Annotated in this window: 39 protein-coding genes, 2 tRNA genes and 2 pseudogenes (2 of these 43 cut by a window edge); 30 read left to right on the top strand and 13 right to left on the bottom strand. The window is 62.9% G+C overall.

The window, feature by feature from the left end; genetic code table 11:
- Positions 1-1,098, bottom strand: the 5' portion of a protein-coding gene (locus BMYO_RS02070) for a xylulokinase (protein ID WP_094666927.1). The gene continues 423 nt to the left of window position 1, outside the view; 1,098 of the gene's 1,521 nt are visible here — the first part of the coding sequence; the start codon lies at positions 1,096-1,098; the stop codon falls past the left edge of the window.
- A gap of 218 nt (positions 1,099-1,316) precedes the next feature.
- Between BMYO_RS02070 and BMYO_RS02065 the strand changes: the two genes are divergently transcribed.
- The 5 genes from BMYO_RS02065 to prmC all read left to right on the top strand — a co-directional run bounded on the left by BMYO_RS02065 (position 1,317) and on the right by prmC (position 5,839).
- Positions 1,317-2,543, top strand: a complete 1,227-nt coding sequence (locus BMYO_RS02065) for an ROK family transcriptional regulator (RefSeq protein WP_094666926.1) — start codon at positions 1,317-1,319, stop codon at positions 2,541-2,543.
- Positions 2,544-2,728: 185 nt separating this feature from the next.
- Positions 2,729-2,805 (top strand) — tRNA-Ile (locus BMYO_RS02060).
- Positions 2,806-3,165: 360 nt separating this feature from the next.
- Positions 3,166-3,378, top strand: a complete 213-nt coding sequence (gene rpmE, locus BMYO_RS02055; protein WP_094666925.1) for a 50S ribosomal protein L31 — start codon at positions 3,166-3,168, stop codon at positions 3,376-3,378.
- Between the two features lie 200 nt (positions 3,379-3,578).
- Positions 3,579-4,667 (top strand): peptide chain release factor 1, encoded by a 1,089-nt coding sequence (gene prfA, locus BMYO_RS02050; RefSeq protein ID WP_094666924.1) that lies wholly within the window; start codon positions 3,579-3,581, stop codon positions 4,665-4,667.
- Between the two features lie 293 nt (positions 4,668-4,960).
- The gene (gene prmC / locus BMYO_RS02045; protein ID WP_094666923.1) at positions 4,961-5,839 is read left to right on the top strand and encodes a peptide chain release factor N(5)-glutamine methyltransferase; all 879 of its coding nucleotides are present in this window, start codon (positions 4,961-4,963) and stop codon (positions 5,837-5,839) included.
- Between the two features lie 94 nt (positions 5,840-5,933).
- On the opposite strand, the gene BMYO_RS02040 is transcribed toward prmC, so the two are convergent.
- The gene (locus tag BMYO_RS02040; protein ID WP_094666922.1) at positions 5,934-6,695 is read right to left on the bottom strand and encodes a sugar O-acetyltransferase; all 762 of its coding nucleotides are present in this window, start codon (positions 6,693-6,695) and stop codon (positions 5,934-5,936) included.
- A gap of 157 nt (positions 6,696-6,852) precedes the next feature.
- Between BMYO_RS02040 and BMYO_RS02035 the strand changes: the two genes are divergently transcribed.
- The 7 genes and pseudogenes from BMYO_RS02035 to amrS all read left to right on the top strand — a co-directional run bounded on the left by BMYO_RS02035 (position 6,853) and on the right by amrS (position 16,241).
- Positions 6,853-7,521, top strand: a complete 669-nt coding sequence (locus BMYO_RS02035; protein ID WP_094666921.1) for an L-threonylcarbamoyladenylate synthase — start codon at positions 6,853-6,855, stop codon at positions 7,519-7,521.
- Entirely contained in the window at positions 7,518-8,813 is a 1,296-nt protein-coding gene (locus BMYO_RS02030) for an MraY family glycosyltransferase (RefSeq protein WP_233428031.1), read from the top strand. The genes BMYO_RS02035 and BMYO_RS02030 overlap by 4 nt, the downstream gene beginning before the upstream one ends.
- A 331-nt stretch (positions 8,814-9,144) precedes the next feature.
- Positions 9,145-10,698, top strand: a complete 1,554-nt coding sequence (gene guaB / locus BMYO_RS02025) for an IMP dehydrogenase (RefSeq protein WP_094666920.1) — start codon at positions 9,145-9,147, stop codon at positions 10,696-10,698.
- A gap of 242 nt (positions 10,699-10,940) precedes the next feature.
- Complete coding sequence (gene orn / locus BMYO_RS02020; protein ID WP_094666919.1) at positions 10,941-11,591, top strand: oligoribonuclease; 651 nt, start codon at positions 10,941-10,943, stop codon at positions 11,589-11,591.
- A gap of 33 nt (positions 11,592-11,624) precedes the next feature.
- A complete protein-coding gene (locus BMYO_RS02015) occupies positions 11,625-13,031 on the top strand; it encodes a PIF1 family DEAD/DEAH box helicase (protein ID WP_094666918.1) in 1,407 nt (468 codons plus the stop codon).
- Between the two features lie 119 nt (positions 13,032-13,150).
- Positions 13,151-15,091: pseudogene (gene amrB, locus BMYO_RS11985) on the top strand (AmmeMemoRadiSam system protein B); the annotation flags it as partial.
- Positions 15,078-16,241 carry an AmmeMemoRadiSam system radical SAM enzyme gene (amrS, locus tag BMYO_RS02000; RefSeq protein ID WP_094666917.1) on the top strand — a complete coding sequence of 388 codons (1,164 nt, stop codon included), beginning with the start codon at positions 15,078-15,080 and terminating at the stop codon, positions 16,239-16,241. The pseudogene amrB and the gene amrS, both read left to right, overlap by 14 nt.
- A gap of 28 nt (positions 16,242-16,269) precedes the next feature.
- Here amrS and BMYO_RS01995 read toward each other — a convergent pair whose 3' ends face one another.
- Positions 16,270-18,258, bottom strand: coding sequence for an SCO7613 C-terminal domain-containing membrane protein (locus tag BMYO_RS01995; RefSeq protein WP_140493483.1), 1,989 nt, complete (start codon positions 18,256-18,258; stop codon positions 16,270-16,272).
- A gap of 948 nt (positions 18,259-19,206) precedes the next feature.
- Between BMYO_RS01995 and BMYO_RS01990 the strand changes: the two genes are divergently transcribed.
- The 4 genes from BMYO_RS01990 (at position 19,207) to BMYO_RS01975 (ending at position 22,785) form a co-directional block, all read left to right on the top strand.
- Positions 19,207-21,009, top strand: coding sequence for a proline--tRNA ligase (locus BMYO_RS01990; protein ID WP_233428021.1), 1,803 nt, complete (start codon positions 19,207-19,209; stop codon positions 21,007-21,009).
- Positions 21,010-21,424: 415 nt separating this feature from the next.
- Positions 21,425-22,123, top strand: a complete 699-nt coding sequence (locus BMYO_RS01985) for a single-stranded DNA-binding protein (RefSeq protein WP_094667058.1) — start codon at positions 21,425-21,427, stop codon at positions 22,121-22,123.
- A gap of 49 nt (positions 22,124-22,172) precedes the next feature.
- Entirely contained in the window at positions 22,173-22,469 is a 297-nt protein-coding gene (locus BMYO_RS01980; protein WP_223851972.1) for a type II toxin-antitoxin system RelE/ParE family toxin, read from the top strand.
- On the top strand, positions 22,438-22,785 hold the full coding sequence (locus BMYO_RS01975; RefSeq protein ID WP_233428020.1) for a HigA family addiction module antitoxin: 348 nt from the start codon (positions 22,438-22,440) through the stop codon (positions 22,783-22,785). The genes BMYO_RS01980 and BMYO_RS01975 overlap by 32 nt, the downstream gene beginning before the upstream one ends.
- A gap of 235 nt (positions 22,786-23,020) precedes the next feature.
- On the opposite strand, the gene BMYO_RS01970 is transcribed toward BMYO_RS01975, so the two are convergent.
- Entirely contained in the window at positions 23,021-25,204 is a 2,184-nt protein-coding gene (locus BMYO_RS01970) for a M13 family metallopeptidase (protein WP_094666913.1), read from the bottom strand.
- A 282-nt stretch (positions 25,205-25,486) separates the two neighbouring features.
- Between BMYO_RS01970 and BMYO_RS01965 the strand changes: the two genes are divergently transcribed.
- The 3 genes from BMYO_RS01965 (at position 25,487) to BMYO_RS01955 (ending at position 29,177) form a co-directional block, all read left to right on the top strand.
- A complete protein-coding gene (locus BMYO_RS01965) occupies positions 25,487-26,527 on the top strand; it encodes an HdeD family acid-resistance protein (protein WP_094667056.1) in 1,041 nt (346 codons plus the stop codon).
- Between the two features lie 238 nt (positions 26,528-26,765).
- Positions 26,766-27,548, top strand: coding sequence for a type I methionyl aminopeptidase (gene map / locus BMYO_RS01960; RefSeq protein WP_094666912.1), 783 nt, complete (start codon positions 26,766-26,768; stop codon positions 27,546-27,548).
- Positions 27,549-27,884: 336 nt separating this feature from the next.
- A complete protein-coding gene (locus BMYO_RS01955; RefSeq protein WP_094666911.1) occupies positions 27,885-29,177 on the top strand; it encodes a citrate synthase in 1,293 nt (430 codons plus the stop codon).
- 67 nt (positions 29,178-29,244) lie between these two features.
- Here the strand turns inward: BMYO_RS01955 and dapD are convergent, their stop codons facing one another.
- The 3 genes from dapD to BMYO_RS01940 all read right to left on the bottom strand — a co-directional run bounded on the left by dapD (position 29,245) and on the right by BMYO_RS01940 (position 31,755).
- Complete coding sequence (dapD, locus tag BMYO_RS01950) at positions 29,245-30,264, bottom strand: 2,3,4,5-tetrahydropyridine-2,6-dicarboxylate N-succinyltransferase (protein ID WP_094666910.1); 1,020 nt, start codon at positions 30,262-30,264, stop codon at positions 29,245-29,247.
- Positions 30,265-30,392: 128 nt separating this feature from the next.
- Positions 30,393-30,581 (bottom strand): hypothetical protein, encoded by a 189-nt coding sequence (locus tag BMYO_RS01945; protein WP_094666909.1) that lies wholly within the window; start codon positions 30,579-30,581, stop codon positions 30,393-30,395.
- Positions 30,582-30,654: 73 nt separating this feature from the next.
- Positions 30,655-31,755 carry a helix-turn-helix transcriptional regulator gene (locus tag BMYO_RS01940; protein WP_094666908.1) on the bottom strand — a complete coding sequence of 367 codons (1,101 nt, stop codon included), beginning with the start codon at positions 31,753-31,755 and terminating at the stop codon, positions 30,655-30,657.
- 82 nt (positions 31,756-31,837) lie between these two features.
- Between BMYO_RS01940 and BMYO_RS01935 the strand changes: the two genes are divergently transcribed.
- A complete protein-coding gene (locus tag BMYO_RS01935; RefSeq protein ID WP_094666907.1) occupies positions 31,838-36,112 on the top strand; it encodes a DEAD/DEAH box helicase in 4,275 nt (1,424 codons plus the stop codon).
- 79 nt (positions 36,113-36,191) lie between these two features.
- Here the strand turns inward: BMYO_RS01935 and BMYO_RS01930 are convergent, their stop codons facing one another.
- Positions 36,192-36,671, bottom strand: coding sequence for a GNAT family N-acetyltransferase (locus BMYO_RS01930; protein ID WP_094666906.1), 480 nt, complete (start codon positions 36,669-36,671; stop codon positions 36,192-36,194).
- 70 nt (positions 36,672-36,741) lie between these two features.
- Between BMYO_RS01930 and BMYO_RS01925 the strand changes: the two are divergent.
- Positions 36,742-37,191 (top strand): annotated as a pseudogene (locus tag BMYO_RS01925) (very short patch repair endonuclease); the annotation flags it as partial.
- A gap of 166 nt (positions 37,192-37,357) precedes the next feature.
- On the opposite strand, the gene BMYO_RS01920 reads toward BMYO_RS01925, so the two are convergent.
- Positions 37,358-38,413: a Gfo/Idh/MocA family protein gene (locus BMYO_RS01920; protein ID WP_094666905.1), complete on the bottom strand. Its 1,056-nt coding sequence runs from the start codon at positions 38,411-38,413 to the stop codon at positions 37,358-37,360.
- A 279-nt stretch (positions 38,414-38,692) separates the two neighbouring features.
- On the opposite strand from BMYO_RS01920, the gene BMYO_RS01915 reads away from it, so the two are divergent.
- Together BMYO_RS01915 and BMYO_RS01910 are read left to right on the top strand one after the other, a co-directional pair.
- Positions 38,693-39,901: a pyridoxal phosphate-dependent aminotransferase gene (locus tag BMYO_RS01915; RefSeq protein WP_094666904.1), complete on the top strand. Its 1,209-nt coding sequence runs from the start codon at positions 38,693-38,695 to the stop codon at positions 39,899-39,901.
- A 98-nt stretch (positions 39,902-39,999) separates the two neighbouring features.
- Positions 40,000-40,968 carry a Ppx/GppA phosphatase family protein gene (locus BMYO_RS01910; RefSeq protein ID WP_094666903.1) on the top strand — a complete coding sequence of 323 codons (969 nt, stop codon included), beginning with the start codon at positions 40,000-40,002 and terminating at the stop codon, positions 40,966-40,968.
- A 38-nt stretch (positions 40,969-41,006) separates the two neighbouring features.
- On the opposite strand, the gene BMYO_RS01905 is transcribed toward BMYO_RS01910, so the two are convergent.
- Complete coding sequence (locus tag BMYO_RS01905) at positions 41,007-42,125, bottom strand: endonuclease/exonuclease/phosphatase family protein (protein WP_094666902.1); 1,119 nt, start codon at positions 42,123-42,125, stop codon at positions 41,007-41,009.
- Between the two features lie 327 nt (positions 42,126-42,452).
- Here BMYO_RS01905 and BMYO_RS01900 point away from each other — a divergent pair.
- The 4 genes from BMYO_RS01900 to BMYO_RS01885 all read left to right on the top strand — a co-directional run bounded on the left by BMYO_RS01900 (position 42,453) and on the right by BMYO_RS01885 (position 45,687).
- A tRNA-Arg gene (locus BMYO_RS01900) sits at positions 42,453-42,525 on the top strand.
- Positions 42,526-42,671: 146 nt separating this feature from the next.
- Positions 42,672-43,109: a GNAT family N-acetyltransferase gene (locus BMYO_RS01895; RefSeq protein WP_158216930.1), complete on the top strand. Its 438-nt coding sequence runs from the start codon at positions 42,672-42,674 to the stop codon at positions 43,107-43,109.
- A gap of 121 nt (positions 43,110-43,230) precedes the next feature.
- The gene (locus BMYO_RS01890) at positions 43,231-43,656 is read left to right on the top strand and encodes a nucleoside 2-deoxyribosyltransferase (protein WP_094666900.1); all 426 of its coding nucleotides are present in this window, start codon (positions 43,231-43,233) and stop codon (positions 43,654-43,656) included.
- Between the two features lie 174 nt (positions 43,657-43,830).
- Entirely contained in the window at positions 43,831-45,687 is a 1,857-nt protein-coding gene (locus tag BMYO_RS01885; RefSeq protein WP_094666899.1) for an AMP-dependent synthetase/ligase, read from the top strand.
- Positions 45,688-45,792: 105 nt separating this feature from the next.
- Here the strand turns inward: BMYO_RS01885 and BMYO_RS01880 are convergent, their stop codons facing one another.
- Together BMYO_RS01880 and xseA are read right to left on the bottom strand one after the other, a co-directional pair.
- Positions 45,793-46,092 (bottom strand): exodeoxyribonuclease VII small subunit, encoded by a 300-nt coding sequence (locus BMYO_RS01880; RefSeq protein WP_094666898.1) that lies wholly within the window; start codon positions 46,090-46,092, stop codon positions 45,793-45,795.
- A 120-nt stretch (positions 46,093-46,212) separates the two neighbouring features.
- The gene (gene xseA / locus BMYO_RS01875; protein WP_094666897.1) at positions 46,213-47,583 is read right to left on the bottom strand and encodes an exodeoxyribonuclease VII large subunit; all 1,371 of its coding nucleotides are present in this window, start codon (positions 47,581-47,583) and stop codon (positions 46,213-46,215) included.
- Between the two features lie 411 nt (positions 47,584-47,994).
- On the opposite strand from xseA, the gene nrdD reads away from it, so the two are divergent.
- Together nrdD and nrdG are read left to right on the top strand one after the other, a co-directional pair.
- Complete coding sequence (nrdD, locus tag BMYO_RS01870) at positions 47,995-50,403, top strand: anaerobic ribonucleoside-triphosphate reductase (protein ID WP_094666896.1); 2,409 nt, start codon at positions 47,995-47,997, stop codon at positions 50,401-50,403.
- Positions 50,400-51,098, top strand: a complete 699-nt coding sequence (gene nrdG / locus BMYO_RS01865; RefSeq protein ID WP_233428012.1) for an anaerobic ribonucleoside-triphosphate reductase activating protein — start codon at positions 50,400-50,402, stop codon at positions 51,096-51,098. The genes nrdD and nrdG overlap by 4 nt, the downstream gene beginning before the upstream one ends.
- 50 nt (positions 51,099-51,148) lie before the next feature.
- Here the strand turns inward: nrdG and BMYO_RS01860 are convergent, their stop codons facing one another.
- On the bottom strand, positions 51,149-52,528 hold the full coding sequence (locus BMYO_RS01860; protein WP_094667055.1) for an ATP-binding protein: 1,380 nt from the start codon (positions 52,526-52,528) through the stop codon (positions 51,149-51,151).
- Between the two features lie 428 nt (positions 52,529-52,956).
- Here BMYO_RS01860 and BMYO_RS01855 point away from each other — a divergent pair, with 428 nt between their 5' ends.
- Positions 52,957-57,671: the 5' portion of an acyl-CoA dehydratase activase-related protein gene (locus BMYO_RS01855; protein WP_233428009.1), read on the top strand. 535 nt of this gene lie beyond the right edge of the window; 4,715 of the gene's 5,250 nt are visible here — the first part of the coding sequence; its start codon is at positions 52,957-52,959; its stop codon lies off the right edge, out of view.

Here is a 57,671-nt window from a genome sequence, read left to right as displayed (position 1 = left end):
CAGCGTGATGCCGCCCGCGCCCGGCTCGGACTTGAACGCCAGCTCGGCCAGCTCGTCGTAATCCACTCCAAGAGCCGCGCGGCCGGCATCGAGGATGCGCGAACCGTTGATGGTGCAGGCCAGCGGCAGGTAATGGCCGGTGCAGTCGGCGAATCCGGAGACGGCGCCCGTCAGGTCGTACACAGGGTTCTCGGCGATGGCGGCGGCCACGCCGGAGGTGCCCAGGGAGATGGACACATCGCCCACAGCCATGCCCAGGCCCAGCGAGGCCATCGCGTTGTCGCCGCCGCCGGGTCCCAGAATGCATCCGCCTTCAACGTCCTTGCCGGCGATGGACGGCTCGGCCTTCACCGCTGCGGCCTCGGTGGGACCGAGCACGGTGGGCAGCACGATTCGTTCGGCGTGCTCGCGCGCGACGTCCTCGCCCTCGGCGGCGGCCAGCACCATGGCGATGAGGTCGCGACGGTACTCGTTGTGTGCGGCGTCGTAGTAGATGGTGCCCGAAGCGTCCGAACGGTCGGTGAACAGCGCATCGAGATGCGCGTCCTCGCCCTCGGCCACAGGACCGTAGCCGGCGATACGCCAGCTCAGCCAGTCGTGCGGCAGACAGATGGCCGCGATCTTCTTGGCGTTGTCGGGCTCGTTCTCGGCGACCCATGCCACCTTGGTCAGGGTGTAGGAGGCGACGGGGGAGGAGCCGACGGCCTTGACCCAGCGTTGCTTGCCGCGGGCGGTCACGTCCTCCGGCTCGCCGTCCTCGGCCGGGGCCTCGCCGAGACGATCGATAAGTGCGGCGGCCTGCGGGGCGGAGCTGATGTCGTTCCACAGCATGGCGTCGCGGATCACGTTGCCCTGCTCGTCCAGAATCACCATGCCGTGCTGCTGCCCGCCGACCGCGAGAGCCGCCACGTCATCCAGGCCGCCGGCCTGTTCGGCGGCCTTCAGGAACGCCTCCCACCAGAATTCCGGGTTGACCGAGGTGCCGTCCGGGTGCTTGGCCTGACCGAAACGAACCAGTTCACCTGTTTCGGCGTCCGTGATACGGACTTTTGTTGATTGGGTTGACGTATCCACGCCGGCGACCAGTGTTTGCGCCATATTCTCCTCCTCGGTGAGGTTCGCACGTCGGGGCTCGACGCGCCATAATCAATAAGTTAGACGATTAAACTATACTGTATCTCAGGTTGCGTTTGCAAGCTGGAACACGCGAAGAGGCGTGCAGGTCCAATCGTTGTGTCGCACAATGAATAAGGAAATGTCATGTGTGCGCTCACATCGATGCGGGTAAGGTCGGGCTCCAAGGAAAGGCGGGCGAGATGGCGGGTCTACGCAGAATCAATCAGGAAGACTTGCGCAACCATAATCTCTCGGTCACATTGGACACCCTGTTGCGCGCGCGGCGGCCGATGAGCCGTGCGGATCTGGCCAAGGAGACGGGACTGACCAAGGCCACCATGTCCCTGCTGGCCTCGATGCTGCTTGACGGCAACGTGATCGAGGAAGGCGAGCCGGTGGTGCTCACCACCTACGGCCGCCCCAGCACGCCGCTCAAGGTGCGAGGCGGCACCATCGCGGGCATCGGACTGCAGATTAACACCGACGGCTACGGTTGCCTTGCTCTCGACCTCAACGGGGACACGCTCGGCCGGGAGTGGGTGAGCGCGGACATGACGGACACCGATCCGTATGAGATCTTCGCCAAGCTCGATGCCATGACCTTCCCGCTGGAAAGCCGGCTCAAACGACGCGGCTGCAAGGTGGTGGGCGCCGGTCTCGCGCTGCCGGGCATTGTGACCGACGACATGTGGCTGCTGGTGGCCCGCAACCTCGGCTGGGAGAACGTGAACCTGACCCGGTTCAACGTGGTGCGCCGGCTGGACGTGGTGGCCGGAAACGAGGCCAAGATGGCCGCCATCGCGCAGATTCCGGGATATGCCACTGAACGCGCCGCATTCCTCAACGTGGTGGACCGCATGGATTCGTTCGTGTACCTTTCCACGGATATCGGCATCGGCGGCGCGGTGGTGCGTGACGGCGAGGTGGTGACCGGATCGCATGGCTTCGCCGGGGAGGTCGGCCACCTGTCCGTCGCGATGGATGGGCCGCTGTGCCGGTGCGGTCGTCACGGATGCTTGGAATCGTTTGCCGGCCGCCGTGCGCTGGTCGAAGCCGCGGGCATCGCCACCGACGAGGAGGCGACCAGCAGCGAGGCCATCGACAAGTTCCTCCAACGTTGGCGCTCCGGTGACCCGCAGGTGGCCAAAGTGGTGGATAGGGCCGTGGACGCGCTGGTTTCCGCCATCGCCTCCGCCGTGAACATGGTGGATGTGGACACCGTGCTGCTCGGCGGTCTGTGGACGCATTTCGGCGACGAGCTGGCCAACGTGCTCGAAAGCCGGCTGCGCTCCGAGATCCTTGGCTATCCGAATGTGAAGATTCGTGTGTTCGTGCCGCCTGTGGCCGAGCATCCCTCGCTGTATGGCGCGGCCGAGATGGGTCTGCGACGGTTCATCGACAATCCGCTGGCGTATATCGCGCAATAGTGCAATAGTGCAATGGCTTGGCGGGTCGCTCTTCCGTCGCTTTGTGATGTCGGCGGGCCGGATTCGACCTGATTCTTCGGTGATTCCCGAAGGCGCGCCTCTGTGGGAGTGGCTTCCGGCTGCCTGCGTGTTACACTGTACAGGTTGGTTTTCCGTGGGGCGGTACGTCGCGCGGCGGCCAGCGTGGGGCCATAGCTCAGTCGGTTAGAGCATCGGACTCATAATCCGCCGGTCCAGGGTTCAAGCCCCTGTGGCCCCACCATATTCCGTGCAGGCCGGATGCCCTGTGCCGTGGAGTCGTTGGCAAATTATGGCTGCCCCTGACTGTCCTCGGGCATGCTTCAGTCCCGCTTCGTAGGCCAGTTCATCTGCGATTATGGACGTGCCGCTCGCAATCAATTGGCTCGCCTACTGGCTTGTGCGTTACCGGCAAGCAGCTCCGGTCTGCTTCATGGCAACGTTCGGGCAAAGGGAGCCGAACAATGCAATCAGTGGTCTTTCGACGCGGGACATGAGGCATCCGCGATTCGTCCACATGCGCGAGTATCATCCCAAAGGTTCCGGTTCACGCATGCCATAGGGGCGTGCGACCCGGGTCCCCCGAATCATTAGGAGACGTAAAATGAAGCAGGGTATCCATCCTGATTATCACCCCGTTGAGGTGACTTGCTCGTGCGGCAACACTTTCGTGACCCGCACCGCTGGCAACGGCGATCACATGTTCGTTGACGTGTGCTCCAGCTGCCACCCCTTCTACACCGGCAAGCAGAAGATTCTCGACACCGGTGGCCGCGTTGCTCGCTTCGAGAAGCGCTACGGCAAGAAGAGCAAGTAGCAGACTTCACGCCAGTCCATATGGCTCGGCATGCTTCGGCATGCCCGCCGGGACTGGCGTTTTTGTATCTTTTCCCATCACTCCGCTCGTCGCCCGCGTCATCGCGACTGCGACATCAGATGATTGATTGCGCCGGCTGATGGCTCTCCGGCCCATCCTGGTATCCCACGGAAAAACAAAGACCTACGGAAAGAAGCGTCATGGCAGACGAACAGTTCCCGGCGGCGGCGACCGCACTCGAGGAGTACAACTCCATCGAACAGCAGATGGCAAGCCCTGAAATCGTGTCCAATCCGGACAAGCTGCGCAAGCTGGGGCGTCGTCATGCCGAACTCGGCTCCATCGTGAGCGCCTACAAGTCCTGGCTGCAGGTCAAGGATGATCTCGAGGCGGCCCGCGAAATGGCCTCCGAGGACGCGGACTTCGCCGCCGAGGCCAAGCGTCTCGAGTCCGAATTGCCGGCCGTGGAGGAGAAGCTGAGGACCGCGCTCATTCCGCGCGATCCGGATGATGCGCGCGACACCATCATGGAGATCAAGGCCGGCACCGGCGGCGAGGAGGCCGCACTGTTCGCCGGCGACCTGCTGCGCATGTACACGCGTTACGCGGAGAAGCGCGGCTGGACCGTCTCCGTGCAGTCTGAGAACACCACCGAGCTCGGCGGCGTCAAGGACGTGCAGATCGCCATTCGCGCCAAGGGCACCCCCGCACCGGAGGACGGCGTGTGGGCGTCGATGAAGTACGAGGGTGGTGTGCACCGTGTGCAGCGCATCCCCGTCACCGAATCGCAGGGCCGCATCCAGACCTCCGCGGCCGGCGTGATCGTGTTCCCCGAGGCCGATGAGGACGATGACGAGATTGAAATCGATCCGAAGGATCTGAAGATCGACATCTTCATGAGCTCCGGCCCCGGCGGCCAGTCCGTGAACACCACGTATTCCGCGGTGCGCATGACGCACATCCCCACCGGCATCGTCGTGAGTATGCAGGACGAGAAGTCGCAGATCCAGAACCGCGCCTCCGCGCTACGCGTGCTCAAGTCCCGCCTGTTGGCGATGAAGCACGAGCAGGAGGCCGCCGAAGCCGCCGACATGCGTCATTCGCAGGTGCGTTCGCTGGACCGCTCCGAGCGCATTCGCACCTATAACTTCCCGGAGAACCGCATCGTGGACCATCGCACGAACTACAAGGCGTACAACCTTGACGCGGTGCTCAACGGCGACCTGCAGGCCGTCATCGACTCCGACATCCAGGCCGACGAGGCCGAGCGTCTCGCCAATCAGAAGTGACGATGGCCGGTCCGGCGTTGGGCGGCACATACGATGCGCGGCACACTCGAGGCCGTTTGGCCAAGCCTACAGTCGCGCATCGCATGTGCCGCCCAACGCCTCCTTTCGCGTGATTGCATTGCGTTTGACTGTTGAACAGGGGAGCGTGGATGTGATTTCGGTTGGCTTTGGCTGCCATATGTGATGTCCGACTGTAGGCTTGGCCAAACGGCCTTGAGCGTGTCGGACATCACGTATGGCAGCCAAAGCCTTCAGCTGGCGATTGCGATGTGTACATAGACGGAAGAGGAACAATGGGTGTTGCTGACGTGATTCGTTCGTCTGCGGCCGAGCTGCGTGAGGCGGGTATCGAGACGCCGGAGCATGACGTGAAGCTGCTGATGGCCGAGGCCGCGGGCATCGAGCTGAGGGATGTGGATAAGGCGCTGCTGATGGGCTCGGAACTCGGCTATGACGCCGACCGCTTCCAGTCGATGCTGGCACGCAGGGCCAAACGCGAACCGTTGCAGTACATCGTAGGGCACGTGTCGTTCCGGTACCTCGACCTCAAGGTCGGTCCCGGCGTGTTCATTCCGCGTCCGGAGACCGAAACCGTGGTGCAGGCCGGCCTTGACTGGCTCACCCGCCACGGCATGATGACCCCGCTCGTGGTGGACCTGTGCGCCGGATCGGGTGCCATCGGTCTGTCCGTGGCCACGGAGGTGCCGGGCAGTCGTGTCTGGGCCGTGGAATTGGCGCCCCATACCGCCGAATGGACCCGGCGCAACCTTGCGGAGACGGCGAAACGGTACCCTTCCATCACATCCAATTACCAGCTGGAGGTCGCCGACGCCACATCGATGGCCACTCTGGCCCATCTGGACGGCACGGTGGATATGGTCATCACCAATCCGCCGTACATTCCCGAGCTCGACGTGCCCGAACAGCCGGAAGTGCGTGACTGGGACCCCGAATTGGCGCTCTATGGCGGCTCCGCGGACGGCACGCTGATTCCCGAACGCATCATCGAACGCTCGTTCCGTCTGCTGAAGCCGGGCGGCGCGCTCGTCATGGAACATGACGTGAGCCAAGGCGACCGTCTCGTCGCCTATGCCCGGACGGCGGGCTTCGCCACCGCCATGACCGGTCGTGATTGGACCGGCCGGGACCGTTACCTGTTCGCCGAAAAGTAATTCTTTCTGGCTGAGGGAAGCCGCCACCAAACACCGACTGACGGTTGCCTGTGAATCTCTGGCTCCCCTCAGAGAGGGGAGCCAGGAGGAAGAGCTACTGCGCGTAGTACTGCAGTGCGGAGGCGTCCTTGTCGGTGATTTCGCGAATCGGACGGGCCGGGTTGCCCACAGCCACGGTGTGCGGCGGGATGTCGCGCGTGACCACCGAACCGGCACCAATCACGCAACCCTCGCCGATCGTCACGCCGCCGATCACCGTCACATTGCCGCCGAACCAGCAGTTCGAGCCGATGACAATCGGCTTGCCATACTCGTAGTCGTACATCGAACCGTCCTCGGCCTGACGCACGTTGCGATCCTGCCAGCGCATCGGGTGCATCGGCGGCAACAGCGAGACGTTCGGCCCGAACAGCACGTCGTCGCCGATGGTGACCGGGCAGCAGTCCAGCACGGTGAAGTTGAAGTTCGCGAACACGCGTTCGCCGATGGTGGTGTGACAGCCGTAATCGAAGAAGATCGGCCCCATCACGTCCAGGCCCTTGCCGTGACCGGGCAGCAGCTCGTCGAGAATGGCGCGGCGGGTGGCATGGTCGCCGCGCGGGGTGGAATTGAACCGGGTGCACAGATCGCCGGCCCGCTCGCGCAGGGCCGTGAGCTCCGGGTCAGCGGGGTTGTACAAATGCCCGGAGACCATCTCCTCATGTTCGCTGGCGCGCGGTCTGCGCAGTTCGACCGGCGGCAGCGATTCGGCGACGGGGGTTGCGGGCTCCGTGGAAGCCGCAGGATCGGCGGAAGCCGCGGGCTCGGCGGGGGCGAAGGAATCGGTGAAATCAAGGGGTTCGGCGTCGTCGCTCATGTCACGTACTCCAATATGTTGCTCAGGGAAACATAAACCGGCCCCATTGTACCTGCTTGCCGACTGCTCTCCGACTTTGGATGGGCCACCGTCCGGGCGCAATGGTGCAATGATAGATTGTGAATCAACCGGCGAACGGAGGCATGGCGTGAGTGACATGAGTAAGGGAGCGACGATGAAGGTCACGGGGGAGTCTCTGGATGAGGCGGCTCGCATCGTACGCGAGGGCGGACTCATCGTCATCCCCACGGACACGGTGTACGGCGTGGCCTGCGATCCGCGCAACACGGATGCCATCGACCGCATCTACCGGCTCAAGCGTCGCCCCCGGTACAAGGCGTTGCAGGTGCTGCTCGCCTCCACCGACGAGTTGGCCGCGATCGGCCTCGAGCTGCCGTCCCCGCTGAACCGCCTGTCCGCCGCGTTCCTGCCCGGCGCGTTTTCGCCGATTGCCGTGGCCCGTCCCGACTGCACGCTGCGGACCTTGGCCGATACCGCCGACGGACGCCCCGGCACCCAAGGCATCCGCATCCCCAACTCCGCGCTGACGCTTGATATCCTGCGCGCCACCGGACCGTTGGCCGCGTCCAGCGCCAACCGTTCCGGCGACGAAAGCGCCCAGACCGTCGAGGAGGCCGTGGAGGCCTTCGGTGACGCCGTCGACCTCTATCTGGATGGAGGGCCGACCCAGGGACATGTGTCCAGCACCGTGGTCAAGGCCGATCCGTACGCCCGTGACGGCATAGAGATCCTGCGCGAGGGCGTCATCCCGCAGGGCGTGATTCGTCAGGCCCTCCACCTCAACGGCGGGGGACTGGGCGCATGAGGATCTATCTGCTGGTTGCCGCCATCGCCGGCGGCGTCACTTGGCTGGTGACCCCGCTGATTCGTCACGTCGCCATCGAGATCGGCGCGGTGGGCGAGGTGCGCAAACGTGACGTGCATACCGTTCCCACCCCGCGCATGGGCGGTCTGGGCATGCTCATCGGCTTCGTGGTGGCGATGATTTTCGCCAGCCGTCTGCCGTTCCTATCCGGGCTGTTCGCCGGCGGCTACCAGATGTGGGTGATTCTGGCCGGTGGCGTGATGATCAGCCTGCTCGGCATGGCGGACGATCTGTGGGACCTCGACTGGATGCTCAAGCTCGCCGGTCAGCTGCTCATCTCCGTATTCGTGGCGTGGGGCGGCCTGCAGATTATCTCGCTGCCGTTGGGCGGCCAGCTGGTCACCGCAAGCCCGAGCCTGTCCATGGCCATCACCGCGTTCCTCATCGTGGCCTCGATCAACGCGGTCAACTTCGTGGACGGCTTGGATGGTCTGGCTGCGGGCATCGTGGCGATCGGCGGCATCGCGTTCGCCATATACTCCTATATCATCGCCCGATCCTCGCCGAGCTACGCCTCGCTCGCCACGCTCATCGACATCGGATTGGTGGGCATCTGCGTGGGCTTCCTGCTGCACAATTGGCATCCGGCCAAACTGTTTATGGGTGATTCCGGTTCGATGCTGCTCGGCTACCTCATCACCTGCGCATCGATTGTGATGACCGGTCGACTGGACCCAGCCTCGATTCACGCCAGCATCTATCTGCCGGTGTTCATGCCGATCCTGCTGCCGATTCTGGTGCTGTTCCTGCCGGTGCTGGACATGTGCCTGGCGATTGTGCGGCGTTTGGCCAAGGGACAGTCGCCGATGCATCCGGACCGCATGCACCTGCATCACCGCATGCTCAAGATCGGTCATTCGGTGCGTGCTGCCGTGCTCATCCTGTGGGGATGGGCGGCCCTGATCGCGTTCGGCTCGCTTATGATCCTGTTCTTCAAGGCGCAGCATGTGGCCATCGGCATGGCGGTCGCCGTGGTGGTGCTCACCATCGCCACCATGTATCCGTATCTGAAGCACCGCATCCCGGAGCTCCGGGCGGAGAACATGGCCATGGAGGCCGCGCGCAGCAAGGCGCATCACGCCGCGGCTCCTACGGCAACGGAGGCCATGGAGTCTATGGAGGCCATGGAGTCTGTGGAGACCATCGGGCAGACCGGCGGCGAGACAGGGGACGCCGCCGAAGCGCATGACGGGGAAGCCGCCGGAAACGTCGAAACGCGGAAGAACGACTGATCGGCGAGGTCGGCATTCGCGGCGTGATTTCGGTTTTGCTGCTGCGCGGCCTGAGTCCTGCGCCGGAGGCTCGTTGATTATAGTGTTCGGTTCCCCTGCCAGAGGAACCGGTCTGCAAAGCAGGACTGAGAGTAGTGAATTCGTAGCGTATTTTTGACGCGGGATACTGGGTCGGGAATCGGCCTCTGCCATACTGCTGGACAGCCATCTGCTGGACAGCCATGTTGCGGATGGGACGCCGCCGCGTCATGGGCGCGTCGTTGCTGTGCCGTCGCCGCCGCAAAACCCGTGCGTGTCGGCCAAGGTCAGTGCATGTTCATATATTGTTTACATGGCTACAAACCTCGATGAATTGAACGCCCAATCAGCGTATGCCCCCCTTCCTCCCATCTTCGCCAAGCTCGGCCTCGCTTATGACGATGTGCTGCTCCTGCCGAACGAGACGGATGTCATTCCCTCCGAAGTGGACACCACGACCCATCTGACCCGTAAGATCACGATGAAGGCCCCGGTGCTCTCCGCAGCCATGGATACCGTGACCGAGTCGGAGATGGCCATCGCCATGGCCCGCAACGGCGGCATCGGCGTGCTGCACCGCAATCTGTCCATCGACGACCAGGCCGCCCAGGTCGATGTGGTCAAGCGTTCCGAGTCCGGTATGATCACCGACCCGCTGACCGTGAACCCCGACGTCACCCTGGCCGACCTCGACAAGCTGTGCGGCAAGTTCCACATCTCCGGTCTGCCGGTGGTGGACAAGGACAACAAGCTCGTCGGCATCATCACCAACCGTGATATGCGCTTCATCCCCTCCGAGGACTACGACACCCTGAAGGTCAAGGATGTCATGACCAAGGAGAACCTCATCACCGGCCCGTCCAACATTTCCAAGGACGACGCCCACCGTCTGCTCGCCCAGCACAAGGTCGAGAAGCTGCCGCTGGTCGATGCCGAAGGTCACCTGACCGGCCTGATCACCGTCAAGGACTTCGTCAAGACCGAGCAGTACCCGGATGCTACCAAGGACGAGCAGGGCCGTCTGCGCGTGGCCGCCGGCGTCGGCTTCCTCGGCGACGCCTGGCAGCGCGCCTCCGCCCTGATGGAGGCCGGCGTGGACGTCCTCGTGGTCGACACCGCCAACGGTGAGGCCCGTCTGGCCCTCGACATGATCTCCCGCCTCAAGCACGACTCCGCTTTCGACAACGTGCAGATCATTGGCGGCAACGTGGGCACCCGTTCCGGCGCCCAGGCCATGATCGACGCCGGCGCGGACGCCGTCAAGGTCGGCATCGGCCCCGGCTCCATCTGCACCACCCGCATCGTCGCCGGCGTCGGCGTGCCGCAGCTCACCGCCGTGTACGAGGCCGCTCAGGCCTGCCGTGCGGCCGGCGTGCCGTGCATCGCCGACGGTGGCATCCATTACTCCGGCGACATCGCCAAGGCTCTGGTGGCCGGCGCATCCTCCGTGATGCTCGGCGGCACGCTCGCCGGCTGCGAGGAGGCCCCGGGCGAGAAGGTGCTCCTGCACGGCAAGCAGTACAAGCTGTACCGTGGCATGGGCTCCCTCGGCGCCATGGCCCCGCGCGGCAAGAAGTCCTACTCCAAGGACCGCTACTTCCAGGCCGACGTCACCTCCAACGACAAGGTCGTGCCGGAGGGCGTGGAAGGCGAAGTGCCGTACCGCGGACCGCTCAACGCCGTGCTCTACCAGATGATCGGCGGCCTGCACCAGTCGATGTTCTACATCGGCGCGCACAACATCGCCGAAATGAGCGAGAAGGGCCGTTTCATCCGCATCACCGACGCCGGTCTGCGCGAATCCCACCCGCACGACATCGTGATGACCGCCGAAGCCCCGAACTACTCCGGCTTCCACAACAACTGATCGCGCATCGCGTAATCATAGTTGAATTATCAACTCCTCTCGCCTCATCGCGAGGGGAGTTTTTGTATGATACCAATCCTGTGGCTCCCCTCCCTGAGGGGCCCTGGCGGCGAAGCTGACTGAGGGGAGCCAAGGGGAGCGCCGGCAATAGCCAAAGAAAGCGTTTGTATTCCCTGCGGTATAGTCTGAACTGTTCCGAGTACGAGCTATAACGAGTGATTTTCAGGGAAAAGAGGTCCACCATGGTGGATGCACATGACGCGGAAACGTACAGCGCGAAGGATTCGCGCCTGATTTGGATCGACTGCGAGATGACCGGACTCGACATCTTCGGCGGCGATGAGCTGGTCGAGGTGTCCGTGGTACCCACCGATTTCGACCTCAACGTGCTGGACGAGGGCGTGGACTACGTCATCAAGCCGAGCCAGAAGGCCGTGGACCACATGAACGACTTCGTGCGCAACATGCACACCCGTTCCGGCCTGATCAACGAGTGGGAGCATGGCCTGAGCCTCGCCGAGGCCGAGCGGAAGGTCACCGAATACGTGCTGCGCTTCACGCCCGAGGGCGTCAAGCCGCTGCTCGCCGGCAACACCATCGGAAGCGACAAGAAGTTCCTCGATCACTACATGCCGGACCTCATGAGCCACCTGCACTACCGCAGCGTGGACGTGAGCACCTTCAAGGAGCTCGCCCGCCGCTGGTACCCGGCCGTCTACGAGAACCGTCCGCCGAAGAACGGCGGCCACCGCGCCCTCGCCGACATCATCGAATCGTTGGACGAGCTACGCTACTACCGCAAGGCCTTCATGGCGCCGGTTCCCGGCCCGGACGAGGCGGAGGCCAAGGCCATCGCCGCCGAGATCGAATCCACCAGCATCCTCAACAAGTAGTACAAGTAGTACAGGAAGCGGTACCAGCAGCACATGCGTCAAACCGAAGCCCTGACCATCCTGAACGCCGGCGCGAACGTGTTCCTGACCGGCGCGCCGGGCGCGGGCAAGACGTACACGCTCAACGAATTCATTCGTCAGGCGCGTGCGGGCGGCGCCGAAGTGGCCGTCACCGCATCCACCGGTATCGCGGCCACGCATATCGACGGTCAGACCATCCATTCGTGGAGCGGCGTCGGCGTGGCCACGAGTCTGACCGCCAACCTCCTGAAACTCATCCGCTCCCGACGCCGGCGCAAGATCCAGGCTGCGGATATCCTCGTCATCGATGAGGTGTCGATGCTCCACGCATGGCTGTTCGACATGGTCGATCAGGTCTGTCGCATGGTGCGTCATGATCCGCGGCCGTTCGGTGGCATTCAGGTGGTGCTGTCCGGAGACTTCTTCCAGTTGCCGCCCGTATCCGTTTCGGGCCGCAACAACGATGTGATTGCCCCGACCCCCGAATTCGTCGCCGCGCGTGAACGGTACGCCAAGGCCGGACGCAATCCGGAGGGTTTCGTCACCGAATCGCTGGTTTGGGACGAGCTTGATCCCGCCGTCTGCTATCTGACTGAACAGCACCGCCAGGACACCGGCGACCTGCTCACCGTGCTCACCGACATTCGCGCCGGAGCCGTGACCCAACACGACCGCGACGTGCTCGTCACACGGCTGGGCCGCATGCCGGGGCCCGATCAGGTGGCGGTCCATCTGTTCCCCGTGAACCGGCAGGCCGACGGGCTCAACGATTTGCGCCTGAGCCAGATATCGCTCGAGGAGCACACCTTCCACGCCGAGGCTGCGGGGCCGGTGAATCTCGTGGACCGGCTCAAGAAGAACATGCTGGCGCCCGAACGGCTGGTGCTCAAAACCGGTGCGGCGGTCATGGCGCTGCGCAACGACGCCGACCGGCAGTTCGTCAATGGCTCGCTCGGCACCGTGCGCGGGTTCGCGCCCGAAACCAAGGGCGGATGGCCGATTGTGGAGTTCGAGAACGGCAACATCGTGACGATGAAACCGGCCACGTGGGAGATGATGGACGGCGACACCGTGCTCGCATCCGTCTCCCAAGTGCCGTTGCGATGCGCGTGGGCCATCACCATCCACAAATCACAGGGCATGACGCTCGACCGCGCGGTGATGGACCTGCGGCGCACGTTCGCGCCGGGTATGGGCTATGTGGCGCTCTCCCGCGTCGAATCGCTGGACGGACTGTATCTGGCGGGCGGCAACGAGCGCATGTTCTTGGTCTCGCCGGACGCCGTGATGCTCGACGGCGACCTGCGCGAGGCTTCGGCGGCTGCCAGTGACCAACTGGGCCGCGAGGGTGCCGCCGCGTTCAAGCCCACCGGCCTCGCCGCCGGGGATGACGAATTCGATCAGGACGCCCTGTTCTAGCGGTCCGCACATCTACCGTCCGCTTCGGCCCCGCTTCGGCGCGCGGCGAACGCACTACGATAGATGGTGAGGTGGTCGTTATGGTGCGTTCGAATATATCTCAACGAAGCGTTACGGCTCGCCCGGCGGCCGTGGCCGGTGCGTTCTACCCCGCTGACCGCGTGACGTTGAAACGGCTCATCAATCATCAGCTGGACTACGGGCGCACGCTGTTGCGCACGCTTGCCCCGCAACTGCCGTCCGGCGCGCCCAAGGCGGTGATTGTGCCGCATGCCGGATACGTCTATTCCGGCACCACGGCGGCGCTCGCTTATGCATTGCTTGAACGTGGGTGGGGAACCGTGACGCGGGCGGTGATCGTAGGACCGACCCATCGTGTCGCGGTCCGCGGCGTGGCCTGCTCCACATGGGATGCGTTCGATACGCCGTTGGGCGAGGTCCGGGTGGATACGGCAGCCGAGCGCGCGGCATTGGGACTGGACTCACAGCGGCTGGGCTCGCCGGAACAGCATGGTGTTTCACAAGACGTTTCACGGAATGTTTCACGCAGTGTTTCACAAGAGGGTGATGGTGGACTGCGTTCCGGCATGAGCGCGACGGTCCATGCGCCGGCTTCCGCGCTCATCGTCAACGATCCCACCCACGCGCAGGAGCATGCGGTGGAGGTGCAGATTCCGTTCCTGCAGACCATATTCGGCCCTGACCTTACAATCGTGCCGCTCAACGCAGGCGATGCGTCGCCGAGCGAGGCGGGCGATGTGCTGCGCACGCTGTGGGGCGGTCCGGAAACCGTCATCGTCATCAGCTCGGACCTGTCCCACTACCACCCGCATGCGTACGCCCGTGAGCTGGACGACCACACCATCGCCGACATCCTCGCTTTGCGTGCGCCCATCAGTCCACGGCGGGCCTGCGGCGCATATCCGATCAACGGGCTGATCGATGTGCTGACCAACCGGACGGACATGCGCCTGTTCGAACTGGGTTGCGCCACCTCGGGCGATAACGGCGTGGTGGCGCTCGCGGGACAGCCGCGCCCGGCCATGTGGGACGCCGACGAACCTGTGGTGGGCTACGCCTCCTTCGCCGCATGGGAGGACGGCCGGGACGACGCGCATGCGGACGATTGCACCAGCGAAGGCGAGGATGCGCGCGAGCTTGCGCGTAACGATGCTGGTGGGCATGAGTGCGACGAGAGTAGCGAGGAATCGCGCGCCGGCGATGACGGACGCGATGGCGATGATATTTGCGCTCGCGAGGATGCGCACGACGATCGGGGGAGCGTGCTGCTTGCCCTTGCGCGTGCCGCCATCCGCGAACGGCTCGGGCTTGATGATGCGGCTGATGATGGAGTCGATGGCGTATCTGATGGCGCAGCTGGTCATGATATGAACGCCGAAGGTTCGCACAATCATGATCGGCGCGGCGCTGAAAGTGATGCTGAGGGCGGTCGATCGGCTTGGACGTCCCGGCAATCCCGCCCATGGTCGGGCCAATCTGTCGCGCGCATACTCGTCGCCAATCCGTGGCTCGAGGAATCGGGAGCGAGCTTCGTCACGCTGACCGAAGGCGGGCGGCTGCGCGGCTGCATCGGCTCGCTGGTCGCCTATCGGTCGCTCGGTAAGGACGTTGCGGCTCACGCGGTGGATGCCGCGGTCCGTGACCCGCGTTTCAACCCTGTCACGGCGGCCGAATACCCCTTACTCGATGTGGAGGTGTCGGTGCTGGATGAACCGGAACCCATCATGGTGGCGCATCCTTCGCATGCTTTGGCGGACGAAGCCGATACCTCCGCCCACGGCAACGAGGCCGCAACCCGGCCGGTGCGGTCCCGTAGTGAGCTTGAAGCCGCGCTCCGCCCGGGTCGCGACGGCCTCATCCTCGCCGACCATCGTGGCCGGAGCGCCACCTTCCTGCCGCAGGTGTGGGACGAGCTGCCGAACCCGCACGAGTTCGTCTCCCATCTGCTGGCCAAGGCCGGCATCCGCCCGGACTATGACTGGACGAACGGCGACATCGACTGCCAACGGTACGAGGTGACCGCCTATGCCGAGCATTGACGGGATGGTTGGGCCTAAGCGCAACCCTGCAACAGGCTCCGCGGCCGGCACAACGTTCGGTCCTGTGACCGGTCCGGCCCTTGATTCCAGAATCAACCCCGCAACCGGTCGCTGGCAGACCCGATTCGCTGACGGCACCGGCCGGGCACGCTGCGAGCTCTGCCCGAGACGCTGCGTGCTACGCCCGGGGCAGCGCGGGTTCTGCTTCGTGCGGTCGAATCACGACGGCATCATCATGTCGGACACGTATGGGCGCAGTTCCGGCTTCGCGGTGGACCCGGTGGAGAAGAAGCCGCTCAACCATTTCCACCCGGGCTCCAGCGTGCTGAGTTTCGGTACGGCCGGGTGCAATTCGGGATGCCGGTTCTGCCAGAACTGGGACATCGCCAAGGCACGTAGTTTCGACCGGCTCGGTGTGGAGGCCGGGCCGGAGAAGATCGCCCAGGTGGCGTCGGACCGCGGCATCGAATCGGTGGCGTTCACGTACAACGATCCCATTGTGTTCGCCGAATATGCCATCGACACGGCCGCCGCATGCCGGGCGCGCGGCATCCATCCGATCGCCGTAACCGCCGGATACATGAGTGCCGCGGCCCGCCCGGACTTCTACGCGGCGATGGATGCGGCGAACATCGACCTGAAGGGCTTCACCGAGGACTTCTATTGGAAGGTGACCGGCACGCATCTGGCCGACGTGCTGGCGACCATCGAATACGCGGTCAATGAGGCCCGTACGCCGGATGGCGGGCGCGTGTGGGTGGAACTCACCACGCTGCTCATCCCCGGCCTCAACGACGATGACGCCCAGCTGCATGCCGAATGTGCGTGGATACGCGACCATCTGGGGATGGACGTGCCGTTGCACTTCTCCGCCTTCCATCCGAGCTATCGGATGATGGACGTGCCGCCCACCCCGCACGAAACGCTCACCAAGGCTCGGGGAATCGCGCTCGCCGAGGGGCTGCATTACGTGTACACCGGCAACGTCCACGACCGTGCCGGCGACACCACGTTCTGCCCGAACCCGGATTGCCGGGCCACGCTCATCGAGCGGGACTGGTATCGCATCATCGACGACCGGCTGTCCACGTCGCGCGGCGGCGACGGCCGTTGCCCCGAATGCGGCACGCCCATCGCCGGGCGATGGTAGGCGATGGTAACCGGCCGAAGATTGTGGACTAACGCAGCTCGCTGATGCGGACGCCGAAGGTGCGCAGTGATTTGAGGCTCGCCTCATATCTCGCGGCCACCACGATAAGCAGCACGCCACCGATCAGCAGCCACACCCACCAGTATTGGCGCGAGAACTCGGCAAGCCACGGCCATATCACGGTCAGCACATGCGCCACCAACACCACCGTGCCGTAGAGCAGTGGTGCCTGCAGCCCGCGCAATGCGCCGATCAGCACGGTGCACAGCGCGATGGCGAACAGGGCGAGCATACGGGGGAAGGACGGTGACTCGTACCAGCTCATGAGCAGCGGTGGTGCCATCAGCAGCGTCAACGGCAGCCATAACGCAGGCCAACTGCGCAACCGCGGATTGACCGCCAGCCGATGCACGCCGACGATCAGGGTCGCGGCCCCGATTAGCATAGCAATGAGATCGGCTGGGGCATACGGTCGCGAAACAGCCCAAGACCACAGCACCAGTATGACGGCCACCGACCCGGTGATCCATGTGGCCAGTACGACCGGCCGGTCGAGTCCGCGCGTCCGGTGTTCCGGCTGCTGCGGCACCGTTGACATGGCCGGCATGGGCTGTGCGGTTGGTATAGGCTGTGCGGTTGGTGCGGGCTGCACGGTCGGCTCGGATGGCGAGGGCTGCACCGGCAGCGGATTAGCCGCACGCAGTTCGGCGATGACGCAGACCGTGAGCATGACGATGAACGCGGCCATTGCGGTGACCAGTGAGGGGAGATCGTCACGGCTGAATTCGCTGACCGATATCACCGCGAGGATGAACGATCCGACGCCGCTTGCGGCCGTGCGCTCCGCCGGGCTGATTGCGGTACAACGTCCGGATCGCGGCAACAGACAACCCAACGATATGGCGACGGCTCCCACCGCCACGGAGGGCAGGTAGGCGGCCATACGTGCCACGGCGTCGCCGGACAACGTCGGATCAAGGGCACGATGCAGCGGAACCGAAATCGCGGTGCAGGTCCAGAAGAATCCCACCGTCGGCGGCACTCGCAGCAGTGCGGTGAAGGGACGGCCATTGCCCCACGAGACCCTCCGATGCGCCGCGATGAGTACCAGCGCCCAGATTGCGGGAATGATGCCGCAGATCGCGGTGGCGACGGCGAATGGCTCGCCGTCCGATGCGGTGCCGAACATGCTGAAGGACAGGGGCGTGAGCAGCAGCATTGCGGTGATCAGCGAAGCCAGCCATTCGAAATCCGAGGTGCGGGAGCGACGATCCGTATGGATGACCGCCGCCGCAATCGAGGCCACCAAGGCGGCCGCAGCCGCTGCAAGGGTATTCCGTACGCCGCTATCCCAGAGCGGCAGGTCGGTCATCAGTAAAACCATTGCGCATGGCAGCGAGAACGTGGCGTACAGCGAATAGGCGCGCAACGGTATGCCATGCGACTTGGCCGGGGTGGTGGCAGGTGCGCTCTGGTTCGGTGCTCCGGGATGGTCGGGCACGGTTGCCGGGGTGTGTGATGGCGAAAAGGCCGATGGGCCGCCGTTCGGTGGTGCGGCTGGCGTTCCGTATCCTGATGCCTCCGCTGTGACCACCGAGCGTTCCGGTATTGGGATTCGGCGCAACGTGAGTGCGACGAATGTGAGCAGCAGCACGATGATGCCACTGGCGAAGCCGGACGGCACACGAATCATGACGATTGGCATACGCCCGATGAGTATGGCATCGATGGTGAGCGCCGCGAGACCCGCCCATGTCAGTCCCTCGGCGGTGACGCGTAGCCATCGCGCCAATAGGGCACCGGCGGCCAGTGCGACGAGTCCCACCACGCCGATGCAGAGGGCGCGGCCGATGTCACCCAACATGTCGTACGCCACCGAAGCGAACGCGAGCACGGCAATGGTCACCAGGGAGACGCCGAGAATCAGCAGCAGAATCTGCACGCTGGAATATCGCGGCTTTGCCGGCTGTGTTGCATCGTCGGGGCGAACCGCGTGCGGTGCCGTAGATTGTGGCATGGGCTGAACCATGTGGGGCGGCTGCGGGTTCGGTTGCGATTGAGCGTACGGTTGCGGTTGCGGCCATGGTTGGAATGGCGGCTGTGCCATTGGCGGCGATGCCGGTGGCGCGGCGTGCTCCAGCCATACCGGGGGCGTGACCGGAATGGGTTCCGTTGCGGGTGCCGTCGGTATCGGCTGCCCGTATGGCGTCGGATATGACGCCGTATATGACATTGGGTGTATCGGTGTGGGGGCGTACTGCGGCGCGGCACCGTAGTACGGCTCCTGCGGCGGCGGTCCCTGCTGCGGTCCCGGACGCTGCGCCGGCGTGGCCGACGGTCCCCTCATCGATTCCGGCGGTTCTGCCGGAGGGCGGTAATACGGGTAATCATCGGTATCGACGGTGTGTTGTTGCTGGGCGACGAATCGCCGTGACGGTTGGAATGGGGATTCCTGCGGCGTTGCAGGTGGCGTGGCATGCGTGGCATCGTGCGGGACTGTCGCCGGCGTCGTCGCCGGCTGCCGTGCCGTTGTCCCCTCCGGTACCGGTTCGTGAGGTTCGTGCAGGTCGGACTGCGGCGGGGTTTGGTGCGGGACGTTCTGCCGGGCACCGGGAGATTCCGGTTGTCGGGCGGACGGACTGGACGTGCTGGACGTATTGGACGGACTGGTTGGCTGCGTCATGGTGCCCCCTTGCAAAATCCCCTTCACCGCCCATTGTCTCACGGCGGGACGCGAACGCCAACACTGGCGTTGTGTGGCTTTGTCCGGCTTCGCCCGGTGTCGTCAGCCTGGTGCCGTTTGTCAGTTACTCGTTCAGCTACTCGGTCGTAGGCCATCGGTGCCGCGCCGGTTTCATACGCCAATCGCATGCGCCGCCGCGACATGGATGGTGACGTGCGAAGCCCCGGACGAATTGGCGGACGGGCGTGAAGCTTGTCTGTTCACGCGAATATCTTGGAACACATGACTTCCAATACCCTTCGTATGTCAACCCTGTTCCTGCGCACGTTGCGCGAGGACCCCGCCGACGCGGACGTCGATTCCGCGAAGCTCCTGCAGCGCGCCGGATACATCCGCAAGGCGGCCCCCGGCATCTGGACCTGGCTGCCGCTCGGCCTGCGCGTGCTCAACAAGATCGAAGCCATCATCCGTGAGGAGATTAACGGCATCGGCGCCCAGGAAGTGCACTTCCCGGCCCTGCTGCCGCGCGAGCCCTACGAGGCCACCCACCGCTGGGAGGAATACGGCGACAACATCTTCCGTCTCAAGGACCGTCATCAGGCCGACTACCTGCTGGCCCCGACGCACGAGGAGATGTTCACCCTGCTCGTCAAGGACATGTACTCGTCCTACAAGGATCTGCCGGTTACGCTCTACCAGATCCAGACCAAGTACCGCGATGAGTTCCGCCCGCGCGCCGGTCTGATTCGCGGCCGCGAATTCATCATGAAGGACGCCTACTCCTTCACCATCGACGAAGAGGGCATGCGCAAGGCCTACTACGACGAGCGCGGCGCCTACGAGCGCATCTTCCAGCGTCTCGACCTGAAGTACGTGCCCGTGTTCGCCATGTCCGGCCCGATGGGTGGCTCCGCTTCCGAGGAGTTCCTCGCCCCGATGGCCATCGGTGAGGACACCTTCGCTCTGGCACCCTCCGGCAAGGCATGGAACGTCGAGGCGCTGCACACGCCCGAGCTGCCGGAGATCGACGCTTCCGGCACCCCGGCGATGGAGACGCGTGAGACCCCGGATTCCAAGACCATCGAGGCGTTGGTCGATACCGCCAACCGTCTCTACCCGCGTGAGGACGGTCGCGAGTGGACCGCCGCCGACACGTTGAAGACCGTCGCCATCACGGTGATGCACGCCGAGGATGAGGACCACGACAAGCCGTGGCGTGAGGTCATCGCCGTGGCGGTGCCGGGCGATCGTCAGGTGGATATGAAGCGTCTCGAAGCCCAGTTCGCGCCGTCCGAGATTGAGGAATCCACTGAGGAAGACCTGAAAGCCCATCCTGAGATGGTGGCTGGATACATGGGCCCGATGGCATTCGGCAAGCAGGGCGAGGCCGCCAGCGTCGCCGAACCGGTGCGTTTCTTCGTGGACGCGCACGTCGTCAAGGGGTCCGATTGGATCATCGGTGGCGACGAGACCGGCAAGCACCGCTTCCACGCGGTCTACGGCCGTGACTTCGAGGCCGATGGCGTGGTGGAGGCCGTGGAGGTCCGCCACGGCGACATGAGCCCGGACGGCTCCGGCCCGTTGAGCTTCGAGCGTGGCGTCGAGATCGGCCAGGTGTTCCAGCTCGGTCTCAAGTACTCCAACGCGCTGGACCTCAAGGTGCTCGACCAGAACGGCAAGGCCGTGCCGGTGTGGATGGGCTGCTACGGCATCGGCGTCTCCCGTGTGCTCGCATGCATCGCCGAAACGCATCATGACGAGGCCGGCCTGGCTTGGCCGTCCGTGATCGCGCCGGCCCAGGTGCATGTGGTGGCAACTGGCAAGGACGAAGCCGCGTTCGAGGGCGCCGAGAAGCTGGTCGCCGATCTTGAGGCCAAGGGCGTCGAGGTCATCTACGACGACCGCAAGAAGGTGTCGCCGGGTGTGAAGTTCAAGGACGCCGAGCTTATCGGCGTGCCGGTCATCGCCGTGGTGGGCCGTGACTTCGTCAACGACGGCACCATCGAGATCCGCGATCGCAACGGAGAGAACAAGGTTGCCGTGCCCGCCGATCAGGCCGTGGAGACCCTGCTCGAGCGTCTGTGACGCCATAGGGTGATGCCCTCGATGCCCGGTCTCCTCCGATGGGGCATCGACCGTATCGTCATAGATCATGAAAACGCCATCGCGCCGTGCCGCACTGCGGTAACGCGCGATGGCGTTCCTTTTCGCTGACGGGGTGCTTCCAGCGGTCCTTGTCAGCGATTCGTCGATTATTATTTGGCTCCCCTTGCGTTGTGCGTTCCTTCTTTTGTAAAGGTCGTTTGCCTAATGGTGGATAACCGAAAGATATCCACAGGCGCGGTGAAGCCCACTGCGTCACGGTATCCACATTTGCCGGTCGGGCTTGTCCTGACCGATTCCGGTCCCTCACAGTGGAGGTACCGCCGGCCAATCTGCCCGCAATGACGCGCAGATGGCTCCGGCGGTCCATTCATGGATGCATCAGAAAGGACCGATCATGGCACATCAGCAGGCAGCAGTTACAGTCACCGGATTTGTGGCGGGCGAGCTCGTCAAAGCCGGAACCGACGCTTTCCCCGTGCTCACCTTCCGCATGGGCAGCACACGAAGTCGATTCAACCAGAACACCCGTCAGTGGGAGGACTACGCGACCGCGTGGCTGACGGTCAAGGCGTTCCGCGCAATGGCGCTCAACGCCAAGCAATCGTTGCGCCGAGGAGACCGCATCATCGTGGTGGGCGTGCTCAATACCGAGCAATGGACCACGCCGGCGGGCGAATCACGCAGTCGTACCGTCATCGAAGCCACAAACATCGGTCACGACCTGACCTTCGGCACCACGTCGTTGGACAAGCTCTCGCGCAATATCGGCGGGGCAAACGGGCAGGCCAATGCGGATGACGCCGGCGAATCCCGTGGCATCACGAATACCGGCAGTGCCGGCGATCTCGGTAATGGCGGCAGTAGCGGCAGTGGCGGCGTGCAACCGGTCACCCTCGGCGTCGACGAGCAGCGCGAATCGCAGTATACGGCCCCGGCTCCGACCGCTCAGAACGGCGTTGCGCCGAACGGCTTCGCGCCGGGCGCCGATTCCGCCGAGACATATGGGGATGTCGGAGAGCCTGGCGCGGACTCGTCTGAGCCCTATACCGACGGTTTCGCCGATGCGCCTGATGAAGGGGAGGGAGCGTTCTAAACGGCATCGCATACTAACGTTTGACGTTACTAACGCGAGGCGGTAGTATATGGTGTACATTCGCATGCGTGATAAACGGTTGCTCGACTTCCTGTTTGGCGGCCCCTATCCAAGGGGATATCCGACGGGTTGCGAGAAGCAGCTGTCGATAAAACTTCAGTGGCTGAAGGCGGCCCAGTCGTTATGGGATCTCCAAAAGCTGCCGGGCAATCGGCTTGAAGCGTTGACCGGGGATTTGAAGGGGTATTGGAGCATCCGGGTGAATCGACAGTATCGGCTCATCTTCCGATGGGACGATAAGGAAAAGGAGGCATATGATGTCTACTTCGACGACTACCATCGATAGGGCGGTCAAGCCTAATCCGTATCTGAGCACGCCCGGCGAAATCCTCAAAGAGGAGCTCATGGAGCCGCTTGGCATCAGCAATTATCGGCTGGCCAAGGCTATCGGGGTCTCGGAAACCGCGATAGGGGAGATCATCAAGGGCAAACGCGCCATCAGCGTGGCCATGGCCCACCGGCTGGGGAAGGCGTTCGGTACTACTCCCGAGTTCTGGATGAATCTGCAGCGCGACTATGAGATCTTCACCTTCGATTCGTCCGTGCTCGACGACATCCAGCCTCTGGTTCCCGATGATCGTCCGCCGCTTGAGGATGACTGATTGACGGATCGGCTGCCGGATTCGGTGGGCGTTTTGATGGCTCGGTATACCTGAGGTTCCGAGGTGATTGGCATTCCGAGTCATATGGTGAGGGGTGGTGGTTCCCGTTTCAGTGGGAACCACCACCCCTCACCATATGTGTAGGTCAGCCGTCATTGGCTGGCTGGCCTACACGCGACGGACACTACCAGCTGTTGCGCGGAGACCTCCGGAATCCGCTCTAGACCTTACGGAACTACCAGATGCGCACGCGGTCGGCAGGGTCGAGCCACATAGCGTCATCCTTGGTCACGCCGAAGGCGTCGTAGAAGAGATCCACGTTGCTGGCGATGCCGTTCGTGCGGAATTCGGCGGGGGAGTGTGGGTCGATCTGCAGGTACTGCTCGGCCAGCTCGTCACGGTTCTTGGTGCGCCAGATCGAAGCGTAGCTCAGGAAGAAGCGCTGCAGACCGGTGAACCCGTCCATGTCGGAGGCGGTGTCGAGCAACGCCTTGATGGCGGCCGGAGAGCCGTCCGCTTCGACCTCGGCGTCGGTCTTGCCGGACTGCTTGCCGAGCGCGAACGCATACGCCTTAAGCGCGATGTTCACGCCGCCCAGATCGCCGATGTTTTCGCCGATGGTCAACGCGCCGTTGACATGCGGCGCCTTGTCGGGCTCATCGGCGTACTTTTCGGCAAGCTGCAGCGGCACGAAGCCGTTGTACTGCTCGATGAGCGCCTTGGTGCGGGCCTCGAAGTGCTTGCGATCCTCGTCGGTCCACCAATTGTTGAGCTTGCCGTCGCCGTCGTACTGGGAGCCCTGATCGTCGAAACCGTGGCCGATCTCGTGGCCGATCACAGCGCCGATACCGCCATAGTTGGCCGCGTCGTCGGCGTCCGGATCGAAGAACGGGGGCTGCAGAATCGCGGCGGGGAAGACGATCACGTTCATCGTCGGCTCGTAATAGGCGTTCACCGTCTGCGGGTTCATCAGCCACTCGTCCCTGTCAACCGGCTTGCCGACCTTCTCCCACTGATAGCCGAGCTCGTACAGGGCCGCGGCCTTCATGTTTTCGGCGAGTACCGATTCGGCGTGCACGTCCAGCGCCGTGTAGTCGCGCCAATGGTTCGTGTATCCGATCTTCGGCGTGAACTTGGACAGCTTCTCCAGCGCCTTGGCCTTGGTGCTTTCGCCCAGCCAGTCGGAGTTCGAGATCGAGACGCGGTAGGCGTCGATGAGGTTCGCAACCAGCTGCTCCATACGGAGCTTCGAGCTCTCCGGGAAATGCCGGCGCACGTACTCACGGCCGACGTCCTCACCGCAGATGCCGTTGACGAGGCTCACACCGCGCTTCCACCGGTCGCGCTGCTTCTTCGCGCCGGACAGCACCTTGCCGAAGAAGTCGAAGTTGGTTCTGTCGAACTCGCGCGACAGATAGGATGCGGCGCCGACAATCAGATGCACGCGAGCCCACAGTTTCAGGTCGTCGAGGTCGGCGTTCGCCCAGAACTCGTCGATGCCGGTCAGGAAGCTCGGCTCATGCACGATTACATGCGCGAACGTCGCGCGGAGATCGAGCGGCTGCGCCTTGGCGGCCGGCGTCGCGTCATAGGCGCGCTGGAACTCGTCGATCCAGGCATCCAGGTCGAAGTGCTTCAGGGAGTTCGCCAGATCGGCGTAATCGGTCGGGTTGTAGGTCTTCACCGAATCGCGGGTGGCCACGTTGTCCCAATGGTTCGCGGCGATCCTCGTCTCGACGGCGAGGAAGCGGCGGGCCATGTCCAAAGCCTCCTCGCTCGGGGTGGGGAGGGCCGGCTCGTCGGTCTCGTCGCCCGGCTGCTGAGGCAGGTCGTCGCCCTGGTTGGGGTTGGCTTCGGCGGCCGGTGCGTACCCGGCGTTGACGAGCTGCGTGGCGACCATGGTCACGTACGCCTCGCGCACCGGCGCGTAGTGGTCCTCGCGGTAGTACGCCTCGTCCGGCAGCAGGATGCCGGCCTGCTCGATATGCAGGATGTTGAGGTCCGGATTGCCCGGGTCGCCATAGACGGCCGTGTCGAACACATCCGCGCTGTTGGTGTTGAGACGGCCGAGCGTACGGGTGAACTCCGCCTTGTCGCTGGCCTGGTCGATGGCGTCCAGATCGGCTTTGATCGGTGCGATGCCGGCCGCGTCAATGGCCGCGGTGTTAAGGAAGGAACGGTACAGGGCCTGCGATTTGGCGGCGGGGCAGTCGTCGTCCTCGAGGATGTCGCGCACCTGGTTTTCGGCGTCCTCGGCGAGCTTGTCGAAGGAGCCGTAGCGGGAACGATCGTCCGGCAGGCGGTAGGTGTCGATCCACGGTCCGTTGACATAGCGGAACAGGTCGTTGACCGGCTTGATGACGGTGGAGAACGATGCCGGGTCGATGCCCGACTTCAGTGTTTCGTGTGCGTTGGTCATGCCACCAGCCTAATCGGCGTGGGGGAGAAGCGCCGGGCGGCGAATCGGCTGTGGGCTGATTGCCGTTGAATATATAGGCAAAGTGCCTAGTTCTGCCGATGGTGTGAATTAGGCATCATGCCTAAAATAGATGCTGAAACAAGCGATGGATGCAGGTAAGGAGCGATGATGAGCGATCCGAACGACGGCATGAACCGGCAGAATCCGTTTGAGGCTCAGCAGAATGCGGAAGGACGGCAGAACGCGGCTGGCGGGCAGCAGAACGCGAACGGTCAGGCGGATATGAACGGCCAGCCGAACGCGAGCGACCAATCGAACGCGAGCAGCCAGCCGAACGCGACGGGCCAGCCGGCCCAGCCGCAATACGGCGCGTATGACACCAACCACGGCGGTCAATACCCGCCGCAGCAGCCGGGTGGGCAGCAGTCGGGCGCCCAGCCGGATGCGGGATATGTGCCGCAGGGTCAGCAGGGCGGCATGCCCGGCGCCCAATACGGCCCGTACGGCCAGGACGGCCAGTACGGTTCTGGGTCCCAAGGCCAGCAGCCCTACTATGGCCCATACGCCACCAATCCCAATGGCCAGAGCGCTTGGCAGTACGGCCAGAATCCTGCGTATGGCCAGACGGGACAGTCCGGTGCGCAGGATGGTCAGGGGGAGAATCCGTTCGGTGCTCCCAACGGATTCGCCGGGCCGTTCGCGTCCGGCAATGGTTCCCCTCAGCCGGGGCCGGGATGGTATTCCGGTGATTTCAATCCATTCCGTCTTATCGAGGAATGGCTGCCGCAAAAGGCCAAGACCACGATTCGCGTGATCTACGGCGTGGTGGGCGTCGCCGCCGTCGCGCTCGGATTGGCGTTGCTGTTCGTGCCGACCAAAACGCTGGCGTTGGCCGCGCTGCTGCTGGGCGTGTACTTCGTGATATCCGGTGTGGTGCGCATCGTGAGCGCCCTGGTCGAACCGGGACTACCAGGCGGTTGGCGCGTGTTGGACGTGCTGGTGGGCATCCTGCTCACTTTCGGCGGCGTCGTGGTGGTGCGCAATTATGGGCTGACCGGTCAGACTCTGGCGCTGCTCATCACCCTGATGGTCGGTTTCGGTTGGATCATGGAAGGTGTGATGGCGCTGGTCGAATCATGGCGCATCCCGCATTCCGGTTGGGCGGTTGCCTACGCGATCATCTCCATCATCGCCGGATTCGTGGTATTGATGAGCCCGCTGAGCTCCACCGTGTTCATGGTCGTGTTCGGCGGTTGCGCGATGGTGGTTATGGGCATCACCGCCGTGATTCGCGCCTTCACGTTTGGCAAGCGGGCGCGGTGATCGTTTCTTAGGTACATGTGTCGTTTCTTGGGTAGGTGCCCGCTGAGCTTGGGTGAAGAAATATGACCTTCAGGTGTCTTTGTCCGGCTGACGCCTGCCCAAGAAACGACATATGTACCTAAGATGTGCTTTTTCGTGTTGCGAAAAGAGGTTCGATGCCCGGCAATGACGCCGGTGCGGTCTATCATTGAGAACGATTGTCAACAAGACGTCAAGAGCCATAGGTAGAAAGAACCTTATGATCGAATTGAAAACCCCTCGTGAAATCGAGGAAATGAAGCCTGCGGGCCGTTTCGTTGCCGGCATTCTCAAGGAACTGCAGGAGACCACCAAGGTGGGCACCAACCTGCTGGAGATTGACGAATTCGTCCACAAGAAGATCGTGGACCGCAAGGGCGCCGAATCCTGCTATGTGGATTACGCGCCGGACTTCGGCACCGGCCCGTTTGCCCATTACATCTGCACCTCCGTCAACGACGCCGTGCTCCACGGTATCCCGTACGACTACAGCCTCAAGGACGGCGATTTGGTATCCCTCGATCTGGCGATCAGCGTGGACGGCTGGGTCGCCGACTCCGCCGTGAGCTTCGTGGTGGGCAACGACCCCGATCCGGAGGATCTGCGACTCATCAAGTGCACGCAGGAGGCGCTCGCCGCCGCCATCGACGTGGCCAAGCCCGGCAACCGCCTTGGTGACATCTCCTCCACCATCGGCGACATCGCCCGTGAATACGGATACCCGATCAACCTTGAATTCGGTGGTCACGGTGTGGGACACATCATGCACGGCGACCCGCATGTGCCCAACGACGGCAAGGCGCATCACGGCTACAAGCTGCGCGACGGTCTGGTCATCGCCATCGAGCCGTGGTTCCTCAAGACCACGGACGAGATCTACCAGGATTCCAAGGACGGTTGGACCCTGCGCTCCCAGGACGGCTCCCGTGGTGCCCATTCCGAGCACACCATCGCCATCACGGAGGACGGCCCGATCATCCTCACCAATCGCAGCAATCTGTAATCGCCGGGGCAGGTCGCTTACCCCACGGTGTAGGGAACATCCCATGATGTAGGGATTGCCCCATGATGTAGGGAAGAGGAATGGCTTATTTCCGCGGTTTTGGCGGGATGGTCGGTTTTTCGTTCCCTACACCGTGGGACAATCCCTACACCGTGGGGAGGCGTGGGGTTGCGGTGCCCGGTCGATGACGACGGGCGAGAGGGTGTTGGCGAAGGGATGTAATGCTGTTCCCGCGTTTTTGAGACGGTGATTTGCCTTGAAACACGCATGCCATATAGTGAGCCGTACTTTTGAGAAGGCCGTATGTATGCGGTCCGTAGATAGGGGAGCGTAAGTATGGCAACAGCCCAGCTGAATGTGGACGACAGCAAATACACCCTGCCGGTGGTCAAGGCCAGCGCCGGGCCGGACGGCATCGTGGTCTCCACGCTGCGCAATGACGGCTGGGTTACGCTCGACCCCGGATTCCTCACAACGGCGCAATGCGAGTCGAAGATCACGTTCATTGACGGCAAGCATTCCATCCTGCGGTACCGTGGCTATCCGATCGAGCAGCTGTGCGACCAGTCCGATTTCCTGGAGGTGGCTTGGCTACTGCGTCACGGTGAGCTGCCGAACAAGGAGCAGTACGACCGGTTCGTCTCCGACATCAACCACCGTACGATGGTGGGCGAGGACTTCCGTACGTTCATGGGCTCGTTCCCGCGCACCGCTCATCCGATGAGCGTGCTCGCCTCCGCCATCAACGCGCTGGCCACGTTCTACCCGGACACCACGGACATCAACGATTCCGACCAGCTTGATGAGGCCGCGGTCATCATCATGGCCAAGGTCCGCACGATTGTGTCGTACATCTTCCGTCGTCGCCGTGATGAGCCGATGCTGTACCCCGATTACGCGCGCGGCTATGTGGACGATTTCCTGCGGATGTGCTTCGCGGTGCCGTACGAGCCGTTCGAATCCGACCCGCTGTATGTGCATGCGCTGGGCCGGCTGCTGATCATCCACGCCGACCATGAGCAGAACTGCTCCACATCCGTCGTGCGTATCGCCGGTTCGGCGCATGCCAACCTGTATTCCGCGATCGCCGCCGGCGTGAACGCCCTGTCCGGCCCGTTGCACGGTGGCGCGAACGAGGCGGTGCTCCGCCAGCTCAAGGCGATTCGCGACTCCGGTAAGTCCGTGGCCGAGTTCGTGCGTGAGGCCAAGGAGAACGGTCAGAAGATCTCCGGTCTGGGGCATCGCGTGTACAAGTCCTATGATCCTCGTGCCGCCATCGCGAAGCAGTATCTGGAGAAGATCATGGAGCGCGAGGACACGCAGAAGTTGCCCAGCGACGAGCGTGCGCTGTTCGACGTGGCCACCGAGCTTGAGGATATCGCTCTGCACGACGATTACTTCGTCTCACGCAACCTGTACCCGAACGTGGATTTCTACACGGGACTCATCTACCGTGCCATCGGCTTCGACCCGGCCATGTTCACCACGCTGTTCGCACTTGGCCGCATCCCCGGTTGGATTGCCCAGTACCGCGAGATGTTGGCCGATCCGAACACCAAGATCGGACGTCCGCGGCAGGTCTACACTGGCCCCGTCCAGCGTGACTACGTGCCGCTGGAGGAGCGCTAGACGCCAGTGGGGCCTCTCTTTTCAAGGAGAGGCCCCACTCATAATGGTTGCATAAGAACTGACTATGTCAGTTCTTATGCAACTTGGCGTTAAGCTCAATGCCCACCTTCCGGTAGCGGGCCTCGATACGGCCGCTGACCGAGTTGCGGATGAAGAGGATGTTGTCCTTGCCGGAAAGATCGGCGCCCTTGACCACGTCGAGTGGTTCGCCGGCGGCGGCTTTGGCCTTGTCCCAGACGGTGATCTTGGTGCCGGCTGTGACGTAGAGGCCGGCTTCGACGACGCAGTTGTCGCCCAGAGAGATGCCGATGCCGGCGTTGGCGCCGAGCAGCGAGTGCTCGCCGATGGAGTTGCGGAGCTTGCCGCCGCCGGAAAGCGTACCCATGATGGAGGCGCCGCCGCCGATATCGGAGCCGTTGCCGACCACCACGCCTTGGGAGACGCGGCCTTCGACCATGGAGACGCCAAGCGTGCCGGCGTTGAAGTTCACGAAGCCGGCGTGCATCACCGTGGTGCCTTCGGACAGGTAGGCGCCGAGACGAACGCGGTCGGCATCGCCGATGCGCACACCGGTGGGCACCACGTAGTCGATCATGCGCGGGAACTTGTCCACGCCGAAGACGTTCACGGTAGCTGCGGGGGCAGCGGCCGGCAGACCGGCCTGAGATGCGAAGGCCAGAGCGGCGTCCGTGACGGCGCGTTCCACATCCGCCTTCCTGAGCGAGAAGTCCTCCACGGCGAACGGACCGTAGTTGGTCCACACCACGTTGTTGAGCTGGGCGAAGATGCCGTCCAGATTCAAGGTGTTCGGCTTGGCCAGACGCATGCTCAGCAGGTGCAGCCTGAGGTAGGCGTCGGCGGCGTCGGCAATCGGCTCATCCAGCTGGCTGATGGTGAACACCGGGGTACGGCGAACGCCGCGGGCATCCGCCTCGGTGCTGGCCAAGGTGCCGAAATCGTGATTCGGACGGTCGGCCTCGGCCGGTGCCGGGCCCAGCGTCAATTCGGGGTACCAGACGTCCAGAACGGTGCCGGCGGCGTCAATGCTGGCCAGACCCCATCCCCATGCGGTACGCGCTTCGCTCATGCTTGCTCCTTTGTTGTTTGTTTGCCTGCCAGGTAAGGCGGTCAATGGTTTCCACGATAGCCGCATGTCTGGTTAGACCGGCCCGAATTGCCCGGGAATGGCTTGTCTTCGTGGCGTTCGGTAAAAATTTACCGACTTGTTTGGTCGATGAGACAATAACGGGACGCGATGCCGGTCGGAATCGAGAGGAGGTGGAACATGTCGGTGGCATGCACGTTGATGGGGACGATAATGGGGACGTTGCCGTCCGCAATGACGTCGGTGATACTGGCAGCACCAGATATGATGCCGAACTCGCTGCCGATGGTTATGGCCATGCCGGTGATAGACGTTGCGATTATTGCGCTTATCGCGATAATCGCAATAATCGTGTTCGTCGCAGACCTGCCGTCAGTGGGATTGGTCTGTGGATTTGGGATCGTAGGTCCGGGCCATGCGCGTACCGGCGTCGAACAGTTTGCGTTTGAGCGAATCGGGCTCGAGAATCGTCACACGGCCGTCCCACGAATATTGCAGCGCCCACCAGAACACCGCGCGTTCCGGGGATTCCACCGTCACATCGAACTGCTTGCCGTCCGGCGATTGCATGATATGCGGGTCATCGAACCATTCGAACACGTTGTTGAGCATGGACGTATCCCGAATGCGCATGCGGATGCGTACGGGGTCGTCGGCGACGGGATAGGGCCGGTGCCTCATGAAGTTCACGGCGTCGAACCCTTCCGGCGCGGGGCGTTCCAGCGGAACCGTGCCGGTCCGTCCTTTCGTGCTCACGTTCGTGATGCGGTTGACCACGAAAATACGCAGCTTGTCCTCGCCATGGAGATGGCAGATGAGGTAGTAGCGGCCGTTTTTGTACACCATCTGGTAGGGGTCTGCGATGTAGGTGCTGCCCGCGCCGGTGCGGCTTGCATGTGGTACCAGCGTGCCGTCGGGGCCGTAGTCACGGTATTGGAAGGTCACGCCATGGCCGTCCTCGATGGCCTGGTTGAGCTGGTCGATGGTGGACAGGAATTCGCCATTGATGTGCGTGTAGGTGGCGACATGGCCGAGATAGTCGATGCCGGCTCCGGCGGCGCCGGCCAGTTCCCGGATTTTGCCCACCAGATCATCCAACGTATCCAGACTGATGCGCGACAGTGTCAGACTGTCGGCCAGAAGACGCATCTCGGCCGTGGAAAGGAAGGCGTCCATGTACCAGCCCGGCTGTGGGTCGGCGCATTCCACACCATCCAAATCGCTCTCGTCGAGATGCCCTATGGTGCGGCCGAGAAAACGGGTGGCGGCCAGCTTCCTCAGCTGGTTACGCACGGTTTTCTCCGTGGGCAGTTCGCCGGGGTCGGCGTATTGGTGCATGCGCCCAAGCTCGTCGCGGATCTGGCGCACGGTCAGACCGTGACCGAAGTAGGTGTGGCGCCACAGCACCTCGAAGACGTCGAGTGCGGCGTTGCCGGCATAGGTCTTGCGCTTCGTGGCGATGTCGTCATCCATAACTCAAGGCTACCGCGTCCTTCGTCTAGGATGGGAATGTTGGGCCTGTGCCGATGCGGAGGATCGAAAGGAGAGGTGCCTCATGGTCAAACGGTATGGCGTATTCGGGCATGTCTCCGATGACTTGTCCGGCGACGACCGCTATGACGGTGATTCGTATGCCGTCGATGACGGGATCAGCCGAGTCCGACGTAGTCGTGGTGCATATGACCCCGATGACGAGGTCCTGGACGGCGGCGATTCCATGGATGTGGACGGTTATGATGCCGATTCGGAGGAATCGGGAGCCGCGTGGGGACATCGTCTGCGCCGACGGGACCCATGGAAGTTCGGTCCGGGCGATGGCGATGGTGATATCGTCGGTGATGAGCCGGGTGAGGCAGCGTTCGGTGCCGGAGGCAGCCTTTCCGCCAAGGATGCTGTGGTGCCGTATCGTCAGGGGCGTGGCGTCTGGTTCGGCGATGGGGATGACGATGATTCGACTCCGCATGCGTCTCGACAGATACCCTTCGCCGAGTTGCGTCGTGATGTGACCACCTCGGTTTCGAACGCGGTGATGGACCGTGCTCGCGGCATCGTGCGCATGGCCGACACTTTGATGCTCGAACCCGCCTATCGGGATAACAATCGTGCCCGATATGGTGAACTTGATGCCGTGTTGCGTGGCGTGACGAGTCCCGGCAGCCGGTACCGCACCGATGTGCAATTCGATCTGGATACCGGTGAGGTGAACGGCGGCAGCTGCACATGCCCGGCTTATGGGCGGGGCTATGGCATGTGCAAGCACATGGCGGCGCTCGCCTTGGCGTTCTGCGACGAACCGCAGCGGTTCTCCGGATACCGGGCGGGGGCCGTGCGCCCATCTCGGGCCTTGCTCGCCTATATGGAGCGCATGGACGAGCGGGATGCCCAAGCCAAGTCGCGACGCAGGTCCGCGATGATGCAGCGATTGGGGGAGCACGGTGGACGGTCCGCGCATACCTCCGGAGCTTCGGGAGGCCGCGTCCGATCGGGAACCGGTTCGGACGGGTATCGCGGCATGCCGGAGACCGTGGCTCCCGGACAGGTGCGTCTCACCCCGATACTGAGATTCATCGACGGCGTGTGGAGCGTGGAATTCAAGATCGGTTCGTCATCCAATGGATCGGACTATGTGCTGAAATCGATTCCCCAGTTCGTGACGGCGATCGTGGAAGGCTCATATGTGAGCTATGGGCAGAAACTTGCGTTCACCCATACGCCGGACATGTTCGACGCACAGTCGCGTTCGTTGCTGGGACTGTTGAAATCAGCCATTGCCATTCGTCAGGCCGCCGAACAGCAGGACCGGTATTACGGCCATATCGCCATCGACCGTCGTCTGACCCTCTCGTCGGCTGAGGTCGCGGAACTGTTGGATTCCCGTGCGGGGGCCAATGTGAGGCTGGTTCTGGACACATGGTTTTCCTCCCAGCCGGCAACCGTGCCGGTGGAGGACGGGGAGACCTTGTTCACCATGCGCATTGAGCGTCGGGATTTCAAGTTGTATGGGCCGGATGCGGGCTATCTGCTTACCGGCACCCCCTCGATTGAAACGGTGATCGAGGGCGCCGAGCATGTCTGGCTGTTGCTGTCGCCCCCGGAATCCGTGCCAAGGGCGGTATCGGCCATGATGGCCGAATCGCAGAGAATCAGTGCGGCAGGATGCCGGTTCGTGCGATGCCCGCAACCGTTGAAGCCGCTGGCGGGACTGTTGGGTGAGCTCTTCGTTCCGGATTCGCCGGGGCAGGTCATTGCGGGGGATGACATCGCCTTGTTCGCCCGTACGCTGTTGCCCCGATTGGTGGGGGCGGGGCTGCTGGAGTCCGGCGAGCTGCCGCGGGAGTTGGTGTCGTTGCAGCCGGTGAATTGCGAGCCGCAATTCTATCTGGACCGAGATGAACATGGCGTGCAGTGCGAGGTCAAGGCCCGATACGACGATACGGTGGTGCCGTTGCTGCCGGCCGGGCCTGCCGAACCGATTCCCGGCGCAGACCGTTCGCATGCCGGTGGCGACCGTGAACCCCGCGTGGTGCTCGGACGTGATTTCGATACGGAACATCTGGCATTGGACGTGGTACGTGAGTTCTTCACCATGCCGGATGCTCGCGCGATGATGTCCGAGACGGCGCGAAGAACGAGCAGAAGAGGACGTGGCGCGTCTTCCGGCGCTGCCTCCTCGTCCAGAGCGGCCGTCATCAACCGTGACGACACCACGCAGCTGGTTCGCCTGTTCGACGAAGGTCTTCCGGCATTGCATGACATGGGCAAGGTGTTCACCACGCCGGCCTTTGACCGGTTGGTGTCTCCCGCCGCGCCCAGCGTCAAGGTGGGGCTGTCGGTCAAGGGCAATCTGGTGGAGATCTCGCCCATCGCCGATGAGGTGCCGCCGGATGAGGTCGGCGCATTGCTGGCGTCGTATCGACGCAGACAGCAGTACCACCAGCTGAAGGATGGCACGCTTGTCAAGCTTGGTGGAGCCCGGCTGGACACGTTGGACAAGCTCGCGCGTGATCTCGACCTCAGCGAGGATGACCTTAACTCCGGGTTGATCACCCTGCCTGGCGGTCAGGCGTTCCTGCTGGACGGAGAACTGCCGGACGACGGGTCGGACGTGGTCAAGGACTCCTCGTTCACGGACTACATCGATGACATGAAGGTCATCGACCCACGCTCCTATGCGGTACCGGACGGGCTCAAGGCCGTATTGCGCCCCTATCAGGTCGAGGGGTTCCAATGGCTGAGCACGCTATGCGACAAAGGCTTCGGCGGCATCCTCGCCGATGAGATGGGATTGGGCAAGTCCGTGCAGTTGATTACGCTGCTGCTCTCCCGCTATCAGATCACCGCTTCGGCAAGCCCGTCATTGATCGTGTGCCCGGCGTCGCTGGTCTACAATTGGGCGGCCGAATTCGGCAAATTCGCGCCGGGGCTTCATGCCGTGGTGGTTGCCGGCTCCAAGTCCGAGCGCCGGGCGGCAATAGCCCGTGCATTCGGTTCGGATAAGCCTACCGTGCTGATCACCTCGTACGATCTGCTTCGGCGGGACGTCGATGATTACACTGCGGTGGACGGTTCTATGGGACTGGACTCGGCGCAAGGCTGGCAGCCAAGCCGGCAGCCAGGCCAGCAGTCAAGTCAGCTATCGGTGGACGTTCAATCATTGGACGAATCGTCGGATGCTCGGTCGTCGGATGTCCAATCGTCGGCCGCCCAGCGTCGGTTCATGGTGATGGCGTTGGATGAGGCGCAATACATCAAAAACCACACCACCAAGATCGCCAAGGCGGTGAAGTCGGTGGCTGCGGACCATCGATTCGCCCTGACCGGCACGCCGATCGAAAACCGGCTGTCCGAGTTGTGGAGCATCTTCGACTTCCTCATGCCCGGTCTGCTCGGCTCGTATAAGCGGTTCCGGGAGCGGTATGAGCTGCCCATCGCCAACGGCCGTGCGGCGGATACGACCACTGAGGAAGGGCGTGCCGCAGCACAGGTCAATCCCGAATCGGCGAGAGTGGCGCATCGGTTGCAGTCGTTGGTGGGCGTATTCATCAAACGACGGCTCAAATCGCAGGTGCTCACCGATCTGCCGGACAAGATGGAAACCGTGCTGACCGTGCAATTGGAAGGCGAGCAGCGTAAGCTCTACGCCGCCCACGAGCAGCGTCTCCGGATGCAGCTCGAACATAGCGATCAGAACGACTTCAACACCTCGAAGATTCGTATTCTCGCCGAACTGACCCGACTGCGCCAGATTTGCTGCGATCCTCGGCTGCTCTATGCGGATGCCAAAGATCAGTCGGCCAAGCTGGCCGCCATCGTCGAATTGGTGGAAACCTGCATGAATGAGGGCAAGAAGGCGTTGGTCTTCTCGCAGTTCACCAGTTTCCTGGGGCTCATCGCCCAGCGGTTCGATACGCAGGGGCTGCGGTACTACACCATCACCGGTTCCACGCCCAAAAAGCAGCGCCTCGAACTGGTGGACCGATTCAATGCGGACGACACCCCTGCCTTCCTGATCTCACTGAAGGCGGGCAACACGGGCCTGAATCTGACCGGTGCAAGCGTGGTGATCCACGCCGATCCGTGGTGGAACGCCGCAGCGCAGGAACAGGCCACCGACCGTGCCCACCGCATCGGCCAAACCCAGGACGTCAACGTGTATCAGGTGGTGGCCAAGGACACCATCGAGGAGCGCATCCTCGAACTGCAGCACACCAAGAGCGAACTCGCCCGGCAGTTCACCGATCCGTCGTTCGCTCTGGAATCGAACGCCGAAGCGGCACCCGCTTCCATCGCCACCTTGACCAGGGACGATCTGCTCGATCTGCTGGGATGACGCAGCCTGTGCGGTATGACTATTGGCTATCTGATGGTGTGATTGTGCGGCTGTATGATTACACGGCCGCACAGTCTGCCTACAAGATCTGCTCCATGCCGATGCGGTACGGGGTCAGTCCCATATGCTCGTAGAAGGCCTGCGCACCGGGATTGCACGACCAGACGTTAAGCGTCACGTTGTGGCATTCCGATCGCCGTGCGAAATCAAGCACGTAGCGATAGAGCGCGGACCCCACATGCGTGCCGCGCGCCTGTTCGTCCACGCACAGGTCATCGATGTACAGGGTTTTGATATCCGTGAGCACATGGTTGTTCGGATGCTGTTGGAAGACGCAGAACGCGTAGCCCACCACCCGGCCGTCGGCGTCGACCGCCACGAAGACCGGCCGGGAATCATCGGCTAGGATGCCGGCCAGCTCATCATCGGTGTATTTCTTGGCGCCGCCCTTGAACAGATCCGGACGGCCCCGGTGATGCACCTCGGCCACCTGGAACAGCAGATCGTCAATCCGAGGCATGTCGGCCGTCGTGGCCCGACGAATAGTCATATCGCTCATAACCGGGATTATAGAGCCAACGGCGTTCTGCATGATCCGCTCGGTTGAGACGCACGGTAGTGTGGGGGATGTGAATCGCAGGAAACAGCAGTCGGAGAAATACGAGAGGGGCACCCGTTCCTATACCATGTCGCACATTCGCGGCAAGGACACCTCGATCGAGGTGCTGGTGCGCAGCTACCTGTTCCGGCGTGGCCTGCGATTCCGGAAGAACGACAAGCGGTATCCGGGCCACCCGGACGTGGTACTGCCCAAATACCGCACCGTCGTGTTCGTCAACGGATGCTTCTGGCACATGCACGAGGGGTGCGCGAAACACTCCATGCCCAAATCGAATGTGGAATTCTGGCAGGCCAAGCTCATGCGCAACCATGAACGGGACCTCGCACAACATACCGCGCTGGAGACGGCTGGCTGGCGGGTGATCACCGTATGGGAATGTGAATTGACGAAGGCCGCGCGGGCGGACAGGCTCGCGCGGCTGTATGACCAGATTGTCGGAGACGCTGAAAATGTCGAAGCTCCTGAAAACGCCAAAGCTCTCGAAACACCTGAAGGTGTCGAAAACGCCGGAGTTTCCAGAGACTCCGAACGCGCCGAAAACGCAGGAGGCCCAGCAGGCCCCGAAAACGCAGGAGCCCCCGGAGACCTCGAAAACGCCGAAGCTCCCGAAGACGGGCGGCGCCTCACCGCTCAAACGGGAACTTCAGACCCCAACGGTCGCGAATCGCATCCATGAGCTCCATGATGCGGATGGTGTCCGCATGGGGCATCGCCGAGCATTCGATCTTGCCGTCCAGCAGCGCTTCGGCGGCGTCCGCCACTTCGTACTCATAACCGGTCAGTTGTGCGGGAACATCAACGTGGCGTACCAGCCGGTGGTCGCCGTCGTATACGTCGATTCCCTCGGGGTTGTTGATGTTCCGCACCACCAGATAGCCCTCGGTGCCCCAGACGTATCCGCCGCGATCGGAGGCCGCCAGCATCGAGCTGGAGGACACAGCCATCGTGCCGTCGTCGTAGTACAGCGTGGTGGAGTTCTGCGCGTCCACGCCGGTCTCCCATGGCGTCATCGAGGTGTCGAAGCGATCGAGCGTACGCCCGTGATCGGCGCCCACGGCCATGTCAAGGAAGTTCAGCGGATAGACGCCCACGTCCAGCAGCGCGCCGCCCGCGCAGGCCGGATCGGTCATGCGCGCCTTGTCGGCCACCGGATAGCACAGGTTGGCGCTCGCCGACCTGACCTCGCCGATTTCACCGGAATCGATGATGCCGTTGATCAGGGACCGGCTGGGCATGTACCGCGTCCAGATGGCCTCGGTGCACAGCAGGCCGGTCTCCTTGGCTACGGCCAGTGCCTCACGGGCCTGCGCCGCATTGGCGGTGAACGACTTCTCCACCAGCACGTTCTTGCCGGCCTTCATGCACAGGATCGCCTGCTCGGCATGCAGGCTGTGCGGAGTGGCGATATACACCAGATCCACGTCCGGGTCCTCGGCCAGCTCCTCGTATGAGCCGTACGACTTGTCCAGATTCCACTGGTCCGCGAACGCTCGGGCGCGGTCCGCGTCACGCGCGGCCACCGCATACGGGTGAATCCATGAAGCGTATCGGGAGTCCCCGGCCATCCTGGACAGGGTGTCGGCCATGGTGTGGGCGATGCGTCCAGCACCCAGGATCGCGACGTTGATTCGCGCTCCACTGGCCTCGAATTCGGCGCGTCTGCCATTGAACCTGCTCATGTATTCCTCCTTGAATGCCGGAACCGGGATGCCGGGATTGAATGCCGGGAATCATCGGTTTCGATTTTGGTCCAATCAATTGACATACTCACTGATGATTATAGGGGAATTGATGATTAGGAGGTCAGGGGAAGGGATTGCCTCTGATCTTGCTATGAACCGTGCTGTGCGTATTGTGGGCGTCGTCGCGAGTCTTGCCGTGACCCCTTACTGCGCTTGCGGCGGACTTCGCCGTACCCGGCCGTGGACCTTGTCCCAACAGGCGGATAGAACCGAGATATGGAAAACGAAGCAGTGCAGCAGCTCCCGGTCATGTCCCGCCGTGCGCGCGAGATTAATCCCTTCCGCGCCATGGTGTTCGGCGAGAAGGCGGACACCATGATTGCCCACGGCATCAGCGTCATCAAGTTGAGTCTTGGCGAGCCGGATTTCGGTGCGCCGCCCGCCGTGCGCGACGCCATGCGCGAACAGTATGACGGCCGCGCGCTGCCGTACACCGCGGCCATGGGCCTGCCCGAACTGCGTCAGGCCATCGCCGATTTCTACCGCGAACGGCATGACCTCGACATCGATCCCAAACGCATCTGTGTGACCGCCGGCGGTTCGGCGGCCCTGCTGCTCGCCACCGCCCTCACCGTGGATACCGGTGACGACGTGATCGTGGCCGACCCGTCCTATCCGTGCAACCGTGAACTGGTGCGCTCCTTCGAGGGCAACGTGATCGACGTCCCCACTTCCGCGGCCACACGGTTCCACCTCAACGCCGAGTTGTGCAGGCGGTATTGGACGGACAGGACCAAAGCCGTGATGATCACCTCGCCATCGAACCCCACCGGCACCACCATCGATTTCGCCGTACTGGACGAGGTCTGCCGTTTGGCTGCCGAACGTCGCGCCTGGCGCATCGTGGACGAGACCTACCTCGATCTCGCCGATCGCGAACCGGACGGCACCGAGGTCAGATCCGTGCTCGCCTGCGATCCGGGCGCCATCGTATGCAACAGCTTCTCCAAGTTCTTCGGCATGACCGGCTGGCGGCTCGGCTGGGCGATTCTGCCGGACGACCCCACCGTGCTTGAGGCGGTGGACGATCTGGCCACCAACTACTACCTGTGCGCGCACACGCCAACCCAGCACGCGGCGCTTGCCTGCTTCACCGAGGAAAGCCTTGCGGAGTGCGAGGCCCGACGGCAGGAGCTGTTGGCCCGTCGCCGCATTGTCATCGATGGTCTCAAGCGCATCGGCCTGCCGGTCGAGGTGGAGCCGAATGGCGCGTTCTACGCCTATTTCAACATCGAGCGCACCGGATTGGATGCGTGGACGTTCTGCGAGCGAGCGTTGGACGAGGCCCATGTGGCGTTGACGCCAGGCCGTGACTTCGGCGCCGCCACGGCGGATACGCATGTGCGTCTGAGCTATGCGGCCTCGCGCGAGGCGCTCACCGAGGGGCTGGAGCGCCTCGGCCGGTTCGTCGCGCAGCTCGGCTGAGGGGAGGGTATCGACGGAGCCCTGCTAGGCCGGGTTCGGCGGCGGTGCGGAACCGCTCGGGCCATCCGCGCCGCCGGTAGGTGCTAAGGTCAAGGATTATGGTCAATTTGCGTTCCCACACCACGCGACTCGGTGTGCTCGATATCGGTTCCAACACCATCCATATGCTCATCGTGGACGCCGCTCCCGGCGCACGCCCCGATCCGGAGGCCAGCACCAAATCCACCGTGCGACTGATGAAGTACCTCAAGGAGGACGGCTCCATCAAGAAGGCCGGCGTCGAGGCGATTCTCGAGGCCATTGACCAGTGCATGAGACTTGCCGAGGAGTATGAGATCACCCAGCTGCTGGCCATGGCCACGTCCGCATTGCGGGAGGCGCCGAACGGCAACAAGGTGATTCACAAGATCGAGGAGCGCATCGGCCAGGGCGTCACCGTGCTGTCCGGTACCGACGAGGCCCGTCTGACCTTCCTCGCCGCGCGACGCTGGTATGGCTGGGACGCCGGACGGTTGCTCGTGCTGGACATCGGCGGCGGATCGCTTGAGGTGGCGATGGGCTCCGACGAGGAGCCTACAGTGGCCCTGTCCGTGCCGGCCGGCGCCGGACGCGTCACCACCGAGTTCCTTCCCGCGGGCGTCGCCACGCCGGAGGAGCTGGAGGAGGTGCGCAAGGGCGTGCGCGGCATTCTGGAGCCGATGGTCAAGGTGTTCCCGCAGTCCAAGCACCCGAATCATGCGGTGGGCACGTCCAAGACCTTCCGCTCCCTTGCACGCCTGTGCGGTGCCGTGATTCGCCAGCCCGGCCGCGAGGATACGTGGTTCATGACCCGCGAGCAGCTTGAGGATTGGATTCCCCGTCTTGCGGCGATTGCGCCCGAGCAGCGCGTCGCCCTGCCCGGCATCACCCCGGAACGCACGATGCAAATCGTGGGCGGCGCCGTCGTGGCCGACGAGATCATGAAGGCACTCAACATCCAAGAGGTCGAGATTTGCCCGTGGGCCCTGCGCGAAGGCGCGATCCTACGCTGGCTCGACCAGTTCGGCCGCACCCGTCTGGGCTTCTGATTGATGGCGGGCTTCTGGCGTGGGGCGCTATGGTGTCGCTACCGCGTCACATCCACGGTAGCCAGCAGCGCGGCGTGGTCGGAACCCTCCACCTGCACCACTTTGCACTGGCCGGCCGTCATGCCCTGATCCAGCACCACATGGTCGATGCCGGCGAACATCGGTATGCCGGTGCGGTTCGTCGGCCATGAGAACGTGAACCCGTGACCGGATTCGCGTGTGGCGTCCTGGAACCGGTCGCCCAGGAACTCGCGGAACGGCGTGTGGTCGTACGTGGCGTTGAAATCGCCCATGAAGATGTAGCGGACGTCGGTGTGCCCGCGCATCAAGCCCAGTTCATCCAGGGAGCGCTTCCATTTGCGCCAGTGTCCCGGTACCGGCGCCGTCGTGTGCACGGAGACGAATCGAATCTGATTGCCGCCCAGATCCACCGTGCCGCCGGGCATGAACGATGCGCTGGAGTTCACATCGTCATCGGCCGGCTCGGTCAGCGGTGTGGCCGACCACAGGCCGTTGCCGAACACGCCGTCGGATGAGGAGACCTGCGAATACGGCAGGTAATGCTCGATGCCGGCCTGCTTGAGCCGTTTGACGAAGTCATCGGTGGTTTCCTGCAGTGCCAGCACCTCCACGCGCTGGTCGCTCACCAGATTCACGATAACCTGCGGGTCGGCCTGCCCCTTGTACACGTTGAAGGTCATCACGCGGGCGAACCCGTCGGTGGTGTCCGGCTCGGCCGCGGCCACCGCGTTCTGTGCGGCCTGCACCAGTGGCGTGGGGGAGTAGAAGAACGGATACTGCCAGTAGCCGTTCAATCCGATTGCGGCGATGGCGATCAGTGCGGCGATCACGCGGCGTGAGACGATTGCCGCCAGCAGTGCGAGCAATGCGATCAGCGCGAACCACGGGGTGGCGGACACGACGACCGGTACATACGGCAGTTCCTGCAGGTCGCCCGGCAGCGCACGAAGTGCGGTGCAGATCAGGGCCGCAAATGCGCATAGTCCCGCTAGTAATCCCAGAATCCGATGGGGCTTGCGGGTGGTTTTGGCGTTGCCGCCGCGTGCGGATGATGGTGTTCGAGGCGACCGGGAAGCGGGACGTCCGGCGGCGCGGCTGTTTCCTGAAGCGCCGTTCGCTGTGGCCCGTTTCGTCATATCGATTCCCTTCGGTGTGTCTCGGCTGGTTCGTTGCATCTTGGCTCAATGAGCACCGGTATGGTCCGATGCCCGTCGTTTGGCTTGGTTTAGTCGACTTGATTTATTCGGCTTGGCCCGGTCCGGCATGGTCGGCCCGGCATGGCTCGGCATATGCGTTGTCACTGTACCGTGCAGGCCTTGCGGATCGGCCGTATTCCGGCGGCATCGGCTTGAGTTCGCACATAACCGGCACAAGGTGTTCGATACGGTCGCGCCGGTTTCGCGACGTCGCTCGGCCATATGCGGCGAGCTTAGGGCACGGGCCGTGTACAATGGAACGTCGTTGCCCGGGTAGCTCAGTGGATAGAGCACCGCTCTCCTAAAGCGGGTGTCGTCGGTTCGAATCCGATCTCGGGCACTGCGTCGGTCCGTCGCCGTGCAGTGATGCTCGGGGCATGCGCGGGAAATCGGGCTGTTCCTCCCTGCGTGGAGTGCCGCGGGGCGATTCACGCCGTTCCTCCAATGGCAGTACGGCAGGCAATCCGTCATATGAACCGTGGAGACATGCGGAAGGCGCATGCGGATAGTCTTGGACGCATGGCTATCGAATACACGGAAGACAAACGATTCACGGTCGATCAGGTACAGGCGTTGTTCCGTTCGGTCGGATGGGAATCGGCGAACTACCCGGACCGTCTGTTCAAAGCGCTCCTGCATTCGGACACGGTCATCAGCGCATGGGACGGGGAACATCTGGTGGGGCTGGTGCGTGTGTTGGACGATACCGAAATGGTGGCGTACATGCACTGGGTGCTGGTGGACCCGGCATACCATGGCCATGGCGTCGGTGGTCATCTGGTGGAGATGGTCAAGACCAAGTACCACGATTACCTGTTCCTTGAGGTCATGCCCGAGGAGAGCAAGAACGCGCCGTTCTATCAGCGTCATGGATTCCACCTCATGGAGGATGGTCGTGCCATGCAGATCGTCAATCGCGGGTGATTGCCGGGTATTATGCGACGAGACCGTGGAACACGCCCGAAATTGTTCACATGGTGATATCTTGTCCATACACCGAACTACGCGTGCGGTGCTCGTCGGTGCTGCGGTATGACTGGAAGCCATGAGCGATAAGGATTATGACTATTACGTTGCCGGTCCGTTCTTCGATCCCGAGCAGACGGCGAGTATGGAACGTCTGGAGAAGGTGCTGGAGGAGCATGGCCGTAGGCTGTTCAAGCCTCGGTTCGCCAGCCAGATCGAGGACGTCGGGCCGGAGGGGTGCTTCGCTGACGATATCCGTGGCATCAATAGTTCCCGGGCGGTGATCGCCAACCTCATGGACGAGGACCCCGGCACGATGTTCGAAATCGGATACGCCTATGCGTTGGGTCTGCCGGTGTACGGCTACTTCGAAAACCTCACGCCGATGGATCGCGTGAACCTGATGGTGGCGCAGGCGGTCAAGATGGTGTTTGCCGGTCCTGAGGACGTGGCGAAATTCCTGGAGACCGGAGAACACGAGGAAGTCGACTACATCCAGTTCTGATGGCGGATCCGGATCGTCGATTCTGGCAGGTTCTGGCATCGGAGCCGACGAAGGAGCCGATGCCGGAACCGATGGAGATCTGCCCGGCGTCCGGCTGTGGTTGGTTGCCCATTGGCTGCCCATATTGTCGAGGCTGTGTGGCCATTTGTATCATCGATGCGGTTACATAGATGTATGACCGAAAACATCGCTGACGTGGCAATGAATGAGACCACGATTGTCAAGCAGTTCACCAACCCTGTTAAGGAGCCGATCGACAGCGATATCAATCTGTTCGATTTGCTCGACCGACGTGCCAAGCGCGATCCGGAAGGCGCCATGATCGAATACAAGGGCGAGGATGGCGCATGGCATCCGTACAGCGCCCAGGTGTTCCGCGACATGGTCATCGGCCTGGCCAAGGGTCTGATTGGGCTGGGCGTCAAGAAGGGCGATGCGGTGGCCATCGTGTCCCGTACCCGGTGGGAATGGGCGGCCTTGGATGTCGCCATCATGTCCATCGGCGCGCTCACTGTGCCGGTGTACGAGACCAACTCCGCCAGCCAGGTCAGCTGGATTTTCAACGACTCGCAGGTGACCATCGCCATTGCGGAGGACGATGGCCAGCGCGACAAGATCGAATCCGTGCGCGACGAGGTGCCGACCCTGCGCAACGTGTTCGTGATCGAGGCCGGAGGCCTTGGCGCTATCAAGACCTATGGCGAAAGCGTGACTGACGCGGAATTCTGGGAGTACAAGGAGGCGTCGCATGGCGATGACCTCGCCACCATCGTTTACACGTCCGGCTCCACTGGCACGCCGAAGGGCGTGGAGCTCAGTCACGGCAACTTCGCGTTCCTCGTGCTGTCCGCACTGCAGTACATGCCGCGCGCCGGCGCATGGCCCGACCGCCGACTGCTGCTGTTCCTGCCGTTGAGCCATGTGTTCGCCCGGTTCATGGAGTTCTTCAGCTTCGCCGGTACCATTTCCCTGGCGTTGAGCTCCAACATGAAGACCATGGTCAAGGACTTCGAGACCTTCGGTCCCACGCTGCTGCTCGCTGTGCCGCGTGTGTACGAGAAGGTGTACAACGCCGCATCCCAGCGTGCCGGCACCGGGTTCGCCGGCAAGATGTTCGTCCGTGCCGCCGAGAACGCCCGTGCATGGTCCAAGGCCGAGCAGCGTGGCGAGAAGCTTCCGCTGGCCGGCCGCATCGCCCACGCCTTCTACGAGCAGGTGGTGTACAAGAAGATTCGCACCATTTTCGGGCCGAACGCCGATTTCGCCATCACCGGCGGCGCGCCCATGGATTCCGAGCTCTCCCACTTCTTCAACGGCATCGGCATGCCGGTGCTTGAGGGCTATGGCATGACCGAAACCTGCGGTCCGGTGTGCGTGAGCCTGCCTGAGAACAACCACATCGGCACGATCGGCATGCCGATGTGCGGCATCACGGCGGGCATCGCCGAGGACGGCGAGCTGGTGGTCAAGGGGCCGCTGGTGTGCAAGGGTTACCACAACAACCCCGAGGTCACCGAGCAGCAGATCACCGACGGCTGGCTGCACACCGGCGATTTGGGCGACATCGATGAGGAGGGATTCATCTCCATCACCGGTCGCAAGAAGGACCTCATCATCACCGCCGGCGGCAAGAACGTGTCGCCGGGTCTGCTGGAGGCTTCCGTGATGACCTCGCCGGTGGTGAACCAGTGCCTCGTCATCGGAGACAAGAAGCCGTTCGTGGCCGCCCTGGTGACGCTGGACTTCGCCGACGCCAATGCGTGGCTGGAGGCGCAGGGTGCCAAGCCGGAACCGAATCTGGCCGCACTGGCTGGCAACGCGATCGTGCATGCCGAAGTCGAGCGTGCGGTGAACGCGGCCAACGAAGGCGTCTCGCGCGCCGAATCCATCCGCAAGTTCGAGATCCTTCCGGATGAGTTCACCGAGGCCAATGGCATGCTCACCCCGAGCCTCAAGACCCGTCGTGCACAGATCGTCAAGCACTACCAGGAGCTCATCGACAACGTCATCTACGTCCCACTGAAGAAGTAACGGCCGAAGCGGGTACTCGGTCGAGATTGGACTGGGCCGAGTCGTGAAGCGGACAGTCCGGTGGACTGTCCGTAGACGAGGTGAGGCCGTAGGCCGAAGGGGAACTCAGTCCAAATTGGACTGAGTTCCCGCAGTCGCCTGATTGGCGGCCTGCTCGGCTTGGGCCTGATCGAGCTTGGCGCGCACGTCGTTCAGCAGACCTTGTGCGCGCTTGGCGAGGGCTTCGCCGATTTCCCACTGGCGCATGGACTGGTCGAGGTTGAGGCCGCCCGTCTCCAATGCCTGTACGGCCTGGATGAGCTTGTCTCGTGCCTCCTCGTACGGCATTTGGGCGATGGCTTCGCGCTCCTTGTCGGTCAACGACGACGCTGGGGTGGTGCTGGGGTTGGTGTCTTTGTTGGTCATGATTGCTCCTTATATATACGGTAGGGATGCGCGTATGCGCATGATGGGTATCGATGCCGGTGTGGAACCGCGCGGTGACCACTGTGCGAGGATTACTGCGTAGTGGTCACCGCACAGTGGTCACCGCGCGGTGGATGTGGCGGTCGCGGTGATGACACCTTGCTTGAGCGTCACGGTGATGTCGTCGCCGGGACTGACTCGTGAGGCGTCATCCAGCACATGGCCATCCGCCGACTGCACCACGGCGTACCCGCGGTTGAGCGTGGATTGCGGGCTCAGGGCCGTCAATGACGCATGCGCCTTTTCGATGGTGAGCTGCGCGTCGTCCACGATTCGTCGCAATCCGATGTCCAGCCGCTGCAATGAGTCGTCGATCAAGCGTTGATGCGGCTCCAGCATGGTGTGCGGCTGGGTGAGGCTGGGACGGTTCGCATACCCCTCGATGAGTCGGATCTCGTTCTCCACGCGGGAGCGGACGCGCAACCGCATGCGTTCGATAGCACCTTCGATGAGCTGGGACTGTTCGTTCACGTCCGGCACCACACGCTTGGCCGCGTCGGTCGGGGTGGAGGCGCGCAGGTCCGCCACCAGATCGAGCAGGGTCCAGTCGTCCTCGTGGCCGATGGCCGAGACCAGCGGCTTGGTGCAGGAGTAGGCGGCGCGCACCACGCGTTCATCCGAGAATCCGATGAGATCCTCGAAGGAACCGCCTCCTCGGGCCACGATGATCACATCCACATCCGGGTCGGCGTTCAGGCGTTCGATGGCCTGGACCACCTCGCCGGGGCATTGCTCGCCCTGCACATGCACATGCACCACCTTGAACGAGACCGTAGGCCACCGCAGATTCACATTGGTGATTACGTCGCCCTCGGCGCGGGCCTGCGGCGCGCAAATCAGACCGATGGTCTTGGGGAACTCCGGGAGGGGAAGCTTGTGGTCGACGTCGAACAGGCCCTCTCCCTTGAGGCGCTTGCGCAGCTCATCGATCATGGCCTTGAGGCTGCCGCCGGTGCCTACCTTGAGGATGGTGTCTCCCCGGAGCGACAGGGAAGTGCGCTTCATCCACAGGTTGGCCTTGCCGTGGATCACGACGCGGTCGCCCTGTACGAACTGGCTTGCGGCTGCGGCGAACCTGCCGAATCCGTTGACCTCCATCGCGATGTCCTCGAAGTCGTCGCGCAGGGTGATGTACGCCGATCCGGCACGGCGGGTGTTGATCTGCGTGATCTGCCCGGTGACCCAGGCGGCGGGCCAGCGTTCCACGGCACCGTAGAACTTCTGACTCAATACGCTGACCGGCCACGGGTTCTGCGCTGTGGTCTCGCCGGCGCGGGCCGGCAACTGGTCCGCGGGCCGCGGCTCGTTGGGCAGGTTGATGGTGCCCGGCTCGGGCGAGCCATTGCCGGGGGCGGCGGCAAAGCCGGCCGACGCAAGAGACGCGGCGGTCGGCGTTCCCGGCGATGATGAGTAACCCATTGCAGTAGTCATGTCCACCACTATAAGTGCGAATATTGATGAGGGAAAAATTTTACCGAACCGAAAATCATGTGCGACGATGGACCGTATCCGATGTCGTAAGAAGCGTCGCGGATGGTACTTAGCATGAGGGGAGGTCAAAATGAGAGGGCTCGGACGGCGACACGCAATCAAAAAATCGTCACATGAATCACATGGATGTGATTTTGGCGGAATATGGCCGCTCAACACTACAGATAGTTCAACACGCCATGGTTGAGTACTAGATATAGGGGTGGGGATGCCGTATCCTTCTATAGGTTCAAGGAAACGACACCCATGTAATTCGTTTGGCCTACGGCAAGTGCGGCCAAAAACCGGGCTCGTGAGAGTCCGGATGGGCAGTGATGGATAGTACGGAAATAGGAAGAAAAGAGGTTCCCGATGAGCGCACATGTGCTGGATGAGAACGTCGTCGACAGCGAGACCAGGAAGGCCCCGAAGACCACTCAGGTCCTCGTGGAGAAGCGCGACGGCCGTGTGGTCGATTTCGATCCGATCAACATCATCTCGGCCGTGAAGTCCGCCTTCGGTGATCTCAACAAGGAGGTCGGCCCCGAGGAGGAGGCCATGATCCGCGGTTTCGCCAATCAGGTGGAGGGCGAAATCAAGGAGCGCTACAACGGCCCCGCCAAGATCGAGGACATCCAGAACCTCGTCGAGCACGCCCTGATCGACGCGCACCTGTACGACGTGGCGCGCGCCTACACCAACTACCGTCTCGACCGTGACATCCAGCGCGCCAAAGCCACCGATGTGAACGAGGCCGTGGCCCGCTTCATCAACCATGACCCGACGCTGATCCACGAGAACGCCAACAAGGACTCCAACGTCTACGCCACCCAGCGCGATCTGCTGGCGGGCGCCGTCTCCAAGGCCGCCGCGTTCAACATGCTGCCCCCGGCGGTCTCCAACGCCCACATGAAGGGCGACATCCACTTCCACGACGCCGACTACTCGCCGTTCACCGCCCAGTCGAACTGCTCCCTGCCGAACTTCTGGGACATGCTCGCCAACGGCTTCACGCTCGGCAACGCCCCGATGGCCTCGCCGAAGTCCATCGCCATCGCCGCTACCCAGATCACCCAGATCATGAAGGACGTGGCCTCCAGCCAGTACGGCGGCCAGACCGCCAACCGCGCCGACGAGCATCTGGCCCAGTATGCCCGCAAGGACTACGAGAAGTTCCTCGAGGAGGCACGCGAGACCATTCCCGACGGCATGCCGGTGGAATTCGCCCGTCGCCAGGTCGAGAACGCCAAGAAGAACGAGCCGGCCAAGCTGCACTTCGGCTCCCGCGAGCCGCTGCCGATGGACACCCCGTTCCATACCGATGTGGACGAGCTCGAGCAGGAGCGCGAGATCCTCGCCAAGATCCGCACCCGCAAGGCCATCTACGACGCCATGCAGACCATGGAGTACCAGATCAACTCCAACCGCGTCTCCAACGGCCAGACCCCGTTCGTGACCGTCGGCTTCGGTCTCGGCACCGATTGGTTCTCCCGTGAGATCCAGCGTGCGATCCTGCTCAACCGCATCCGCGGTCTCGGCAAGGAACACCACACCGCCATCTTCCCGAAGCTCGTGTTCACCGTCAAGCACGGCGTGAACGCCGATCCGGGCGACCCGAACTACGACCTGAAGCAGCTGGCGCTCGAGTCCGCGACCAAGCGCATGTACCCGGACGTGGTCTTCTACGAGAACATCGTCAAGATCACCGGCTCCTTCAAGGCCCCGATGGGTTGTCGTTCCTTCCTGCAGGGCTGGATCAACCCCGAGACCGGCAAGGATGAGGAGGATGGCCGCATGAACCTCGGCGTGGTCACGGTCAACGTGCCGCGCATCGCCATCGAATCCCACGGCGACAAGGCCCGCTTCTGGAAGCTGTTCAACGAGCGTATGGAGGTGGCCCACCAGGCTCTGCAGTTCCGCATCATGCGCTGCAAGGAGGCCACCCCGGTCAACGCCCCCACGCTGTTCCGCTTCGGCGCCTTCGGCCGCCTCGGCGCCAACGACAACGTGGACCAGCTCTTCAAGAACGAGCGCGCCACCGTGTCGCTGGGTTACATCGGCCTCGCCGAGACCACCGCGGTCTTCTATGGCAAGAACTGGATTCGCGACCACGGCTGGGACCCGGAAGGCAAGGAGTTCGCGCTGTCCATCGTCAAGCGCATGAACGAGCTGTGCAAGCAGTGGAGCAAGGCCGAGGGCTACCACTACTCGGTGTACTCCACGCCGGCCGAGTCCCTCACCGACCGCTTCAACCGCATGGACCGTGAGAAGTTCGGCCACATCGAGGGCGTGACCGACCACGACTTCTACACCAACTCGTTCCACTACCCGGTGTGGCTCCAGCCCACCCCGATGGAGAAGCTCAACTACGAGAAGGACTTCCCGTACTACGCCTCCGGCGGCTTCATCAACTACTGCGAGTACCCGTGCCTGCAGGACAACCCGAAGGCGCTCGAGGCTGTGTGGGACTACGCCTACAACATCGGCATCGGCTACCTCGGCACCAACACCCCGATCGACCACTGCTTCGTGTGCGGCTTCCAGGGCGACTTCGAGCCCACCGAAGAGGGCTTCAAGTGCCCTGAGTGCGGCAACTCCGACCCGGATAAGTGCAACGTGACCAAGCGCACCTGCGGCTACCTTGGCAGCCCGGTCCAGCGCCCGATGGTGCACGGCCGTCACGAGGAGATCGCCCACCGCGTCAAGCACATGAGCGGTGAGACCGGTCGCGTGACCTTGGACGACGGCACCACCCGCGAGTGGTTCGAAGAGGCCAAGTGATCCGTCGTGATTTCGCGCCCGATGAGACCGGGCGCGGTCCATCCGTGCCGTCCCATGGGCTCGCCAACGATCCGAAGGCGGGCCAATGGGACGGCCGGCGCATGTCCAAGCGCATGATCGCCGATTACAAGACCTTCATCGTCACCGACGGCGAGGGTGTGCGCAACTCCCTGTATGTCTCCGGCTGCCCGTTCCACTGTGTCGACTGCTTCAACGCCTCCATATGGGATTTCCGCGCCGGCCACGAATACACGCCCAAGCTTGAGGACAAGATCATCGACGATCTCAGGGCGCCTTGGGTGCAGGGCATCACATTCCTCGGCGGCGAGCCCATGCTCAACACGCCCGTGCTGGTGCCGCTGGCGCAGCGCATCCGTCGCGAATTCGGTCACACCAAGGACATCTGGTGCTGGACCGGCTACACATGGGAGGAGCTGATGCGTCCAGGGGAGACCCCGGACAAGCTTGAGCTGCTCCACCTCATCGACATTCTGGTGGACGGTCGCTACCTCAAGGACCAGAAGAACTCGCTGTTGCAGTTCCGCGGCTCGGCCAACCAGCGCATCCTCGACGTGCCGAAGTCTCTCGAGGCCGGCAAGCCGGTCATCTGGGCCAAGCTCCACGATCAGGAGCGCGACATACCGGAAATCTACCTCAAGGACCGCGAGGCCGGCGAAGGCAGCCAAGCCTCCTGACGGTGGCGCGTCCATGATGCGTTATCGTCAGGAGGCCGCTGGGCGGATGATCATCGGGATGGAGTCTGCAGCGCCCATTTCCATGCGGGAATGACCTGTATGTCTCCGGTACTGGTATGAATGACGTCGTTCTCCCGTAGCGTGATGATAGTGCCGTTCACGCCGGACATGCGTTTCATGGTCTCTTCGAGCCCTCGGATTTCGCGTACCTTGGTCTTGGGAGCTGTCATATCCGCTGTGACTTGGATGGCGGAATATGGTTCGATGCCGAGTGCGTCGCCTATGAGGAAATCCACTTTCTCCGGTTTGGCCGTAGGCATGGTCAATGAGGTGATGGAATCAGTGCGTCTTCCCGCCTGACGTCGGCGCAATTCCAGATAGACGGCGGTCTCCAGACGTTTGCCTACATCCTGTTGGTTCGCGCGCGAAACCGCATAGGCCAGACCGGGGTCTTCGGCGTAGATTTTCGGCACAGTGGTTGTATTGGGCTTAAGCGATGTAGTGTATTCGTTGAGCTCATAGCAGAGAAATGCCTGTTCCATAAGATCGAGGATGCGCCGGGCTTTGTTCCAATATAGCTTGTATCCGACTTGTTCCAGCTGTGCGGTGAGTTTGTTGACGGCGAGTTCACATGCAGTGTTGCGTAACACGAACAGTGCAATTTGGTTGGCCAGGGCGATTTCCCCACGGCCCAACTGTTCGGCCACGTCTCTGGCCACGACGTCACGCATATAGCTTTGTAGCATATCGATACGTCCGGTATTGGGCAGTGTTTGCACACCCGGGAAGCCGCCTTCTATGAGGTAACGGTCAAATGCCGATTCCATGGCCGTTACGGTTTGTGCAGAGAAGGCGTTGTCGGTGTCGCTTGGCGCGTCGAGTCCGTGAAAATAGCAGTATTCACGGAATGAGAGGGGCAGCACTTCATGTGAGTACGATCGTCCACGGAATTGTGTGGCGATTTGTTCGCTGGACAGTTTGGATGACGATCCGGTGATGACTAAGGTGATTCGTTCGTGTTCGGCGAGTCGCTGGCAGAATCCCTGCCAGTGTTCGGTTTCCTGCACTTCGTCAAGGAAAAGGAATGCGCCTTGTTCGCGTGCGGTCGGACATTGTCTCCAATATTCCGTAACCACTTGATTGAGCGCATCGGGTGGCATGGGCTGGAGTCGTTCGTCAGCGAAGTTGAAATAGAGGATGCGCTCGCGTGCCGTTCCTGCGTCCAGCAGGTCGTTAATGAGTTGGAAGAGGTGGAATGTCTTGCCGCTGCGGCGCATCCCGGTGAGGATATGCACGAGATTGAACATCGCGGGCTCGGGTAATTCGTCGATGATCGGATGCCGTTTGACGGGGCGTGGGAAACGGTATTCCAGTGCTTCGCGCACGAGTGCGGGATAGTCGGGTGCGGAGTATTGTGCGGTTACTGCCATGATGCCGTACCTTTCCATCAGTGCACAAACTTCATAAATGATTTATGAAGATGGTATCATAATTTCATAAATACTTTATGAAGTCTGCTCTTTCTTTTCAGTGTTGTGTGCCGCGGCAATCGCAGCCGATAAGCTTGGTTCTCCATGCAATGCCGGCAAACGGCGGCCAAATCGCAATACAATGCGAGGGTGACGGTCGGCACTCAACGCCGCCCATTACACGTCATATCGGCGCGAACTGTGGCGTTACCGGCATTCCGTGAGCGAAATCACCCGGGCTGCGGGCTCGTTGGGAAGGTGGTCGGACTATTCTGAAGCCATGAAGTAGCCGGGCGAAGCCGTCCGCAGTGCACCTGCCAGCCGTCCCGTGGCGGTCTCATGGTGCCCTGGGGGAGGGTGATTCCGGAGGACCAACGTAAGAGGAAAGCATGGTTGATACCGCATCGAACGCGACCGCAGACGTGACGAATGCGCCTGCGACGAACGCATCGAAGGGCGCCAAGCCCCTGCGTGTGGGGCTGGACATCGGTTCCACCACCGTCAAGGCCGTAGTGCTCGACCAGTCCGATTCCCTGGCCGAGACCCTGTTCTCCGATTACCGACGCCATCACGCCAACGTGCGCGCCACCGTGGCGGGTCTTCTGGTGGACATCCACAAGAAGCTCGAGGAGATCGGCCGCGGCGACGAGCCGATCCGCCTCGCCATCACCGGCTCCGGCGGCCTCGCGCTCGCCGACAACATGCATGTGCCGTTCATCCAGGAGGTCATCGCCGAAACCGAGGCGATTGACAAGGAATACCCGCAGGCGGACGTCATCATCGAGCTCGGCGGCGAGGATGCCAAGATTACGTACTTGAAGCCCACGCCCGAACAGCGCATGAACGGTTCGTGCGCGGGCGGCACCGGCGCGTTCATCGACCAGATGTCCACCCTGCTCGACACTGATGCGGCCGGCCTCAACGATATGGCCAAGAGCTACCAGAACCTGTATCCGATTGCATCGCGATGCGGCGTGTTCGCCAAGACCGACCTCCAGCCGCTCATCAACGACGGCGCGGCCAAGCCCGACCTCGCCGCCTCCATCTTCACCGCCGTGGCCACGCAGACCATCGCCGGCCTCGCCTCCGGCCGACCGATCCACGGCACCGTGATCTTCCTCGGCGGCCCGCTGTTCTTCATGTCCGAACTGCGCGCGGCGTTCCAGCGCGCACTCGAAGGCAAGGTGGACGAGTTCATCGTGCCCACCAACGCCCACCTGTACGTGGCGTTCGGCGCGGCGCTGCAGGCCGACACCGACACCGACGACGAAGGCCATCATTTCGAGGCCCGCACCTGCGCCGACATCCTGAAGCGTCTGGAGGAGCTGGAGAACCTGCCCTCCAACACCCCCACCATGCCGCCGCTGTTCCCCACCGAGGCCGACCGCGAGGCGTTCAACCAGCGCCACCACCGCGAGCACGTCCACATCGGCACGCTCGAGGGAGCGCACGGCCCGCACTTCCTGGGCATCGACGCCGGCTCGACCACCATCAAGGCCACGCTCGTCAACGACGACCGTGAGATCGTCTGGTCCTCCTACGCGAACAACGAGGGCAGTCCGCTGACGGCCGCCATCAACATCGTCAAGAAGATCCAGTCCGAGCTGCCGGAAGGCGCGTGGATCGCCCGCTCCTGCGCCACCGGCTACGGCGAGGGCCTGATCACCACCGGTCTGCATCTGGACGAGGGCGTGGTGGAGACCATGGCCCACTACCGCGGCGCCGAAATGGTGAGCCCCGGCGTCACCGCCGTCATCGACATCGGCGGTCAGGACATGAAGTATCTGGCCATCACCGACGGCGTGATCGACTCGATCGCCGTCAACGAGGCCTGCTCGTCCGGCTGCGGTTCGTTCCTGCAGACCTTCGCCATGTCCATGGGGCTGACCATCCAGGAGTTCACTCAGAAGGCGCTCGCCTCCACGCATCCGGTGGATCTGGGTTCGCGCTGCACCGTGTTCATGAACTCCTCCGTCAAGCAGGCGCAGAAGGAAGGCGCCTCCATCGAGGACATCGCCGCCGGCCTGTGCTATTCCGTGGTGCGCAACGCCCTGTACAAGGTCATCAAACTGCGCGATTCCGGTGAGCTCGGCGATACCGTCGTGGTCCAGGGCGGTACGTTCCTCAACGACGCCGTGTTGCGCGCGTTCGAGTTACTCACCGAACGCGAGGTGACCCGTCCGAACATCGCCGGTCTGATGGGTGCGTTCGGTGCTGCCCTGACCGCCCGTATGCACTACGAGGATGTGGCGGACGATACGCACGAGCATGTGCTGGCCGACGGCGGTTCGGCCGAGGCCATCAAGGCCGATCAGACCTCCGTCTCCGAATCCGCCGTTTCCGCCGACATGGCCGGCGTGGACACGACCAACGCTGCCGCAACCGCCGAAGGCCACGACAACGAGGTGATCGTCAACGGCGTGCACCACACCGCCAGCTCCATCCTGACCGGCGACGCGCTCGACAACCTGTCTATGACCACCGAACGCGACGTGTGCAAGCTGTGCCAGAACCACTGCAAGCTCACCATCACCACGTTCGCCGACGGCTCGCGCTACGTGACCGGCAACCGCTGCGAACGCGGCGGCGACGCCAAGAAGAAGCGCTCCGACCGCCCGAACCTGTACGACTACAAGTACAAGCGCTGCTTCGCCTACCGCCGTCTGACCGACAAGAAGGCCACCCGCGGCGAAATCGGCATCCCGCGCGCCCTCAACATGTACGAGAACTACCCGTTCTGGTTCACACTACTCACCTCGCTCGGCTTCAAGGTGATGATTTCCGGCCGCAGCTCCCATGAGCTGTTCGAGACCGGCATCGAATCAATCGCCTCCGAGAACATCTGCTACCCGGCCAAGCTCGTGCACGGCCACATCAAGTGGCTGCTGAACAAGGGCATCAAGACCATCTTCTACCCGTGCGTCTCGTACGAGGAGAACCTGGTGCCGAACACGGACAACCACTACAACTGCCCGGTCGTGGCCAACTACCCGCTGGTGGTCGGCGCGAACATGCCCGAGCTGCGCGACCCGGACGTGCGCTACATGCACCCGTACTTCAACCTCGCCAACCACGAGCTCATGGTCGACCGCATCGTCGAGGAGTTCGCTTGGGCCAACGTGAGTCGCGAGGAGGCCGAAACCGCCGTCAAGGCCGCCTACGCCGAGGACAAGGTCTTCAAGCACGACGTGCAGCAGGAGGGTCTGGCAGCGCTCGCCTACATGAAGGAACACAACTGCCGCGGCATCGTGCTCGCCGGCCGTCCCTACCACATCGACCCCGAGATCAACCACGGCATCCCCGAGACCATCTGCGCGCTCGGCATGGTGGTGCTCTCCGAGGACTCGATCTGCGAGCTGCAGCCGGGGGAGAAGCTCAACCTCACCGAGTTCCTCTCCGAAGGCGAGGCCGACCCGCGCGCCAAGAACGCCGCCGGGTTCCGGCACGTCGGCGACCGCACGGTGACCAAGATGCCGTTGCGCGTGACCAACCAGTGGGCCTACCACTCCCGTCTGTACGCGGCCGCGCACTTCGTGGCCTCCTATCCGGGACTCGAGCTTGTGCAGCTCAACTCCTTCGGCTGCGGCCTTGACGCCATCACCACCGATCAGGTGGCCGAGATTCTCGCGGACAAGGCCGACGTGTACACGCTGCTCAAGATCGACGAGGTCTCCAACCTCGGCGCGGCGAAGATTCGTCTGCGCTCGCTCAAGGCCGCCGTGGAGGAGCGCGAATCCAACAAACGCCGCGAAGAGCGGGCCACCCGCGCGCTTGCCGCCGGCGCCGCTGCCGGTGCGATTGCCGGTGTTGACAAGCATGATCAGGCGCTGCTGGACGACAAGGCGATTGCAGCGAAGTCCGCCGAAGTCGAACAGCGACTCGAGGCCCAGCGCAAGGCTCAGGCCAAGGCCGAGGCCGATCTGGCCGCAGCCAAGGCCGCGCTCGCCGAGGCGCAGGCCGCCGTGGACGCGGCCGAAGCCAAGGTCAAGGCCGAATCCGAACAGGCGCGGTCCGCAGCCGGTGCCGCAGCCGTCGGTCCCAAGCCGATGGGCTTCCGCAAGACCGGCTCCAAGGCCCCCACGCCGGGTCGTCAGGTGCTGCTCGACACCACGATGGCCGCCAACCCGAAGCTCACCAAGTCCATGCGCGAGGCCTCCCGCAAGGCGGCCGAGCGCGACATCAAGGCCGCCGTGGACGCCCGGAACGTACTGTCCGGCTCCGACGGCACCGTGAACGAGCCGCAGGCCGGCGCCAAGAATGCCAAGGCCAAGCAGGGCAAGTCCGGCCACAACAACGCCACGATGTCCCGCTACGCGCACCGCCAGAAGTTCCTCAAGAACATGAAACGCGACTACACCATCGTGGCCCCGCAGATGAGCCCGATCCACCTGTCGCTGGTGGAGGCAGTCATCCGTTCCGGCGGCTACAAGTTCGACGTGCTCAAGCACGCCAGCCGCAGCGACGTGGAGACCGGCTTGAAGTACGTCAACAACGACGCCTGCTACCCGGCCATCATGGTCATCGGCCAGCTCATCGACGCGATCCTCGAAGGCAAGTACGATCCGGACCATGTGGCGCTCGCCATCACCCAGACCGGCGGCATGTGCCGTGCCACTAACTATTTCGGCCTCATCCGCAAGGCCCTGATCGACGCGGGTTACCCGCAGATTCCGATCATCGCAATCTCCACGCAGGGACTCGAGGACAATCCCGGCTTCAAGGCCACCGTGCCGATGTTGCATCGCGCGGTCAAGGCGCTGATTCTGGGCGATCTGCTCATGAAGTGCCTGTACCGCGTGCGCCCGTACGAGGTGGAGCAGGGCTCGGCGAACAAGCTGTACGAGCAGTGGGATGTGATCGTGCGCGAGACAATTGAGCACCATGGCTATTCGAAGACCGCGGCGAAGACCCCGTGGCTGAAGAGGGGTTGGCTGCCGTACGGCACGCTCGCCAAGGAGATCGTCAAGTCCTTCGACGCCCTGCCGCTCAAGGACGTGCCGCGCAAGGTGCGCGTCGGCGTGGTGGGCGAGATTCTGGTCAAGTACCAGCCTGACGCGAATAACCATGTGGTCGACGTCATCGAATCGCAGGACTGCGAGGCCGT

This window comes from Bifidobacterium myosotis, from assembly GCF_002259745.1.
Classification (GTDB): domain Bacteria; phylum Actinomycetota; class Actinomycetes; order Actinomycetales; family Bifidobacteriaceae; genus Bifidobacterium; species Bifidobacterium myosotis.
This window is presented reverse-complemented; position numbering and strand designations above follow the sequence as displayed.

Excerpts from the sequence above, each read along its gene's own strand:
- BMYO_RS01980 (WP_223851972.1), top strand. The coding sequence starts at position 22,173 with ATGGTGTACATTCGCATGCGTGATAAACGGTTGCTCGACTTCCTGTTT.
- BMYO_RS01990 (WP_233428021.1), top strand. The coding sequence starts at position 19,207 with ATGACTTCCAATACCCTTCGTATGTCAACCCTGTTCCTGCGCACGTTG.
- guaB (WP_094666920.1), top strand. The coding sequence starts at position 9,145 with ATGGCTACAAACCTCGATGAATTGAACGCCCAATCAGCGTATGCCCCC.
- BMYO_RS01940 (WP_094666908.1), bottom strand. The coding sequence starts at position 31,755 with ATGGATGACGACATCGCCACGAAGCGCAAGACCTATGCCGGCAACGCC.
- BMYO_RS01920 (WP_094666905.1), bottom strand. The coding sequence starts at position 38,413 with ATGAGCAGGTTCAATGGCAGACGCGCCGAATTCGAGGCCAGTGGAGCG.
- prfA (WP_094666924.1), top strand. The coding sequence starts at position 3,579 with ATGGCAGACGAACAGTTCCCGGCGGCGGCGACCGCACTCGAGGAGTAC.
- BMYO_RS02040 (WP_094666922.1), bottom strand. The coding sequence starts at position 6,695 with ATGAGCGACGACGCCGAACCCCTTGATTTCACCGATTCCTTCGCCCCC.
- prmC (WP_094666923.1), top strand. The coding sequence starts at position 4,961 with ATGGGTGTTGCTGACGTGATTCGTTCGTCTGCGGCCGAGCTGCGTGAG.
- BMYO_RS01965 (WP_094667056.1), top strand. The coding sequence starts at position 25,487 with ATGAACGGCCAGCCGAACGCGAGCGACCAATCGAACGCGAGCAGCCAG.
- BMYO_RS01880 (WP_094666898.1), bottom strand. The coding sequence starts at position 46,092 with ATGACCAACAAAGACACCAACCCCAGCACCACCCCAGCGTCGTCGTTG.
- BMYO_RS02015 (WP_094666918.1), top strand. The coding sequence starts at position 11,625 with ATGCGTCAAACCGAAGCCCTGACCATCCTGAACGCCGGCGCGAACGTG.
- BMYO_RS01945 (WP_094666909.1), bottom strand. The coding sequence starts at position 30,581 with ATGGCCATAACCATCGGCAGCGAGTTCGGCATCATATCTGGTGCTGCC.
- BMYO_RS01915 (WP_094666904.1), top strand. The coding sequence starts at position 38,693 with ATGGAAAACGAAGCAGTGCAGCAGCTCCCGGTCATGTCCCGCCGTGCG.
- map (WP_094666912.1), top strand. The coding sequence starts at position 26,766 with ATGATCGAATTGAAAACCCCTCGTGAAATCGAGGAAATGAAGCCTGCG.
- orn (WP_094666919.1), top strand. The coding sequence starts at position 10,941 with ATGGTGGATGCACATGACGCGGAAACGTACAGCGCGAAGGATTCGCGC.
- BMYO_RS02035 (WP_094666921.1), top strand. The coding sequence starts at position 6,853 with ATGAGTAAGGGAGCGACGATGAAGGTCACGGGGGAGTCTCTGGATGAG.
- BMYO_RS01935 (WP_094666907.1), top strand. The coding sequence starts at position 31,838 with ATGGTCAAACGGTATGGCGTATTCGGGCATGTCTCCGATGACTTGTCC.
- BMYO_RS02065 (WP_094666926.1), top strand. The coding sequence starts at position 1,317 with ATGGCGGGTCTACGCAGAATCAATCAGGAAGACTTGCGCAACCATAAT.
- BMYO_RS01975 (WP_233428020.1), top strand. The coding sequence starts at position 22,438 with ATGATGTCTACTTCGACGACTACCATCGATAGGGCGGTCAAGCCTAAT.
- dapD (WP_094666910.1), bottom strand. The coding sequence starts at position 30,264 with ATGAGCGAAGCGCGTACCGCATGGGGATGGGGTCTGGCCAGCATTGAC.
- BMYO_RS01910 (WP_094666903.1), top strand. The coding sequence starts at position 40,000 with ATGGTCAATTTGCGTTCCCACACCACGCGACTCGGTGTGCTCGATATC.
- BMYO_RS01985 (WP_094667058.1), top strand. The coding sequence starts at position 21,425 with ATGGCACATCAGCAGGCAGCAGTTACAGTCACCGGATTTGTGGCGGGC.
- BMYO_RS01890 (WP_094666900.1), top strand. The coding sequence starts at position 43,231 with ATGAGCGATAAGGATTATGACTATTACGTTGCCGGTCCGTTCTTCGAT.
- BMYO_RS01930 (WP_094666906.1), bottom strand. The coding sequence starts at position 36,671 with ATGAGCGATATGACTATTCGTCGGGCCACGACGGCCGACATGCCTCGG.
- BMYO_RS01955 (WP_094666911.1), top strand. The coding sequence starts at position 27,885 with ATGGCAACAGCCCAGCTGAATGTGGACGACAGCAAATACACCCTGCCG.
- BMYO_RS02030 (WP_233428031.1), top strand. The coding sequence starts at position 7,518 with ATGAGGATCTATCTGCTGGTTGCCGCCATCGCCGGCGGCGTCACTTGG.
- rpmE (WP_094666925.1), top strand. The coding sequence starts at position 3,166 with ATGAAGCAGGGTATCCATCCTGATTATCACCCCGTTGAGGTGACTTGC.
- amrS (WP_094666917.1), top strand. The coding sequence starts at position 15,078 with ATGCCGAGCATTGACGGGATGGTTGGGCCTAAGCGCAACCCTGCAACA.
- BMYO_RS01995 (WP_140493483.1), bottom strand. The coding sequence starts at position 18,258 with ATGCCACAATCTACGGCACCGCACGCGGTTCGCCCCGACGATGCAACA.
- BMYO_RS01970 (WP_094666913.1), bottom strand. The coding sequence starts at position 25,204 with ATGACCAACGCACACGAAACACTGAAGTCGGGCATCGACCCGGCATCG.
- BMYO_RS01895 (WP_158216930.1), top strand. The coding sequence starts at position 42,672 with ATGCGGAAGGCGCATGCGGATAGTCTTGGACGCATGGCTATCGAATAC.
- nrdD (WP_094666896.1), top strand. The coding sequence starts at position 47,995 with ATGAGCGCACATGTGCTGGATGAGAACGTCGTCGACAGCGAGACCAGG.
- xseA (WP_094666897.1), bottom strand. The coding sequence starts at position 47,583 with ATGACTACTGCAATGGGTTACTCATCATCGCCGGGAACGCCGACCGCC.
- BMYO_RS01860 (WP_094667055.1), bottom strand. The coding sequence starts at position 52,528 with ATGGCAGTAACCGCACAATACTCCGCACCCGACTATCCCGCACTCGTG.
- BMYO_RS01905 (WP_094666902.1), bottom strand. The coding sequence starts at position 42,125 with ATGACGAAACGGGCCACAGCGAACGGCGCTTCAGGAAACAGCCGCGCC.
- BMYO_RS01885 (WP_094666899.1), top strand. The coding sequence starts at position 43,831 with ATGACCGAAAACATCGCTGACGTGGCAATGAATGAGACCACGATTGTC.